The following is a 41,087-nucleotide window of genomic DNA, read 5'->3' as shown; positions in this document are numbered from 1 at the left end:
TCCTCCGAAACCTTTCAGTAGGACCGTCTTTCGCGCTAGCTTCGGCCCATGCCCATCGCACCCGAGTACCTGCACCTGGTGAGACCGGACCTCGCCCCGTTCGACGCCTACCTCTACGGACGCAACTCCGTTGGGAAAAGAGCGCGCAGCGTCACGGACCAGCTCGCCGAGGGACGAGACCTCTGCGACACCAACGGCTGGCCCGTCGCGGACGTCTTCAAGGACCCAGGAGTCTCCGCCTCGCGGCACGCCCGAAAGCGACGCCGCGACTTCGAGGCGATGCTCGAAGGCATCGCCGCACGCGGCTGCCGGATCGTCGTGGCCTTCGAGGCCAGCCGCTACTACCGCGACCTGGAGATCTACGTCCGACTGCGGAAGGCCTGCCATGAGGCCGGCGTGCTGCTCTGCTACAACGGCACGGTCTACGACCTCTCGAAGCGAGAGGACCGTAAGGCGACGGCCATGGACGCGGTGAGCGCGGAGGACGAAGCCGAGGGCATCCGGGATCGCAACCTCAGGACTACCCGTCGAGTCCTGGCCGAGGGGAAACCACACGGCCCTGCCGCGCTGGGCTTCAAGCGCGTGTACGACCCGGACACCGGCGACCTGACCGAGCAGGTCACCGACCCGGACTGGTCGCCGGTCGTCAGCGACATCTTCACGTGGGCCGAGGCCGGCAAGTCCTACGACCACATCCGGCAGAAGCTCAGGGAGGCCGGGCGTTCCACGCGGTACGGGAACGACTTCGGAGACAGCACACTGCGCACGATCCTGCGGAACCGGGCCTACATCGGCCGGCGCATGCACTACGGAGACGACGCCGGCGACGGTACCTGGAGCGGCTTCATACCTGAGGAGCGGTTCAACAACGTCCAGGACATCCTGGACGAGCGGGCCTCGGACGGCACGCACGATACCGCCGTGAAGTACGTGTACTCGGGGATCGGCTGGTGCGGCGAGCATCTCGACGTGGACCCCTTGCTGAGGAGGACGACGAACCGTACGGGGCGCGGGATCTACCGGTGCGAGCTGAAGCACATCGCGGTCGACGAGTCGAAGTTCGAGGCGTACTGCGACGAGTCGATCCTGAAGTGGCTGAGCTCGCGGCAGGCCGCGGAGGCCTTCCGGGCGGGCGACAGCTCATCCTCGGCGACGGCGCGGAAGGCGCGCACTCTGCTGAAGGGCTATCAGCGGCAGCTGAAGGAGGCACGCGCCAAGGCCCGGATGTTTCGCGCGGACGGCACACCGATGCTCTCGATCGACTCCCTTGCTGATCTCGAATCGGAGCTGCTGCCTCGCATCGCGAGGGCCGAGCAGGATGCGCGGGTGCTCTCCATCCCGCCTGTCGTGCGGGACCTGGTGGGCAACCCCGAGGCCGACGCGGTATGGGATGCCCTGGACATCGGGGAGAAGCGCCTGGTGGTTCGCCGAGTCGTGAACATCCGGCTGTTCAAGGCCAGGGCCCCCGGGGTGAAGAGCATCGAGCCCGGCCGTGTCCAGCTCACGTTCTACGGTGAGCCCGGCTTCCAGCGGAAGCCGCGGGAAGCCGGGCGGAACGTTACTTCAGGGTCAGCGGAGCCCCCGGTACGGTGAGGGGCGGTGCCGGGCTGGCAGTGGTCGGCGGCGGCGGGCGCTGGATCCAGCACTGAAGCCACAGCCCGTCTCCGGCCAGGCGCAGCAGCAGATCGTTCATCTCGTTCTGCGCCTGCTGCGTGCACTCGTCCTCGTCGACGAGCCAGACGCAGCTGCCGTCCTCCTCGATGGCGACGACGACCCGTCCGGACGGGAGCATGTGGCCAGGCACGCGTTCCCAGCGCGAGACGGCCATCATGAGGCCCTCGGCCGGACCCCTCATCCGGTCGGCGCCCGTCCACTTCTGCCGCCAGTGCCCGTGCACGACCTGGTGCATGGACAGCCGAGTGATCCGGTCGGCGAGCAGATGACTGCAGTGCCGCTCGTCCAGGAGCACGGCGGCCTGGCCGCCCGCCTGGTCCCGGATGTCGACTGTGCGCCCGTCCGGGATCGCGCCGCGTGTCGCGGTCCGGTAGTGCACCCGTATCTGTTGTGGCCTGTAGGACATGCGTCCCCCCAAGTACGCCGCACCGCCACAGCAACAGGAGTGACGGCGCGGATTCGTGATGCTCCGCTGCCACGCGGGGGACCCATCTTGCCCAGAGCAATCACTTTTGGCCACACCGAATTCACGCTCTGTTATTACCTGATTCTCAACTGCGGTGTTGCGGCGCGCAGTTGGCAGTCCAGAAAGTTTTCAGCCATCCAGTCTCGGAGCCTTGCGGTAGAGCCGCATCAACTCCTGCATCTTCGCGGCGTCCTCGGCGCTGAGTTCGCCCTCCGCCATGCCCCGGATCTGGCCGTCGCTGCTCCACACGGTATGGACATCCAGGAACTGAACGCCGGCCGCGTCCTGTACTCGGATGGGGTCAAGCTGCAGAACGATGGCCAGCGCATCCAGGTGCGGATATTCCGGGTGCTCGCCCGGGCTGAGTGCCGCTCGCTCAAGACGGTCCAGCCAGTCGGCCTCGATCAGCCGATCGCCGCTCGCCTGGTCGGCTGTGGCAGCCGCCACGGCCTCCAGGCTCAGCCCTGCCTCGGCGCGCCCCAGTCGCACCAAGTCGGAGAGATCGGTACGGACGACTTCGGGTGTCCGTGAAGCCTCAAGATCCTGGCGTGCGAGGCGCATGGCCTCGTCGAAGCCGTCAGGCGTCACGCCGAGTTCTCTCGCCGACGCACGCACGACGCGCCGCAGGGCCTCGTTAGGGGAGAGGGTGCCGGCCGCCGGAGACGTCGGGGCGTCCTCGCCTGCGGGCAGTGCTTCGAGGAGGGTGGGTTCGCCGCCGCCGAGGATGGCGTAGACGCTGCCGGGTGCCCAGCGCAGGACGTCGTCGAGCGCCCGGGCGGTGATCTCGGTTGGTCTGGATTCGCCGCGCCGGATGGACCTCAATGCCTCGTACGTGATGCCCGCAGCGTTCGCGAGGTCACGCCACTTCAGGCGCAGCTCAAGGCGACGATGGTTCATCGCCTCGTCCAGCCGCTCATGCGGTTCCGGCATCGGCACCCCTTCTGACCAGCGAAACACAGGATAGCGCAACTTACCGCAATCGGGCCTTTGCTTAGATCTGTGTATAGCTGTGTTCTGCGGGTTGTGCACCTGTGTAGATCTGCATTAAGTTGTGGTCCATGCCCAGCGAAACCACAAATCGAGTGAAGCATCAGCGGCTGCGGCGCGGCATGACTCAGCAGAATCTGGCTGATAAGTGCGCTGAAGCGGGCGTTCCGGTGGACGAGTCGCAGATCAGTCGGATCGAGCGAGGGATCTACACGCCGCGCCCGAGGCTGCGTGCCCTCCTGGCGGAACTCCTCGAACTCGACGTCGACGACATCGGTACAGCGGCGTGACCCGCGAGGAGCGGCACCGGATTCTCAGCCCGGCTGAGATCGCAGACGCCCACGCCCAGGCCGACCGGGCCCTCACGACCGTGGGGATTCCCGCCGAGCTCATCGAGGAGCTACGGCCGATTCTCGCCCCGATCGCCGCGGCCATCGCCGCCGAAAAAGCAGCGGCCCGCGCGACGGCCGCCTGATCACACAGTTCGGGGCCGCGCCCGGCTGGACCCCGGATCGCGACCCCTCGGACCACCCACCCCCTTGACCTACCGCAGGAGTGGATTGCCGTGAACGCATCTTCCCAGACCCCGCCCGGGGCACTGCCCCCGGAACTCGCCCCCGCCAGACGGCTGCCGGAGCGCGCACCGTTGTCGGACGCGGCCCGCGCCGCCTTCGAGGCGTACGGCGCCGTCCTCCCCGTCCCGGCCGGCCCCGCCGCCCCGGACGTTTCCGCGAACACCGTGTCGGTACGAGCCGCCGCCGGTGTCCTCGAAGCGGCCATGACGAACGGCGCGACCACGCCGGCCGAGCTCGCGCAGGCCGAGGCCGACGCCGGGCTGCTCTTCGACCCGCAGCGCGCTCAGGACATCGCCGCGGCGGCGGCCGAGCAGGCCCACGCCGAGGACCAGGTCGAGCTCGCCGAGCGCGGTCACCAGCTCGCCCGCATGGCCGGCGCCCAGCGGCGCGTGGATGCGGTGGGCCGACTCATCGAGGGCCGCCCCGGGTTTCATCTCCTGCCGGTCGCCGAGATTGCGGCGGCCTCCGAGTACGCGACCACGCCCTACGACGGCCTGCCCATGACGCTGTCCTGGACCGGCCGGGCCTCGGTGCCGGACGCGCACACCACCCACCGGCAGGTCGTCGTCGAGTGCGTGTCGTCGTACGGCGGCCGGGCGGACCTGGTCGTCGAGGGCGAGGCCCGCATCGCGCTGGGCAGCCTCCTGGACGAGGAGGCCCGCGCCACCCGTACGGCCTGCCCCACCGACGGCTGCGGCACCGTCGACGACTACGACACCTCCGACCCCGCGATGGCCGGGTGGGCGCTGCTGGAGGTCGCCGGCGTCGACGACGAGCCGCGCTGGTACTGCTCGCCGCCGTGCGTCATGGCCGCCCTCGCCCGCGCGGGCGAGGAACTCGCCGCCGACGACCAGGCCGCCGCCGTCGACCCCGACGAGCAGGCCTCCGGGGGTGGACAGTGAAGTCCGCGCTCGACACCTACCTGGGGTGGGAGCAGCCGCAGCACCGTGACGGCTGCAAGCGGCCGTCGTGGGACGTCGCGTTCCGTACGGACGAGCGGGAGTACCGCCGGGAGTACCGCGGGTACGGCGAGCCGCTCGCCAAGCACGAGTGCCCCGACGAGCAGTGCGCGCACGGCGCGTTCTTCGACCGGGTGAAGGTCCGGATCGTGTGCCGGTCCTGCGGCGCCGCCACCGTGATCACGGGCGAGGACACCGAGGAGACCAGGACGAGCAGCACCAGCACCCTGCGCATCGCCTACGGTCTCGCGCCGCAGCGGAAGGCCGAGCTGCTGCTCTGGCCGGCCGACCCGTGGATGGGCCGCGACCTCCGGGACGAGGACTTCCCCCACGACTTCGTGGTGACCCGGCTCGGGGTACGGGAGGTCACCGAGGCCTCGGTCGTCGGGCAGATCACCCAGAGCACGGGCAAGCTCCGGGGCCGCGTGTGGGCCACGCTCGCCGTCCCCGACCCGAAGGGCCAGTTCGGGTTCGGCCAGCGGATCCAGTGGGCGCATTCCAACGACGGCCGCGGGCAGGGCGGTCCGCCGCTGCGCACCGTGCTCGCAGCCGCGCGCTGGATCGGCGCCCGCGTCGCCGAGCACGAGCTGCAGGCAGGTGCGGCATGAACGCCATCGAGGAGCAGCCGACGACCGGCACCGCGCAGGAAGGCATCCCGAGCAGCGGCCAGCTGTCCGTGGACGACGCCACCCGTGCGACTCAGCCGCACCTGCCGTACGCCGACGCCGTCTACGCCGCGCTCGCCGAGCTGCAGTTACTGCCGGACCTCGTCGAGGCCGGCACCCGCCGGGAGGGCACGGTGATGGGGAAGCGCCAGCCGCCCGAGCTGTTCGCGCGGCTGGTGTGGCTGCCCGGTCACGATGACCTGGCCACCCTCGACGTCCAGGCCGAGGGCCTGACCGTGGAGTGGTCGCACCTGGGCGGCTGGGCCATCCGGTCCGGGAGCGACCTGGTGGTCCTCGACGTCGACGACCTCGCCGACCCGGCCACGGTCGCCGAGGCTGCGATGCACGCCGCGCTGTGCGGGCTGGGCTGCGGCTGCGACCGGCCGCCGCCCGGCCGGTGGGCGCACGCCGTGTACCTCGACATCGCCCTGGTCGCCTACGACGAACGCCAGGGAGGCGCGCGGTGAGCGTCGAGATCCTGCTGATCGGGTGCGTCCTCGTCCTGCTGGTCCTGTTCGTGGTGGCCGGCGTCGCCGAGACGCGCCGCGAGCGCGAGCAGCGGACCGCCGCCCGCATCGTGCAGCCCCCGCGCCGTCAGGCCGCGCCGGAGGTCACCCACTGGGAGCCCGAGTGGTCGCTGATGCGCGCCCGCCGCGTGCGCCGCACGCGCGGCCACGCCCGCTTCTGCCTGGACAACCCGGCCGTCCGCGCCCGCTGGTTCGCCGAGTACTGCCGCCGCACCACCCACTGAACCCCCGGGCCGGGCGGGACATCGACCCCTGCTCTGTCCCGCCCCGCCCGGGCCACCACTTGGAGAGCATCATGCGTCGCGACCCGCGACTGGAGATCATCACCGAGGCCATCGAGCGCCTCATCCCCGGCGCCACGCCGGCCTTCCTGACCGTCGAGGTGCAGGAGACGCTGCCCGGCACCGCCAACCCGGACGGCACCCCTCATAAGCACGCCTGGACCGGCAAGCCCGAGGGCCTCGCCGAGCACATCTTCACCCGCCTCTACGGCCGCCCGCGCCCCGAGGAGCCGCTGTCGCCGGTCGCCCAGGCCGAGGACGCCAAGCGCCGCCGCGACATCGTCGGTGAGGTCGGGGCCCTCATGGCCGCCGGCAGTGCGCTGGAGTCCGCGCCCTGGTACCCGGTCCGCCCCGGTGACCTGGTCCACATCGCATATGAGGCCGCCGGGGACACGCCGGCGTCCGGGGAGACCTACATCGTCGACGAGACGAGCGGGCCCGGCGACGTTCCGCCTGGCCTGATGAGCCTGCACCTGCTCGCCGTGAGTCCGGGCGTGCCGCCGGAGCAGGCGCAGTTCGCCGGCCCGTTCGCTACCGAGGCCGCCGACTGCCCGATCTACGAGCTGTGGTTCGAGGCGGGGCCGCACCGGCTGACGATCGTCCGGGACGGCCAGGTCGTCCACGACGGCCCGTCCCGCAGTCTCGGCGCGGCAGCCGCGGCGGGCGCGCTGACGTCGGCCCGGGACCTGGCCGCAGCCGCCGCCGACGCGGTGCGGTACCTGGAGCACGGTGAACCCGAGCTGGCCCGGGCCCGGCTGCGCTCGCACAAGCCGCTGCCGCCGTGCGGCGCCCCGGGGATCACGGTGGGACAGGCCGACTGTGCGCGCCCGCGCGGCCACCGGCCGCCGTGCAGCCCGGACGCCGACTACATCAGCGAGCCGCATGAGTGCCCGGCGCTGCCCCAGCAGCTGCACGCCGTCGTCACCGTCGGCGCGAGGGTCACCGACGTCGGGATCGAGGGCCTGTACGAGGAGCGGGAAGCGGCCGTCGACCACGCCTCCGGGTTCACCTACAGCGAGGAGCTCACCGGCCGGCATGTCACGCCGATGCCGCACGGCGGCACGGTCGTGCTGCTGCCGCAGCCGAAGGACGCGCACGGCGTGCAGCTGGCCGTCGTCGTCCCGCTGCCGGTCCTGCCGGACCCGCGCGCTGCGGACGAGTGGGCGGCCGAGGGCATGGCGACCGCGCTGGGCCCGGAGGACTACGCCGACGACTTCCAGGACGTGGACGAGTGACGCGCGCGGACCGGCTCACGCTGGTGCGCCAGCACGCCGCCGAGGGGAAGAGCCAGCGGCAGATCGCGGCGCACCTGGGCATCTCCAAGGACACGGTGCGCCGCGACTTGGAGCTGCTCGCGAGCCAGCCCGAGCCGCAGGATGAGCCGGCCGATGCGCCGGTCGATGCGCCGGACGATCCGGATGCGCCGCAGGTCACCGAGGCTGCCCCCGCCGAGGCCGCGCCGCAGGATGCGCCACCGGCCGCGCCGGAACCGGCCGCCTCGGCCGCCCGGCCGGTCGAGGGTGCGCCACCGGTGTTGCCGCGGCGCATCCCGGCGCACGACCGGCTCACCGTCGACATCGACCTGGCCCAGTGGCCGCCCCTGCGGACCGCGCTGGCCGAGCTCGCGACCACCGGCGTGGACACTGAGCGGCTGATCGTCCAGGCCTTGGTGACGCTCGCCTCCGGATACCGGCAGGGCGTCGCCGCCGGCGACATCCGCTATGGGCTGCCGTTCCACGTCCGGCTGATCAGCGTCGGGCCGCCCGAACCCGGCCTCGCCGTACCGCGCAGACCCGTCCCGCCCGCACCCGCTCCGGGCGCCTGAGACCGGTCCGGCCGCCCGGCCGCTCAGCTCCGCCCCCGAGGGGGGCGGCCGGACCGTCCAATCGAACACCCGCCTGATCGAGGAGGCTCCGTGTACCGCGTCTGGTTCCTGTTGTCCGCGCTGCTGCTGCTCGCGGTACTCGGCTGCGTCCCGGCCGCCGGCGCGCGGCCCGCGCCGAGCCCGGCGCCGGCGCCGTCCGTGCCCGCTGGGGGCTGACCGTGGCGGCCGAGGAGTGCACGGCGAGGGCGGCCTGGCCGCCCGCCGTCCGGTTCTTCGGCCTGCACTTCGACTCCGGCGAGTACCGCACCGCCTCCGGCCACTGGCGCTACCTGCCCCGGGCCGTCTGGTCGTGCCGTCACGGCTGCGAGTACGTCGCGGTCGGCGCGGCCGACGTCGCCTACCTCACCGAGCACCTGGACCGGGCCTGCGCCCACGTGCCCGACCAGTTCCGTCCCGCCCCCGTCACCACCCGTCGCAAGGGAGCCCCGAGATGACCGACGCACCCGCCCCGCGTTTCCCGACCCCGGCCGATCTGGCGGCCGGCCGCATACCCGCCCGCCCGGCCCCGGCCGCGCCCCGTTTCGACCGGCACGCGTGGGAGGAAGCGCTCCTGGCCGTCGTGGACCTGCACTACAAGGCACGGCTGCTGGGCTGGTCGCTGGCCCATCTCGCGCCCGCCTCGGGGACCTTCCGTGCCGGTACCGAGGTCGACGCCGGACACCTCGGCAAGGCGACGCGCATGTCCTCCCTGGAGCTGCGGATGGGAGTGAAGGCGCTGGAGAGGGCCGGTCTGCTCCGCCGTGAGCCGGGTCCGGTGTCTGGGCCCGGGCACGTCCTGGCCCGGGCGTTCACGCTCACGCTGCCGCCGGTGACCGTCCGGACCGAGCCAGCCCATACCGGCCCGACCTCATGAGCGGCAGCGTCCCGGAGCAGTTACCGCTGCTGCCGGCGGACCCGCCCCGCTGGGGCGGCCCGGCCGCGATCACCGCGCAGCCGATCGTCACGTCGGGGCGCACCGAGTACACGGTGCGCTGCGACGGAGCAGGCGGCTGCGGCGCCGTCCACCGCCACACCGGCCCCGGTATCCGCCGCGGCCCGTGCGGCGCCCTCTACACCGTTCCCGAATCCGGCGGCCACGACGTCGCCGGCGACACGAGCTAGGACACCGTGACCCGTCTGCCCGAGGCCTCCGCCGAGCCCCGCCGCGCCCGCGGCGGGGCCGGTGGCGTGGCCCCGGCAGAGACCGTGCCGTCCTGGCACCGGCAGAAGGTCAAGGTGCCCAAGCGCGTGTGGGGCTCGGCGAGTTACTCGGCGGGCGCCGTCGCGTACTGGGCCCAGGTCGCCGCCCTCGCGCAGCGCGCGGATGGGTGTCGAGCCCACGTGTCCGTCCTCGCCTCGTACATGGGTGACTCGAAGCGCACCGCCGAGCGGGTGCTGCAGGAGCTGTCCGCGCCCGGGCCGGACGGCGAGCCCGAGCTGACCACGGTGCGCCGTACCGCGTCCGACGGCGACGGCGAGACCGCCGAGCGCCGGGTTCGTCCGGTGGTCCGCGGCGAGCACTTCGCGTACGTCCCGGTCCTCGCCGCCAAGAGGCTGAGGCGCCCCCTGTTCAGGTTGTACTGCGCCCTCGCGTACGCCGTGGCGACCCGGACACCGGTCACTGCGGCCGAGCTCGCCGAGCTCCTGGCCGTCACCGAGCGCAGCGCCCGGCGGATGACCGACGAACTCGAGGACCTCGGCTGGATCACCGTGCACCGCCGCGCCGGCGCGCACGGCCGCCACCTCTACGACGTCCACGACCTCCCGCTGCAGCCGGTCGCCGCCGCTCCCGGGGAACCGGACACACATGGCGGATCGGCAGCGGGCGCGGATGGCGGATCCCTCGCGATCAAGGAAGACGCTGGACTGACAGACACGAGGATCACCACGGCCGGTGGGGGTTTCCGCCGGAGGCGAGACGACGGTAAGTGCCCTGCCTCGCCTGTGGATACCGTGAGTAACGGCGCTGGGGGTAACTATCCGGTAGCCCCGGACGTCCCGGCCGTCCCTCGAAGCGCTGTGCGCCCCTCTGCGCCCCCGGCGTACGCCGGACCCCAGCTGACCCTCAGCCGGGACGCGTGGGACGTCGTGGGCCCCGTCCTGGACCCCGTGGCCGACCTCCTGCCGGACGTCTCGGCGTTCGTGATGCGGCGCATCGTCCGGGAGATCCTCCGGCAGGTCCGGGACACCGGGTTCCTCCCCGAGGACATCCGCGACCAGGTCGCCCGCATGCGCGCCTGGACCCCCGAGGAGGACCTGGTCGACCCCGGCCGCTGGCTCCTCGGCGCCGTCCTGCCCCCACGCTCCAAGTGCGGGCGCCCCGGCTGCCACTGGGGATTCCTCGCCCACACCGGCGAGCCCTGCAAGGCCTGCGCCGACACCCCCGCGAGCCCCCGCCCCGCTCCGCGTACCCGCCGGGCGCCGTCCCGGACGAAGCCCGCCACTGGGACACCGACCGTAGGCACGCAGCCCACCCGCCCCACACCGCCGGTGACGGCGCCCGCCACCCTGCCGGTGATGCCCGCACCCGAACGCATCCGCGCCCTCACCGCACAGGCCCGCACCGCCATGGGCACCGCCGCCCGCACGACCGGCGACCTCGCGGCCCCCTGCCCCACCTGCCGGGCACGGCCCACGCAGCCCTGCACCAGCCCCCGAGGCCGCACCCGCACCACCCCCCACACCGCACGACCCGGACCACCGGCCATCAGCCACACCGCCTGACACGCCGCCCGACCACCCGGAAGGACCCGATGCCATGCCCTACCCGCCCCCGCGCCCGCCCGCCCCCAACGGCCCAGGCCTGTGCCCCACTTGCTTCGCCGAGGTCATCTGGTGCGTCACCGTCAACCAGCGCGCCCAGATGATCAACGCCACCCCGGACGCCAAGGGCAACTGCTGCGTCCGCCGCGACCACACCGGCCGCTACCTCGTACGCCAGCTCACCCGCGAACGCCCCACCACCGAAGGCGCCGAGGCCCTGCACATGCCCCACGCCGCGACCTGCACCGTCCCGCCCCCACGCCGTACCGCGACCCCGAACCGCATGTCCGCCGCCCGCGTCCGCCAGGGCGTACGACCCGTCAGGTGGCAACGATGAGGATCCGCGCCGACGTCGCCGAGCTGCTGCGCGCCGGCGCCACCCACCGCCAGATCTGCGCCCAGCTCCACGTCTCCAACGCCACCATCCTTCTCACCCGCCGGACCCGCGGCATCCCGCTGCCCGAGGGCCGCCGCGGGGGTAACCGCACACCCGGCAGCGGAGGCCGCCGACCCCGCGAGGACATCGTCGCCATCGAGGCCCGCACCGTCGACCTCCTGTACGCCGGCGTCCCCGCCCGGCAGATCGCACCCCAGGTCGGTATCGCCCGCCCCACCGTCCTCCGTATCCGCCGCACGTACCACGTCCCTTGCAGACCCACCCCCAGAGCCTCCCGCGCCCTCGAACCGGTGTTCGCACTTCACGCCCGCACCGAGGGCACGCACCTGCTGTGGACCGGCCCGTGGCGAGGCCGCACCCCCACCCTCTACGCCGAAGGTGCCCGGCCCAACGCCCGCGCCATCGCGTTCGAGCGCCACCACGGCCGCCCGCCCCAGGGCCGCATGACGCGCATCTCGGAGGCCTGCGACGAACGCCGATGCATCGCCGGCGCCCACCACGCCGACGACCTGATCCGCGCCGACCTCGACCTCGACGCCCTCTACGACGCCATCTTCACCACCCCCGGAGACACCCCATGACCTTCACCCAGATGCTCCTCGTCGGCGCCATCGGTGGCGTCGCCGGCGTCCTCAGCCTCGGCCTGGTCGTCGTCCTCGCCATCCTCGCCATGGATGCCGCCGACTGGATCCGCGACCGCATCCACGACCTCCGCGTACGCCGCGAGCAACTCCGCGCCCGCGTCGCCGACTTCGAGGCCTGCCGCGCCATCGACGCCCTGCCCCCGATACACCGTGGGGAGCGCTGATGAGCAGCTGCGCCCCCGGCGCGTTCTGCCCGGCCCACCCTGACGCCCCCGGCCTGTTCGTCCTCGCCGCCGTCGCCGTCCTGGCCGTCCTCCTGCTCGTCACCGCGGCGGCGCTCCTCGTCTGCACCGTCGCCGTGGCCGGCCGGCTCCTCGCCCGCGCCGCATCACGCGCGTACGCGCGCGCCTGCGTTCCGCGCGCGCAGTCGCAGGCACGCGCCCGCGCGCGAACCACCACCCCTACCCGCCAGTACGAATGCCCCCAGCCCACCACCCAGAAAGAACGATCATGACCACGGTGCAGCCCAACCCGTACAGCCCCTACGCCACCGCCGACCCCCAGGTACGCCACCTGTTCCCCACCCTCTTCGGACCACCCACCGCCGGTGCCCTCCTGCCGACCGGCTGCCTGGAGCTGGCCGTCGTCCCCGACGAGCCCCTGGAGACCGACCCCGCCGCCGAGCTCCCCGCCGGCGTGTGCCCCGGGTGCGCGGCGGCCCTGCGCGGCATCGGCGTCCTCGACCTCCGGCCCCACACCGCCTGCCGCACCTGCCCCGGCCAGACCCGCTACAACGAGCTGTGTGCCGTCTGCCGCGCCAAGGCACACGAGCTCTGGGCCGACACCCGCGTACACGCCGCGCCGCCGCCCGCCACCCCGGCCCCGGGCCCGTTCCTTGCCCTCGGCGGCCCGGTCAGCGTCGCCTCGTCCGTCTTCTGCGACCACGGCGACCTCGCCATCGCCGCCCGCCTGCGCGGCCACCACCTGAGCGGCGACCAGGCCGACACCACCCTCGACGTGATCATGCCCCGCTGCTACATCGCCAAGGTCATCGGCGCCGTCCTCGCCGTCGTCGACCACGACCCCAGCACCGAGGCCCAGGACCGGTTCGCCGAGACCGTCACCGAGACGCAGCAGCGCGTCAGCCAGACGCTGCAGGAACGTGCCGCCCGCGACGAGAACGGACGCGCCCTGTGAACCAGCCCAGCATCGAGGACCTGACCCGTATCCGGGACGAGCTCCGCGAGGAGATCCGCGAGGCCCACGGCGCGCTGAAGGATCTGCGCCGCGAGGTCAAAGACGCCCGCGAACTGGTCCCGCTCCTCGTCGACGAGCTCTTCATGGCCGAGGTCAAGAAGCAGGTCGACCAGCTCGGCACGGCCACGAAGGAAGCCATGGACGCTGCGACCAAGCGAGTGTTCGACAAGTTCGACGAGCTCGGCCAGTACGTCATGGGCGAGGACCGGGCCAGCCGCCGCAAGGGCAAGGTCCCGCTCCCCGACCTGTTCAAGGCCAGGGCCGTCCTCGACGCCGCACACCGCGAGCGCGAACGATGACCGCCTGCACCCTGTGCCCGCGCGCGGCCCCCGGCCACGACCATCTCTGCCCGGTCCACGCGGGGGAGCTCCGCGGCTGGCTCGCCGAGCTCCCCGGACAGGCCCTGCTCCTGCAGGAGTTCGTCGCGCCCGCCGCCGGCCCCGCCCAGGGCCGCCCGGGCTCCGGCCGCGCCCACAGCCCCGCGCCCGTCGACCTCCGCGTCCTCACCCTGCTCGGCCCCGGCCGGTACGACCCCCAAGGCCCCGACGACGACGGCACCGCACCCATCGCCGCCGTCCTCGGCGCCTGGGCTGGCCACATCGCCTACCAGTACCCGGCCGCCGCCCGCGACCCGTACGGCGTCGCCCGCACCCAGCCCTGCGAACAGGCATGGCCCAGCCGGGGGGAGACCATCACCGGCTGGTGCACGTGGCTCACCGCCTACCTGCCGTACGCCCTCACGCTCCCGCTCGCCGCCGACCTCCACCGCGCCCTCGACGACCTCGTCCGGCGCCTGCGCGGCCTCACCCACGCGCAGCCGCGGCACCACCCCCGAGCCGCGCCCTGCCCCGCCTGCGACCTGTGCACCCTCGTTACCACCGACGGCCAGTGGGACATCCGGTGCCTCGCCTGCGGACACACGATGACCCCCGAGGAGTACGACCAGTACGCCGCCCGGTACCTGGCCGCCAGACAGGCCGCCGCGCACTCTGCGGGAACGCCGCTGGACAAGATCGACGCCTAGCGTGAACATGGTGACAGCGCCACACCTGTGCCTGCGCTCACTTGCTACCCATTTGATGATCAGCGCCACAACCGCCGGACGTCGCGCACCGGCCCGCAGCCCCCGGACCACCAGGCCCGGGGGCTGCGGCATATCCGGGAGGCGATCGACGTGCAGCTGTACACCGGCGCCCAGGCCGCCGAGCTCGCCACACGGTGGCGCCGGACCCTCAGCGCCGACTCGGCCACCGTCACCCGCTCCGCCATCTGCAACTGGCGCACCCGCGGCCACCTCAAGCCAGCCGGCCTCGACGAGCGCGGCCACCCGCTCTACGCCCTCGCCGACCTCGCCCAGGCCGAGAAAGCCACGAGGCCCCGCGCTCTACGACTCGTTGGCATCGGCGCCACTTGACCACTGCCCCGCTCGTGCCCCAGACACCAGGGAGACCAGCATGCCCACGCCCAGCCTCGGCCGAGTCGTCCTCGTCCCCGCGGACCCCGCGGTGAACAACGGATCCAACATCGCGCCGGCCGTCATCACGCGCGTCTGGAACGACGACGTCATCAACGTCCGCGTCCTCCTGGACAGCGACGCCGTCCAGTGGCGCACCTCCGTCAAGTACGCCGACAGCCTCGACGACATCCAGCACACCCACGCCTGGACCTGGCCCCCGCGCGTCTGACCCATCGTCGGGGAACTGCTCGCCACCCCATAAGACCGACGGCGGCACGGAGACCGGGTGACAACCGGAGGCGCGGGAGAGAGCAACCCGCCCATGTCGCCGTCGACCAGACCCCCGAGGAGGTGCTCATGCCACTGCCCGACGACATGGCCACCGTCACCCTGGTAGGCGACTACCCCCACCCCGACGGCATCGCCATGGTCGGCCACGTCCGCCTCGAACCCACCGCCGGCCGCCTCGTCCACGCCGACAGCGGTGTGACCATCCAAGGGCCTGCCCGCGCTGATTTCGACGCCAACGGCCACGTGTCCATCACCGTGGCCGCCAACGACGCCGACGGCATCAACCCCTACAACGGCACCTACCAGCTCACCCTCTCGTTCTACGACGCCGACACCGTCAGCTTCCCGGTCCGCCTCTCCAAGGAGACCCCCGAGCTGAAGATCGCCGAAGTCACGCCGGTCGTCGCCGACGACGGCGACTACCTCATCGTCGTCGGCCCCCAGGGACCGCAAGGCGAGCAGGGACCGAAGGGCGAAACCGGCGCCACAGGTTTGCAAGGCCCTGCAGGCGCGACCGGAGCCGCCGGAGGGACGGGTGCCCAGGGTCCAACAGGCGCGACCGGCGCCACTGGCCCCGCGGGAGCTACCGGCGATACAGGACCTCAAGGCCCCAAGGGAGATACCGGCGCGACCGGCCCGCAGCCGTCGCTCGGCGCCGCTGGCGCAGGTCCGACCATCGCCCTCAAGTCCGACGACCCGACCACCACGAACGCCCGCACGCCGACCGCCCACGCCTCCAGCCACGCCGCAGGGGGCTCGGACGCCATCAGCCCCACGGCGATCGGCGCACTCAGCCTCGCCTCGTACGGGAATCTGTGGGTACCGTCCGACCACGGGCTGAAGGCCTGGTCGTTCGACCCCGCCTGCTCATCACCCAACGGGACGGCGCTGTCGACCGGATTTATCTACCTGGTGGAACTGATCCTCAGGCAGGCCGACACCCTGTCCAACGTCCACGCAGTCATCGGCACCGCCGGATCAGGTCTGACCTCGGGCCAGTGCCTCGCCGGCTACTACACCACCGCGGGGTCCCGCGCCGGCATCACAGCCGACCAGTCCACCGTGTGGAACAGCGTCGGCAGCAAGGCCATGCCACTGCTGACCCCCTACGTGGCACCCGCAGGGAAGCTCTTCGCCGCATTCCTCTTCGTGGGGACCACCAGCCCCGTCTTCGCGTGCGGATCGACCCTGGGGAACACGTTCACGCCCGGCAACGCCAACCTGTCGGTCGGCGCCTACCGGTTCTGCCGCAGCGCCTCGGGGCAGACGGCGCTCCCCGCCTCCATCACGCTGTCCGGCTACACCCCGGACGCCAATAACCTCTGGGCCGGGGGCAGCTGAATCAGGCCCGCGGCCCACGCCACGGTCGGCCGTCCCCACCCGGCCGCAACGTCACCTCCGGGTCAGGCCCCGTCCGACGCTGCCGTGCCGTCGCCGCCACCGCACCCACGAACAGGCACACGGCCGGCAGGAACAGCCACCAGACGTGCGTGTACAACCCGACGAACGCCAGCACGATGCCGACAGCGACCACACCCACAGCAGGATCCGTCTTCATCAGGATCACCCCCCAAGACCGGACACGGTAGCGGAGGTGCCATGGTCAAGTCCCTCCGATGGCGTGTCTGCTCCGAACCCCGCTGCCCCGAGTACACCCAGCACGGCAAGTGCGACCAGCACCGTCGCGAGGCAGAGCAGCGGCGCGGCACCGCACGCCAGCGCGGCTACGGCACCGAGCACGAAGAGCTGTTCCGTAACCCAGTGCTCCAGCGCGACCCGACGTGTGTTTGCACTGAGCAGGCACACGGCCACGGCAGCCCGTGCGGCCAGCTCTCCCGGCACGCCGACCACCACCCCCAGGACCGCCGGGCCCTGGTCCAGGCAGGCCTCAACCCCAACGACCCGCGGTACGGCCGAGGCCTGTGCGGACCGTGCCACAGCAGCCACACCGCAGCCGAGCAGCCCGGAGGATGGCACCGATGATCAGCAACGCGGCGCGCACCGTCGTGCTCAAGCCGGGCGACACCCTGCTCATCAGCAACTGTGGACAGACCAGCGAGGAAGCACTCGACGCACTGCGCGAAGGGGCGAGCCGCCTCCGTCACGCCCTCGGTCTCGGTGAGGTCGTCCTCTTCGAGCACGACATAGAGGTCGCCGCACTCGCCCCTGTCACTGCGGCACCTGACGCTGTGGTGCTCAGGGTCTTCGACAGCGAGGCAGTGGAGCAGCACCGTGCCACGCTGGGCACGTGGCTGGAGGCGAACGGAATCGACCCATCGACGGTGGTCGCCGACTGGCTGAGCATCGAGCAGGCCGGCGACCAGCGGCTGATCCGCTACTCCGTCTACCGCATCGACCAGGACGGCCGGCGCCTCGTCGATCCGCGCGACCAGAACCAGAGCTGGGCGGTCGAGCGGGTGTCACCGCTGGTGGTCGACCTGCACCTTTCCGCAGGTCAGATGCTCACCAAGCGTGACGAATCTCCATGATCACCCGGGGGGCGACCCCAAAGCAAGATCATCCAAAGGACCGCCGGGGAGGGAGCTGCCTGTCTGTACGGGTCTGGAAGGCCCACGGACGGGGCCCCAGCATCACGCACTGTAACTAGCCCGGCTGCAACGGTCGGGCCCCTTCGATGTGCCGCAACGGCACGTGGAGGTGATCGGCATGGCCGGAATGGGCCCTGCTCCGAAGCCGAACGCCCGGCGGCGCAACGCCTCCGTGGCCATGGTCAACTTGCCCGCCGCCGGCCGCGAAGGTACACCTCCGCGCTGGCCTCTCCTGCCCGACATCGCCCTGCAGACCCGCAGGGATACTGCACAGCGCACGTCTGATGACCTCGAACTCAAGCTCGCCGAACCGACCCTGACCGGCCGCCGCCGGACGGCCGCGCAGCGCAAGGCCGACACTGCGAGGGAAGCTGCAGCGATCCTCACGGCGCAACTCGCCGCCCAGGAGCGCGTCGAGGCCGAACTGTGGGAGCAGCTATGGGTGCTTCCACAGGCTGTTGAGTGGGAGCGGGCAGGCTGGGTGCGTGAGGTCGCCCAGTACGTCCGCTGGAAGGCCAGGGCGGAGCAGGGCGACCTGGACGCTGCGAAGGAGGCCCGGCAGCTGGGTGACCGGCTGGGGCTTACGCCGCTGGCGCTGCTGCGGCTGCGCTGGCGGGTGGCGACCGACGAGGACGAGCGAGCAGTGCGGCCCCGCCGGCGGCCGGCGAGCGGGCGTCGACCGGACGACCCGCGAGCCGCTCTGCACGTGGTGGAGTAGGCCGTGGGCGTCCTGATGGTCCCCGCGCCGGATTCCGAGCCGTGGCCGACGCTGGGACCCCAGGTCTGCGACCTCATCGAGGAGCGCGCAGTTCACGGCCCGGGCGCGCTGCGCGGCCAGCCCTACGTGCTGGACCCGGAGAAACGGGCGCTGATCTATCGCTGGTACGAGGTCTATCCGCAGGGCCACTCGCGCGCTGGAAAGCGGCGCTTCAAGCGGGTGGGCCTGTCGGTGCGCAAGGGCACGGCGAAGACGGAGCTGGCTGCCGCCGTGGCGTTCGCCGAGCTGCACCCGGACGGCCCGGTGCGCTGCGACGGCTTCGACGCGGACGGCGAGCCCGTCGGCGTGCCGGTCTCGGATCCGTACATCCCGATGGTCGCCTACACCGAGGAGCAGACCGAAGAGCTGGCCTACGGGGCGCTGTACGTGATGGTCACCGAGGGCCCGGACATTGACCTGTTCGACCCCGGCCTGGACCGCATCATGCGGTACGACGGCCGGGGCCGGGCGGTCGCCCTGGCTTCCTCGCCGGACAGCCGTGACGGCGCCCGGACGACCTTCCAGCACTTCGACGAGACGCACCGTTTCACCTTGCCGCGGCACCGCGACGCGCACGGAACGATGCTGGCGAACATCCCGAAGATCATGCTGTTCGACCCCTGGTCCCTGGAGACCACGACGACGTACACCCCGGGCGAGGACAGCGTCGCGCAGGGGACGCACGAGTTCGCCGAGCTGGTCGCCTCGGGGAAGTCGACGGACCGCACCCTGTTCTTCTTCCACCGCGAGGCCACCCCGCGGCCGGACGAGGACCTTGACGACGAGGAGACGATCCGGGCGGCCGTGCGGGAGGCGAGCGGTCCGAGCATCGCCGCGTGGCCCGACTTCGAGGGCCAGGTCGACGCGATCGTGGCCCTGTACAACGCGCCGGACACCGACCGGGCGTACTGGGAGCGTGTGTGGCTGAACCGGCGTGTCCAGGCCGGCCGTCAGGCGTTCTCGGTCGAGCGGTGGGCGGAACTGGCCCGGCCCGATCAGCCACTGCCACCCAAGGGCGACAAGATCGTGATCGGGTTCGACGGCGCGCAGTTCCGCGACGCCACCGCCCTGGTCGCCACCCATCTCGCGACCGGATTCCAGTGGCCGCTGGGCATCTGGGAGTGCCCGCCCGGGGCCAACGACCCCGGTGGACCGGGCTGGAAGTGCCCCGAGGACGAGGTCGACGCCGTCCTGGTGCACGCCTTCACCACGTGGGATGTCGTCCGCTTCTACGGAGACCCCCCCTACTGGGAGGGCATGTTCAGCCTGTGGAAGGGCCGGTGGGGCGAGAAGCGCGTCACCGAGTGGTGGACGAACCGGCTCAAGGCGATGGCGTACAGCCTGAAGGCGTACCTGGGTGCCATGCAGTCGGGCCGCCTCACCCACTCCGGGGACCCGGTGCTGGCCCGCCACATCGGCAACGCCCGCAAGAAGGTGTTGAAGATGCTCGACGAGCAGGGCCAACCCTTGTGGGTGATCGAGAAAGAGAGGCACCAGTCGCCGCTGTCGATGGACGGCTCGATGGCCGGGTGCCTGTCGTGGGAGGCGTACCTAGACGCCATCGCCGCTGGTCAGAACAAGCCGAAGAAGAAGGCCGCCATGGTCGTGATGTGAGAGGGGAGGCGGCCTGTGGACCTGAATCTGTCCGAAGAGGACTGGGCGAGTTTCCTCTCGCGCTGCCACGACAACGAGCTCCAGGAACTCAAGCAGTACAACAACTACTACGAGGGCGAGCAGCCCTTGTCGTACATGCACCCGGAGCTGCTGAAGGAGATCGGCGACCAGATCCGGCAGGTGGTCATCAACTGGCCGCAGCTGGTCGTCGACGCCATCGAGGAGCGCCTGGACGTCGAAGGGTTCCGATACCCGAAGACGGACTCGGCGGACGACGAGCTGTGGCGGATCTGGCAGGCCAACGGGATGGACGTCAAGAGCCAGCAGGCCCACACGGACGCCCTGGCCATGAAGCGGTCCTTCCTCGTCGTCGGGGCCAACGCCAAGGACGCGACCACCCCACTGGTGACCGCCGAGTCAGCGCTGCAGATGTACGCCGACTTCGACCCCGCGACCCGCGAGATCCGCGCGGCCCTGAAGCGGTACAACGAGATCGACCCGCTCACGGCGGCCGTCCGGGACCGGTACGCCACCCTGTACCGGCCCAACGCCACCGTGCACTTCAAGTCTGCCGGCCCCGGCACATGGACGGTCATCGACCGCGACGACCACAAGGTTGGCGAGCCCATGTGCGCCGTCCTGCCCAACCGCGGGCGCCTGCTGATCCCGGGCGGCGTGTCCGAGCTGAAGGCCGTCCTGCCCGTCTCGGACGCGGCCTGCAAGATGGCTACCGACCTGATGGTGGGCGCCGAATTCCAGGCACTGCCGCGTCGGGCCGCGTTCGGCTTCGACGAGGAGGACTTCGTCGACGTCAACGGCAAGCAGCTGTCCGTGTGGTCACGGCTGGCGGGCCGGATCTGGTCAACGTCGAAGACCCGCAAGGAAGACGGCGCCGACGTCATCCAGTTCCCGGCCGCGGACCTGAAGAACTTCACCGACACGATCGAATCGCTCGCCCGGATCGTGGCCGCGCTCGCCGCGTTGCCCCCGAACTACATGGGCCTGGCGGCCGACGACGCGGCCTCTGCCGATGCGATCCGCTCGCGCGAGACCCGGCTGATCAAGAGGTGCGAGCGCAAGCAGAAGCCGTTCAGCGAAGGGTACGAGCGGACGAACCGGCTCATCATGCGGATCGTCTCCGGCGACTGGGACCCGCGGCTTCAGCAGCTGGAGACGATGTGGCGCGACCCATCCACGCCGACGTTCGCGCAGAAGGCGGATGCCACGGTGAAGCTGGTGCAGGCCAACGTCATCCCGGTTGAGCAAGGTCGCGAGGACCTCGGCTACACCACTGGGCAGCTGGCTCGGATGCGGGAGATGGACGAACGGGCTCTGGACCGGGCCATGGCCGGCGACTACGCGGCCGGGTACGGGCCCAAGCCGGGCCCCGACCCGGCCGCCGCGCCGACCCCGGCCGACCCGGTGCCGGTGGGGTGACCGGTGGTCGGCACGCTTCAGCGGGAGGTCGCTCTCGCGCAGTACCGGCGGCAGCAGCTCATCGTGCGGCGGGCCGTCACCCGCGTGCAGGCGCTGTGGCGGAGGATCGACCGCGCCGACATCTCCGGGTCGTGGGAGCAGCTGTCCCCGCTGCTGATGTCGGCCGTTGCCGAGGCGCAGACCCAGTCGGCGCGGCTCGCCGACCCGTACCTGGACGACGTCCAGTCCGCCGAGGACGCCGACCCGGCGGCGGCCGGGCGGGTGGTGCCTTCGGCTTTCGCCGGGATTGCCTCGGACGGACGCCCGCTGCTGTCCCTGCTGTACCAGCCGGTCATCGACTGGAAGGTGCGGATGCTGGCCGGGCAGTCCATGGAGGACGCGTTCCGCGGCTCTCTGGCGAGCGCCCTGCGGATCACCTCGACCCAGGTCGCGGACGCCGGCCGCGGGGCGACCGGGGTGGCGATGGCCGGGCGCCGCACGATCCAGGGCTACGTCCGTGTCGTCCAGCCGCCGGCGTGCGCGAGGTGCGTCATCCTCGCCGGGCGCGAGTACGGCTGGAACAAGGGCTTCCAGCGGCATCCGCGGTGCGACTGCATCCACCTGCCGACCACGCTGATCGCCCGCAACCAGCACGGGCGGCACGGGTTCATCGACCCCGACGACTACTTCCGCGGCCTGTCCCGCGCCGAGCAGGATCGGGTGTTCGGCCTGGCCGGTGCCCGCGCGATCCGTGAAGGCGCGGACATGGCGCAGGTCGTCAACGCCCGCCGCGGCATGGCGACGATGACGGCCTACGGCCGGGACGTCCTGGCGACCACGGAGGGCGCGACCCGCCGCGGCGCGTTCTACCGGCTGGAGCGGGCCCGCACCGAGGAGCGGACAGGGACGCGGTTCGCGCGGTCTCGGGACGACGTCCGGCGCGGCCTGCCGCAGTTCCAGCTGAGGACGCCCCGCTTGATGCCCGAGGAGATCTTCCGGCTCGCCGAGAGCCGTGAAGAAGCGCTGGCCATGCTCCGGCGCTTCGGCTACCTGACCTGACCCCGGCGCAACGCCGACGGTCCCAACCTCCTGCAACGGGAGCAGCAATGAGCACACCTCCGGACCCGACGACCCCTCCGGTACCGCCTGCGGGCAACCCGCAGCCGCCTGCCGGACCAGCCGTTCCTCCCTCGCCTCCGGCTCCTCAGCCGCCGGCGCCCGCCCCTGCCCCGATACCGCCCGCGGGCGGTAACCCGGAGAACGATCCGCCGCTCGGCCCCGAGGGGGAGAAAGCCCTCGCAGAGTGGAAGAAGCGCGCGAAGGACGCCGAGGCCCTGTCCAAGACGCAGGCCACCCGGATTCAGGAGTTCGAGGACCGCGACAAGACCGAGGCGGAGAAGCAGGCTGACGCCCTCAAGGCGGCCCAGGCCCGCGCGGAGAGCGCGACCCGGCTGGCCGTGTCCTCCAGCGTCCAGGCGCTCGCCGCCGGCCGGTTCCAGGACCCCCTGGACGCGGTCGAGGCGCTCCAGGGCGGCTCGTACCTCACGGACAACGGGACAGTCGACCAGGCCGCCATCACGGCCGCCCTGGACGACTTGCTGACCCGTAAGCCGCACTGGGCGGCTGGCGACCCCGGCCCGCGCACGCCACGCCCCGACCCCTCGCAGGGCCCCCGGCCCGGCGGCACTCCGGGCGGCGTGGACCAGCAGATCGCCGACGCGAAGGCGAAGGGCGACTGGCGGACGGTCCTGTCCCTGGAGAACAGCAAGCTCGCCAACGTCAAGAACTGATCACCTGGGCAGGCGCACGCCGTGCCCCGCACCTAAGGAGCCCCCATGGCTGGCAGCATCACCGCCCTGGGCACGACGTACAACCTGCCCAACTACACCGGCATCCTCCACCAGCTGACGCCGGACGACACCCCGTTCTTCTCCGCGATCGGCGGCCTGACCGGAGGCGGCCAGACCACGGCCAAGGAGTTCGAGTGGCAGACCTTCGACCTGCGCTCGGCCGGCCAGAACACCGCGCTCGAAGGCCAGGACGCGCCGACCGCGCAGGAGCGGGTCCGCGGGTCGGTCGACAACATCACGCAGATCCACCACGAGACCGTCGCCGTCTCGTACACCAAGCTGGCCGCGGTCGGCGCGCACTCCGGCCTGAACATCGAGGCCACCAACCCGGTCCGCAACGAGCTGGACTGGCAGGTCGAGCAGATGCTCAAGCAGATGGGCCGCGACGTCGAGTGGTCCTTCCTCAACGGCCTCTACCAGAAGCCGACCGACAACACCACGGTCCGCAAGACCCGCGGCATGATCCAGGCCATCTCCACCAATGTGACGAGCGCCGGCACCGCGCTCGGCTCGGCGGCGGGCGCGATCAGCACGGACGCCTTCACCCTCAACGCGCACGGCCTGGTCCTCAACGACCAGGTCACCCTGGACACGATCGTCAGCCTGACCGGCATCAGCGCGGACACCCCGTACTACGTCGTCAGCCCGACCACGAACACGTTCAAACTGGCGGCCACCAAGGGCGGCGCCGCGATCGACCTGGCCGGCGCCGACGGCACCGCCAACGTCACCAAGCTGGCCGCCGTCAGCAAGGCCGCCATCGACGGCCTGCTCCAGAGCGTCTTCGACAACGGCGGAATCATGGAGTCCGAGACCGCGACCCTGGTCGTCGGCTCCACCTCCAAGCGGGGCGTCACCGACGCCTACGCCAACGCCTACGGGAAGTACATGGAGACCTCCCGGTCGGTCGGCGGCGTCAACCTCCAGACGATCCAGACCGACTTCGGCGTGCTGAACATCATGCTCGACCGGCACATGCCGAAGCACAAGATCATGGTCACCTCCCTGGAGGAGTGCATGCCGGTCTACCTGGAGACCCCCGGCAAGGGCCACTTCTTCGCCGAGCCGCTCGCCAAGACCGGCGCCACCGAGCGCACCCAGCTCTACGGCGAGGTCGGCCTGAAGTACGGCAACGAGCGCAAGCACGGCCTGCTGACCGGAGTCCTCGCCAGCCTGTAGAGGGGAGGGGCGGTGGCCCTGGCAACCCTGCAAGACGTGGCCGACCGGCTCGGCCGCGACATGACCGCCGAGGAGCAGCGCCGGGCCACCGCGAACCTGGAGGACGCGATCGCGCTGATCCTCGACCGCTTCCCGCAGTACGGGACCGCGCCGACCGCCGTGTCGAAAAAGGTCTGCTGCGCGATGGTGCTGCGCGTACTGCGCAACCCGGACGGCAAGCGGCAGGAGTCCGTCGACGACTACTCGTACACCATCGACTCGTCGCGCTCGCGCGGCGAGGTGTACCTGTCCGAGGATGAGATGGACGAGCTGCGGCCCCCGAAGAAGAGGGCGTTCAGCATCGTCCCTGGCGCCCCGTGCGAGCCAGCGTCATGAGCGTCGACGGCTCCCTCGCCGCCGGCCGGGCAGCGGCCGAGGCCCGCATGCTCGATATCGTCCGCCTGTACGAGCAGGTCCCGGACGGCTTCGACAGGTCGACCGGCACCACGACGCCGGGCGCCCAGACCACTCTGTACACCGGCAAAGGCCGGGTGAAGCCGGTCGCGCAGGCCTCCGGGGAGGACGTCCAGGCGTCCGACCGCGAGGTGCGGCTGCTGGAGTACCAGGTCGCGTTGCCCTGGGATACGCCGCTGCCGGACGGGAAGCGGATCGTGCCCGGGATGCGGATCGAGGTCACGGCCTCCCCGGACGCGCGCATGGCCGGTCTCATCTTGTGGGTGACCGGCGCCCAGTTCAGCGGCCAGACCACGGCCTGGCGGATCACGACGGAGGACCGATCCTGATGGAAGACCCCTTCGACATGCGCGACGTGCGCCGTCTTGAGGAGCACCTGGCCCGGAGCATCCCGCTCGTCCGGCGCGAGGCCCGCAGGGTCGTCAGCAAGGGCGCGCTGAACGTGAAGCGGGACTGGGCGAAGAACGCGCGGGCGTCGTCCGGGCGGCATGCGCCGGCGTACCCGGCCTCGGTCGGCTACGACCTGCTGTCGGTGGGCCCGGACATCACCGACGCCCGGATCGGCCCGGACAAGGACGCTCCGCAGGGTGCGCTCGGCAACCTGCTGGAGTACGGGTCGGTGAAGAACCCGCCGCACAACGACGGCGGCCGTGCACTGGCCGCAGAGACGCCACGGTTCGAGGCCGCGATGGAAGTCGTCGTCTCGCGTGGGCTGGCCTGGTGGTGAACCGGTGACCGTCCCTGATGTCCTGCCGCACGCCGACGCCGTCCAGGCCGCGCTGGAGGCCGCCGAGCTGACGGTGTACCTGGGCGGCGCACCCACGGAGGCCGGATGGACGCCGCCCGACCACTTCGCCGTCCTGTACCCGGACCCGGGCATGGCCGTGCGGGAGTCCCTCGCCGACGCGCGCACCGACTTCGACGCGACCATGCAGATCACCTGCGTCGGCGGAAGCGCCGAGCGCGCGCTGTGGGTGGCCGGCCGCGTCCGCCAGGCGCTCGCCGGGCCGCTGATTGTGGAGGGCCGCTCGTGCTGGCCGCCCGAGGACCTCGGCGGGCCGCCGGTCGCGCGGGACGACGACGTCACCCCGCCCGTGTGGTTCGTGCCCGTCCAGTACCGAATCTGCTCAACTCCCGGATAGGAGACCCTCATGGCGCTTCTCGCGCAGCAGGTCGTCGCACTGAGCGGCCTGACCCCGACCTACTCGGCCGCCGCGGCGTCCACCACGGTGACGTGCGGCGACCGTTCGTTCCTGCACGTCAAGAACACCAACGGCTCCAGCATGACCGTCACGATCTCCGCGACGGCGAAAGTCCGCGGGCAGGCCGCCGCTGACCTGGTGGTGACCGTCCCGGCGACGACTGGCGACAAGATGATCGGCCCGATCACCGCGGACCTGTTCGCGTCGCCCTCCGACGGCGTGAGCGCGTCGATCACCTACTCGGCGACGACCAGCGTCACCGTCGCCAGCCTCGTCATCTGACGCCCCACACCGCCCTGTCCCGTTCGCCCCGTCGTTCGGGGCTTTTTTCGTGCCCTGAGGAGGGCCCATGTCCGACCTGATCAATGACGGCATGACCCGGGTGTTCTGGGTGTCGTCCATCGCGAACATCAACGCCCCGACGGCTTCCGAGCTGACCGCGGGCAACGACTTCACGGCCCGCATCACGCCGGACGGCCTCAAGGTCGACCCGTCGACGGCGGACGTCGACACGTCGTCGCTGGCATCTACCTTCGACACGAAGACCGTGGGCCGCGTCGGCTACGACGCCGAGCTCACCTTCAAGCGGGGCACCACGGGCGCCGAGGACCTGCCGTACACGACCCTCAAGTACGGGGTGTCTGGCTACCTGGCCATCCGCCGCGGCGTCGCCTACGCCACTGCCTGGGCGGCCGGCCAGAAGGCCGAGATCTACCCGGCCACGTGCGGCGAGCCGCAGAACACCGCCCCGGCCGCGAACGAGGTCATGAAGTTCGTGTCACCGCTCAAGATCACCAGCCCGCCCGCGACCGCCGCGACGGTCGCCTGATGCCGAACATCCAGGACATCCTCAAGCAGGCCAAGCCCCGGGAGCGCACGGTCATGGTGTGCATCCGGGGCGACCTGGCCGGCGAGGCCGAGCGTCTTGCCGAGGAGCTCACCAAGGTCAACGAGGACTGGGAGCCCTCCGACCTCACCTCGGAGCACCCTGCCCGCGCGATCGCCGCCCAGCTCAAGGAGGCGCGGGACGCGGCCCGGGCGGCCGAGGTGCCGTTCAAGCTGCGGTACATCGGCGACAAGGCCTACTCGGACCTGCTGGCCGCGCACCCATCCGAGAAGAGCGAGGAGTTGTTCGACTCGGTGTCGTTCCCGCGCGCCCTGATCGCTGCCTCGTGTGTCGACCCCGAGATGACTGAGGAGCAGGTCATCGAGCTGTTCGAGGTCATCAACGAGGGCGAGATCAAGAAGCTGTTCGACGCCGCGTGGGACGTCCACAACAGCTCGGACATGGTCCCTTTCTCACTGGCCGCCTCCGCACTCCTGGCGGGCCTTGGCGGCGCGAGCTAGAGACCGCCCGGTCCTGGGGCGTCCCCCGCAGCGTGTTCCTCGGGCGGGTGGTCGCCGAGGGCGAGCCGCTGTGGCTGCCCGAGGACCGGGCATGGGCGGAAGCCCTCCATGCGGTAGAGGCCGACACCTGCCCGGACTGTAGGCAGCCGTGGGGCGAAGCCACCGCCCGGGAGAACGAGTTCGAGTACGTCGCCGAGCCGATCCTCTGCCACGCCTGCACCACCTCGGCGAAGGCCGTGAAGGCCTACCAGGACGGCAACAAGGGCTCCTCGGACGGCTTGCACATTCACATCACCCGTAGAACGGCCTGACGGCCCTGCACCCCGCCGGGAGGTGACATGGCCGTCCGTACCGTCACCGTCCGGCTCCGCGCCGACGTCAACCAGTACACCCGCTCACTGCGGCAGGCCTCCGACCGCACCTCCCAGCTGGCCGGGATCGGCGCGAAGGTCGGCGCCGTCATGGTCACCGGCTTCGCCGTCGCGGTCGCTGCTGCGGCCAAGTTCGACAAGGCCATGTCGAACGTCCGATCCGTCACCAACGGCACGGCCAAGGAGATGGCCAACCTACGGTCGGCAGCCCTGGACGCGGGCAAGACCACCAAGTTCACGGCGAGCGAGGCGGCGGACGCCGAGGCCGAGCTGGCGCGCGCCGGCGTCTCGGTCGCGGACATCACCGGCGGCGCCCTCAAGGGCACGCTGTCACTGGCGGCGGCCGGCCAGATGGACCTCGCCGACAGCGCGGTCATCGCCGCCCAGGCCATGAACACCTTCGGCCTGCACGGCAAGGACGTCGTCCACATCGCCGACGTGCTCGCCGCGGGCGCGAACAAGTCGGCGGCCGACATGAACGGCCTGGGCATGTCGCTGCGCCAGGGCGGCCTGCTCGCCAAGCAGACCGGGCTCAGCCTCGAAGACACCGTCGGCACGCTGGCCGCATTCGCCGACCACGCCCTGATCGGCTCGGACGCCGGTACGTCGCTGAAGGTGATGCTGCAGCGGCTCGTCCCGCAGTCTGACGAGGCCCGCAAGATGATGGACAAGGTGGGCTTCTCCGCCTACGACAGCCAGGGCAGGTTCGTCGGCCTGTCCAAGCTGGCCGGGAACCTCCAGTCCTCCTTCAAGAACCTCACCCCCGAGGCGAGGAACGCCGCGTTCGCGACCATCTTCGGCAGCGACGCCGTGCGGTCCGCGACGATCCTGTACGAGCTGGGCTCCAAGGGCATCAACCAGTACGTCAAGGCCGTCAACGACAAGGGCGCGGCCGAGCGCACCGCGTCCATCCAGACCGACAACCTGGCCGGCGACTTCCAGCGGCTGCGCGGCGCCCTGGAGGTCGCGCTCATCGAGGGCGGCTCCAGCGCCAACGGGGCGCTGCGGGACATGGTCAAGTGGGTGACCGCCGTGGTCAACGCCTACAACGACCTGCCCAAACCGCTCCAGCACGCGGTGACCCTGTTCAGCGGGATCGGCGGCGCGACCCTGCTCGCCGTGGCCGGGTTCCTCCTGCTGCTGCCGAGGGTCGCCCAGACCCGCACGGCCCTGACCCAGCTGGGGCTCACGGCCGACCGGACGCGCGCGGCGATGTACGGGCTCGGCCGCATGACCAACGTCATCATCGGGTTGGCGGCGGTCGGGTACGCGGTCAGCAGCGTGGCGGACCAGTTCGAGGCGGCACCCCCGAACGTCCACAAGCTGGAAGCGGCCATGGTGGACTTCGCCCAGCAAGGCAAGGTCACGGGCGAGGCCGCCGCCAAGTTCGGCAAGGATCTGGATGGCGTCGGCGAGGCCGCAGCCCGTATCGCCCACCCTTCCGGGCTCAAGAGGACCAAGGACTTCTTCAGCACCTTCGACCCGTTCTCCCACACCGACCTGGACCGGGCCCGCGAGAAGATCGACGCGATCGACAAGTCCCTCACGAACCTCGTCCAGGGCGGTCACGCCGACGTCGCCGCGAAGAACTTCAAGGAGTACGCGAAGGCCGCCGAGGAGAGCGGCACCAGCACCGAGAAGTTCCGGACCCTGCTGCCCGGCTACAGCGACGCCCTGCTGACCGCGGCAACCGACGGGAAGCTGACCAAGGACTCCCAGAAGGAACTGGGCTCCCAGGTCGCGGCCACCGCGAAGGATCTCCAGGACCAGCGGACGGCAGCAGAGAAGCTGAGCGACGCCCTCGACACCCTCAACGGGGTCAACATCAGCGCCGCAGAGAAGGAGATCAGCTTCCGGCAGTCGGTCGCCGACCTGACCCAGGCGGTGAAGGACAACGGGCACAGCCTGGACGTCACCTCGGAGAAGGGCCGCAAGGTCAAGTCGGCGTTCCTGGACGCCGCGCAGGCCGCCCTCGACCATGCCGAGGCGGTCGCCAAGCAGAAGGACTCCCAGGAGGCCGGCCAGAAGGTCCTGGAGCAGGACATCACCCTGCTCAAGAAGCAGATGTCGGCGGCCGGCTTCTCCAAGGACGCCATCGACAAGCTGACGTCCGCCTACCTGCAGCTCCCCCCGGTGGCGTCCACCGACGTCCAGGCGCACACCGCCGCCGCCATGAAGGACCTGGAGGCGGTGCAGGACAAGGTCAAGAACACCAAGGGCAAGACCTTCACGATGGACGCGCTGACCGGGGACGCCCGGAAGGCCCTCGAAGACCTCGGCTTCAAGATCAAGAACACCAAGGGCAAGAAGGTCGAGATCACCCTCCCGACCGGCGGCCCGAGGGCGGCAGCCCAGGCGATCCAGGGCTACATCGACGGCGTGCACGGCAGGACCGTGGGCGTCGGCGTCTACACCACCGAGTACTACAAGAAGGTCCAGAGCGGCGGCGACCTGCCGGTACCCCGCGGCGGCCAGGCCCGCGGCGGGCTCGTGCCCGGCTACGGGGTCGGCGGCGCCGTGCAGATCGCCCCCAACGGTCTGCTCAGCGGGCCCGGAACCGGGACCTCGGACAGCATCATGGCGCTGTTCGCGAGCGGCGCCATGGGCAGGGTGGCGAACACCGAGTTCGTGGTGAACGCGAAGTCGACGAAGAAGCACCTGAGGCTGCTCCAGGCCATCAACGCGAACCGGCTGGCCCGCGGCGGCCTGGCGGGCGGCGGGATCCCCGGGTTCACGTACACGCCGACCGGGCAGGCCGTGCTCGGCGGCCCGGGGGACGCCAAGGAGCGCTACGACAAGGAGGTCGAGGACCTCAAGAAGGCCTGGGACGACCTCAACAAAGCGCTCAAGGCACAGGCGAAGGCGGCCGACAGCCTCCGCGACGCCGAGAAGAACCTGGAGCGGGTACGGAAGGGCCACCACACGGCGGCCCAGCTGCGGGCGGCCGAGGAGAAGCGCGACAAAGCCCAGTCGGCGAAGAATGCCGCGGACAAGACGGTCACCAAAGAACGCTCCGACGTCTACGCGGCGGACAAGGCCCTCGGGGTGAGCAAGGGCGCCAAGGCGCCCACGTCGTTCAACCTGAAGGCCTACGAGGCGCAGCTGAACAAGAGCCTCGCCGCGACCCAGAAGTGGCGGTCGAATCTCAACAAGATCGGCACGAGGGGCGGCAAAGACCTCCAGGCCCTGCTGGAGGGCATGGGCGAGGACGGGTACGCCCTCGTCAACGCCCTCGCGGGTGCGTCCGACAAGCAGTTCAAGTCGATCACGTCGAAACTGGAGAAGACCGGTGAACTCGCCAAGGCCACCCTCGCGGACTTCACCAAGCAGCTGAACGGGTCGACCAAGGAGTCCCAGCAGTTCGCGGCCGACCTCCAGAAGCTGGCCGCGCAGGGCTTCGGCGACCTCGCCCAGGCCCTGGCCGCGCAGGGCGACTCCAGCGCCATGGAGCTCGCCCACCAGGCGGTCAGCGACAGCGGTGCAGCGAAGAAGGCCAACGCCTCCGTCGGCAAGGCCGAGGGCACGCTGACCGGCGACGACCTCACCAACTCGCTGCTGCTGCTCTCCACGCTGCGCAGCGGGCCCGGCAAGGGGTTCTCCGACCTCATCTCGGCGGGCCTGGACGTGGCCACCATCCGCGCCCTGGTCCCCAAGATGACCGCTCAGATCAAGGCGCTCCCCGGCACGTACAAGGACACCTTCGTCCGGCAGTGGAACCAGCAGGGCGGGGTGGCGATGGCGGCCGGCGGCATCCTGTCGAGGCCGACGATGGTCCTCGGCGCCGAGGCCGGCGTCCCCGAGTCCTGGATCCCGTGGAACAACTCGGCCCGGTCCCGGGGGCTGCTCGCGAAGACGGCGTCCGCGATGGGCTACCAGCTGGTGCCCGCGGGCCGGTACGGCGCGAGCACGTCGATGGCGGCCGTGGCCCGGGAGGTGTCCCGGCAGATCACCGTGAACCTGTACGGGGCCAAACAGAGCGCCGCCGAGCAGGCGCACGACATCGCCCGCATCATCTCGTTCACCGGCTGAAGGGGGATGTCGGATGCCGTACACGCCGGGCACCGTGCTGGACGGGCTCCAGGCCACCCTGGGCACGCTCACCCTCGGTGCCGTCGACGCGAACGGCGTGGCCTGGTTCCTCCAGACGATGGAGGGCTGGGACTCCCCGGAGTCGCGGTCGGAGTTCACCGACCGGGAGGCCGACCACGGCGCGTGGGCCTCCCCGGTCTACCTCTCGTCGCGGCCCATCACCCTCGCCGGGACGATCGTCGCCCCGTCCCAGGATCTCCTCGACGACGCGATGGACCAGCTGCGCGCAGCGGCTGGCCTCGCCGACACCCTGCTGATCGTGTCCGAGACGGTCCCCAAGCAGGCGGCCGTGCGGCGCAGCGGGAAGCCGCTCATGCAGTACGTCACCGGGTCGACGGCGACGTACAGCGTGATGGTGACGGCCGCGGACCCACGCCGCTACAGCACGGACCTGTCGAGCGGCACGACCCCGCTGCCGTCCACCACCGGCGGCCTCACCTTCCCGGTGACGTTCCCGGTGACGTTCTCGGCGACGACCGTGGCCGGCACCATCGCCGCGGTCAACAGCGGGGACTTCGAGACGCGCCCAGTCCTCACCATCACGGGCCCGGTCACCGCCCCCTCGATCGGCGCCCTGTACCCGGACGGCACGGTGCGCCAGCTCATCTACTCCCTCGACCTGGCGGCCGGCGACGTCCTGACGATCGACACCGACGCGCGGACCGTCCTGCTCAACGGGAGTATCTCCCGGCGCCGGTTCCTGACCGTCTCGGGCGGCTGGCCGACGATCCAGGCCGGAGGGTCGGTCACCTACCAGTTCCAGTCGTCCACCTACAACGCGACCGCGACGCTGACCGCCCGGTGGCGGTCAGCCTGGATGTGAGGAGGCCACCGTGCCCGTAGACCCGTGGGCCATCGACACGCTTGCCTTCAGCGGCATCGAGGCCCGGAACGTCGACTCCATGATGGTCATGGGCAACGGGGCTGCCCTCGGTGCCCGTTCCGGTGTCCGGCCCGCCGACCCGGGCCTGACCACGACGCTCGCCGGCACCACCATCAACGTCTCGGCCGGCGTCGCGACCGTCGCCTACGCCGGGCAGGGCGTCTACCGGTGCGCGTTCCCGACGTCGGTGTCGCCCGGCACGTACACCGCCGCCCACGCCACCCTGAACAGGCTGGACTTGGTCTACGTCAGGGTGTGGGACAACTCGGTCGACGCGTCTGGCCTGAACAAGGCCGACATCGTCTACCTCGCCGGGACTCCGTCGGCGTCGCCCGTCGCGCCGACACCGGCTGGCACTCAGATCTACATGCCGATCGCCACCATCAGCGTGCTGTCCGTGTCCAACGGCAGCACGGCCTCGGTGTCTACGGCGGTCCGGCCGTACACGGTGGCGCCCGGCGGGATCCTGCCCTCGTCGACGGCGCCCACCAGCCCGTACACCGGCGAGTACTACGACGACGGCACCAACCTCCTCAGGTACAACGGGGCGACCTGGGACACCTACCAGAAAGTGCCGGGCGCCTCGACCGCCTGGACGCCGACCTGGACGACCAGCACCGGCCTGCACTCGCCGTCCTACGGCAACGCCGCGATTGACTGCCGCTACTACAAGCTCGGCCGCCTGGTGAACTTCTGGATGAACATCGTCTTCGGGTCGACCACGAACTTCGGGGCGTCCGCCACCACCGGCGACAACTGGCAGTTCACGCTGCCGGTCGCCTCGGCGATGCTCACCTACCCGGTGGCCAGCGTCACCTACGAGGCGGGCACCAGCCGCGGCGTCTCCGGCAATGCGGTCACCACCAGCGACGGGCTCAACCTTCAGCTCAACGTCTCCTCCGCCGCCGTGAACAGCGTGGCTCTCCAGGCGGGCGTCGTCGACTCCCTCAGCCCGTGGACGTGGGCCTCCGGCAACCGCCTCAACATCGTCGGCCAGTACGAGGCAGTGTCGTGACCCTCGGCCCCTACCAACTGGCCTGGTACGGCTGCGACCTGCGCACCGGCGGAATCATCGAGGATCTCCCCGCCCTCACGCCGTCCGGCGCCCTGTCGCGCAAGCTCGGCGACGCCACCACGCTTCAGGCCACCCTCAACCTGCCGGGCGCCGCCGACAACTGGGACGAGGCGACTACCCCGGGCAGCACCGTCCTCGTCGCCGTCGATACCGCCACCGACACCCCCGTCTGGGCGGGTGCCGTCCTCACCCGTCAGGCCGGCAGCGCGCAGACCGTCGACCTCGGCGCGGCCACCCTGGAGACCTACCTCGACCGCCGATACCCCGGCACTCAGACACTGCTCGCCACCGACCAGGCAGCCATCGTCAGCGCACTCGTCACCCCGGCGCTCACCAACGGGCCGCCGATCGTCATCGACGCCCCCACCATCGGAATCTCGCTCGACTACACGACCGAGGACGGCGACGACAAGAGCACCCTGTCCTGCCTCGCCGAGCTGATGGGCATGGACGGCGGCCCCGAGTGGACCATCGACGTCACCTGGAACGGGACACACTCCGGCTTCCAGTTCCCGCTGCGCGTCCGGCAGGCCATCGGTGTCCAGACGCCGACTCCGGTCACGTTCGACTTCCCGGGCTGCGTCAGCTCCTACGGCCTCGCCGAGTCCTACGAGGCCGGGAAGGGCGCCACCACCGTCATCGCCCGCGGCGAGGGCGAGGGAATCGACCGGCTCACTTCCAGCGTCCATGAGGCGACCGCGCTGATCGCCGCCGGGTGGCCGCGCTGGGAGTACCGGTTCACCCCGGCCACCGGGGTCACCGACCCCGACCAGCTGAACGCGCACGCCGCTCAGTCCCTCACGCTGATGTCGCAGGGCGCGCAGGTGTGGAGCATCGAGGCCGTCGCCTCCCGGGCTCCCCGCCTCGGCCAGGACTGGGCGCTGGGGGACACAGCACGCCTCGCCGTCGAACGTTCCCCTCGCCACCCCTCGGGTGCCAGCGTGACCGCCCGCTGCTGGTCGTGGGAACTCGATGCCGGCGCCGACCGCATCCGGCCCATCCTGGTGGAGGAGTAACGATGCCCAAGCAGCTGGATCAGCTGCCCGCCGACGCCACCAGCCTGGCACGGCGTCTGGCCTCTCTGGAGAAGGAGGTCAAGGAGTTGCGGGCCGCGCGGCGCATGGGCACGGCGACCGTCGGGCGCCTGCGGATCTACAGCGCCGACGGGCAGACCCTCCTCGCCGAGTTGGGCCCCACCAGCGAGGGCGGCGGCGGGCTGACGACGCGTGGCAACTTGGCCGCCGACGAGATCCCGGTGTACGCGTCCCTGACCTACGGCGAACTGCGGTATGCGCCAGTCCAGGACGGCATCGCCGAAGTGCCGGCCAAGGCTTCCTATGACGTGATCCCCGAGAGTGGGAGTGACCTGCTTCTGCTGTCCGGATCCCTTCAGGACTCCGACTGGCAGGCCATGGCCGACCTGAGTTCCGTAGCGGGCGGCGGCAGACCGTTCTTCCTGATCAGTGGCACCCGCGGAACCGACGACGACGTGGAGGCCGGGCCCTGCGACATGGACGTGTCGGGGGTGCTGACGGCCGCGAACCTGGCCTGGGGCACGGTCTCCATCACGCCGTCGGCCGCGAACACGCCGACCTCGGCGACGGTGAGCGGCCTCGACCTGGAGGGCAGCACTTTCATCGCCTACACGTCACCCAACACGTCCGTGCCCGGCACCACCGGCGCCAACACCGGCGTGACCGGGACCAGCGCCAACAACGTGACGGGCAGCGGGCTGACGGTGTGGCTGAACCGGCAAAACACCACGACGACCGGGGTGAACTGGCTGGTGATCGGCATATGAGTGCGAGCGAGATCACCACGTTCTTGCCGGGCATGTACTACGAGGTCACGGCCCGCGACAACAACGAAGAGTGCGTCAACTTCGAGCAGGTCTTCACCGTGTCGGAGTTCTACAGCAACGCGGGCACCAACTGCTTCGTGCAGTGCGGGAAGTGCGGACAGCACATGGAAATCCTCACCGCGACCCTCCTGGATCCGCAGCCCGAAGTCACCTGACCCACGTCCTCACGCCACCAGCCCCGCGCCGACCGGCCGGGGCTTTCTTCATGCCCTGGAGGCCCCGTGGCCGCACAGGACTGCCGCTGCTCGGTCTGCGGCTGCTGCCGCCACGACCACCGCGGCTGGAACCACCCCTGGACACCGAAGGAGCGTCCCATGCCCGTCCGCGCCAAGTTCCGCTGCAACACCGAGACCCTCAGGAAGTGGGGGCCGGCGGTAAGCCAGACCGCCCGGTCCTACGAGTTCATGGCCGTCTACGACCCGGACCTGCCCGAGGACCAGCGGTACGCCAAGGCCTCGCCGTCCGGGAGCCTCACGATCCAGGTGGACAACCCGGCCGTGACCTTCACGCCGGGTGCCTCGTACTACCTGGACTTCACGCCGGTCGACGAGGCAGGCGGCGCCTGATGGCCACCTCGCGGGGCATGGACGTCTCGGCCTACCAGAGCGCCCAGGACTGGCAGGCCCTCAAGGCCAAGGGTGTCGTGTTCGCCTTCGCGAAAGCCTCCGAAGGCCAGCACTCGCGTGATGACCGGTTCGACACCCACATGGCCGGCATCATCAAGGCTGGCCTGGTCCCCGGCGGCTACCACTTCGCGTGGCCCACCCAGTCGGTCACGGCCGAGGCCGCCAACTACATCGCCGCCGTACGGCCGTACGCCCGCCCGGGGATGGTGCACTGGCTCGACCTGGAGCGCTACTCGGACGGCAGGAACTACGGCAGCCGCAGCGCCAAGCAGATCAAGGCCTGGGTCGCCGAGTGGCTCCGCCTCGTCGCCGCGGCGTACCCCGGGCAGCGCGTCGGCGTGTACACCAGCGCGTCCGACGTCGCGGCCGGCCACCTGCCCGCCGGCACCACGTTGTGGTTCCCCCGCTACCCCTGGGGCGAGGCCGACTGGCCGCGCGCCGAGGCTACGGCGCAGCCCACCGTGAGCGGCGTCAAGCCGCTGTTCTGGCAGTTCACGTCCCGGCCTTACGACCGGAACATCGCCTATCTGTCCGAGGCCGCGCTACGCGCGTGGGCGCAGGGCGACACCACCACCGAGGAGGACGACATGGCCCTGAGCGCCGACGACATCACGAAGATCGCGGACGAGCTGGAGAAGCGGCTGTTCCACACGGACGGCGTCTACGACGCGCCGGCGGACGCCGCGGACTACGACCCCAAGGAGGGCAGCCCGGGCCACGGCTGGACCGGGCAGACCGTCTACCGGGACCTGGTCACCCGTACCCGCGGTACGAACAAGGCCGTGACCGCGCTCACCGCGCAGGTGGGCGCGATATCGGCCACCGTCGGGGAGCTCGCCAAGGGCGGCGGGCTGACGGCGGCCGAGATCCAGGCAGCCGCCGAGGCCGGCGCCCAGGCCGCCCTCGCCAAGCTCGGCGACCGACTGCAGGAGGACTGACCGATGAAGGACGCTACGAAGCGCACCATGCGCACCGTGCTGCAGACCACCGTCGGCGTCGGCGTGGCGCTCCCGGGGATCGTCGACGCGTCCGGCGTCCCGGCCTCCCTGCCTTGGGTGGCCGGCGCCCTCGCGGTCGCCGGCGGCCTCACCCGCGTGATGGCGCTGCCCTCCGTCCAGGCGCTGCTCCCGAGCTGGCTGCGCACCGACGACGCGAGCAGGCAGTGACCGTCCCCGAGGCCTCCGCGACCGTCGCCGTCGAACTGGAGCGGCTCCGCGGCACGGTCCAGACGGGTTTCGCGCGGGTGGAGGGCAGCCTCGCCGTCCTGGTCGAGCGATCCGACCGGAACGAGCGCGACCTGGTCCAGCTGCGCACGGACACCGCCAAGGAGATCGGCGAGCTGCGCGCGGACCATGGCAAGGACGTCGACGAGCTGCGCGCCGAGGTCGAGGCCCTGAAGAAGAACCGGTGGCCGGCGGCGGCGGTCGGCATGCTCACCGGCGTCGTCGGGGCCGCCGCAGGGCTCCTCGCCCTGTTCACCCGCTGACACCACAACGCCCCCTGTACGGCCCCGCATGGGCCGTACAGGGGGGCGTTTCGTCGTGCCGCGCCTCAGCTGCGGCGGAGATGGTGGAGCATCAGCAGCGCGGCTACCGCGTTCGCCGAGCGGATCTCCCCGCGCGCGACCAGCTCGGGCACCCGCTCCAGCGGGACCCACTCGCGGCGTGCCGATTCGTGAGCGTCGCGTGGCTCGCCGATCCGCTCGGCCCGGTCGGACCAGTACACGCGGTGGTGGGACGTCGAGATGCCCGGCATCGGGTCGACCGCCAAGAGCAGCTGCATCGGGCCCGGCCGCCACCCGGTCTCCTCCTCGAACTCGCGTGCCGCAGCCGCCGTCGGATCTTCACCCTCACCGGTACCGCCCGACGGGAGCTCCCACCCCCACGCGTCCGTGATGAACCGGTGGCGCCAGAGCAGCAGGACCTCGCCCGCCTCGTTGACGACGGTGGCCACCGCGACCGGGCGCAGACGAATCACGGTGTGGTCGAGGTGCCGGCCATCGGGCAGTTCGACATCTGCCATCGCGACCTTCACCCACCGGTTCTCGTAAACGGTGCGCTCGCCGAGGTTCCGCCACACAGACACGCTCAAGCCTCTCGTCGGGCACGGCCGTTCTCCGGCAAATGCGTTGGCCCCCGCCGGTGTGGCGGGGGCCAACGGAGGTACACCGAGGGCGGCCCCGGCGTACATTGCGAGTGTCAGCAACGCAACGGGAGTCAGTATGCCCGACACCAGTCAACCCACAATCGGCGTCGGATCTCGCGTCCGTGAGTTCCGCACCATCCGCGATCTCTCCTTGACCCAGCTAGCCAACCGGTCCAACGTCAGCCGGTCCATGATCGCCATGATCGAGACAGGCGATCGAGCAGCAAGCCCGTCCATCACAGGAGCTCTTGCCCGCGCCCTGGGCGTCACGGTCTCCGTTCTGCACGGACAGCCCTACATCCACATGCTGCAGGCCGACCAACTCGACGCGCTGCTGGGCCCCATCACCAGCGCGCTCGACTCCTGGGACATCCCAGACGACAGCCTGCCGCCCCGCACGCTCGACGAGCTCGCCACCGCCACCAAGGAAGTGGCGCAGCGCCGCTCGGCCGGCGACTTCTCGGCCGTCGCCGAGGCACTCCCGGAGCTCATCTCGTTGCTGTCCGTCGCCGCGCAGGACGCAGCACCAGGCCACGACAGCGAGCGCGCACACAACATGCTCGCCGAGGTCGCCAGGACTACGGCGATCGTCGCGTACCGCCTTGGCTACATGGGCCTCGCCCGTCAGGCCCTGGCCCGTATGGCCGCCTCGGCGCCGAACTCGGGTGACCCGCGCCAGGTGGCCGTCGAACGGTACGAGCGCGCTGCGATGACCCATGCCGAGACCGCGCGCCCTGACCGCGGCGTCGCCCTCGTCCGTGCCGCCCTCCGTGACCTGGACGACGACGGCGAGCCCTCGACGATGGCGATCCGGGGGACGCTGATCCTGCGCGCCTCCGCACTCTCCGCTGCAGCCGAGGACTACAGCGGCGCCGGCGACTGGCTCGGCCAGGCCCAGGACCTCGCCCGGGCCGCCGTCGCCGCGGACTCAGCTGCAGAACTGCCCGGGGCCCGGTACGCGCTGGCGTTCGGCGACCTCAACGTCCGGCTCGGCGAGCTCGACATGGCCATGTACCGCGACGACTACGAGACGGCCGTGCAGGTGGCCGCCGGGGTGCACTGGCCCGACGACTACCAGCCCACCCGCGTGGCCGGATTCCTCATTCGCAGGGCAGCCGCGGAGGCCTGGACCGCCCGCCACGACGAGGCCCTGACGTCACTGCAGGGCGCGCGTGACCTGGCGCCGCAGCTCACCCGCTATCACCCCGAAGTACACGAGACCGTGGGCACGCTGCTGCGGGCACGACAACGCGCTGCCGAACCCCTGCGGCAGTTCGCCCAGTGGAGCGGCGTTTAGCAGTACCACGTTCTGGCGTCAAGGGATTCCGCAAGGCCTCCGTCCACACTTTGTGAACGGAGGCCCCTTGCTGTGTTGGCAGGCTGTCACGGTCAGCAAACGCACAGCAACGGGAGCAGCTCATGCCCCAGAACCAGACAGACGTCGCCGACGACGTCGGCACTGAGCCAGGGACAGTCATCGAAACTGCCGGCGCGCGGTACCTCGCCGCCGAGCACTGGCTTCTGTCCTCGCTCGAAGGGCCCAGCAGGAACCGGGCCCGCATGGAATGGCAGGCAGGCGGGGTGGCGCTCCTGCGCTTAGGCATCCTCTTCTCGACCATCCGGATCCCCGGCCGCCTGGTCCGCGTCGTCGCCGGCACCGAGACGCTGGCGGACACCGACGCCTACCTGGCCGAGGCCCTCGACGGCGGACCGGTCATCTGTGACCCGCACAGCGACATGTACTACCCGTTTGTCCCCGGCGGCGCCGTCCGCGGCCGTACCAGCCCCTCGGCCTGGCGCAGAGCTGGCGTCGACCTGCTCGGGCAAGACACCTTCCTCGGCGTACCCGCAGCGGATCGGACCCTGGCCGCCCCAGCCGAGGACGCCTCGTACTGGGCCGTGCCCATGCCATCACTCGGCGAGCTCTGCGACCAGGCGCGTGTGACGCAGCTGGTGGACGCCGCGGTGCGCGCCTCGGTCGAGGAGCCGCAACGGTGACCCTGATGACGATCACGCCCGAGGACCAGGAATGGTTGCACCGCCTGGTGATGCTCCGCCTGCCCGACCAGCTCACCCCTGAGTCCCGCGCCGGCCGGGACTGCATGTGGTGCCTGGCTGCCCTCGACGCCACCAGCATCGACCTCGAACCAGGGGTGACCCGCTTCCGGAGCTGCGCGGTCTGCTACCTGGCGCGGCTGGCCTGGGCCATCACCTGGGGCGACTGGTACACGCACCTCCAGAGCTGCGGTGCCTGTCAGCAGGGCGCGCTCTGCATGGTCGCCCGGGGCCGCCGCGTCCAGAACGAGGCTGCGTGTGCCGCCCTGGGGGAGACCCTGCGCTGCACGGCAGGCTGTCTCCTCCCCATCGGCAGCGGCGAGCGGGCCGTGGCCGTCGTCTGGGACGGACTGACGCAGCTGTACCCCGGCTACGCCCACACCGTATGCCTCCCGGGGGAGGCGCCGCGGTGACCCCTGCAAGTACAGCGGTCGCGATCGTCATCGCAGCCGACGGGGCGGGCTACCGCGCCGCTGGCCTTTGCGCGTCCCGACACTCCAGCGGTGCCCTGTGCACCCGCAGCGCGGCGGACTGCCACGGCGCCGGCGAGCACGCCAACCCCTACATCCGCAAGGGACCGATGGACGCCGTCGGCCTGCGCTGGTAGAGCTCCGGCCCCGGCGGAGACGGCCCGCCGGGGCCGGACTGACGGCCCGCCCCTTACCAGCTGCCACGCGGTGGGGCAGGGTCGCGGCGCCCCCGGTCTTCGGACCGGGGGCGCTGTTGCATGTCCGGGCGCCAGCGCGACGTCAAAGACGGTTCTGCTGAAAGTTTTCCTCCGAAACCTTTCAGTAGGACCGTCTTTCGCGCTAGCTTCGGCCCATGCCCATCGCACCCGAGTACCTGCACCTGGTGAGACCGGACCTCGC

Annotated in this window: 57 protein-coding genes; 54 read left to right on the top strand and 3 right to left on the bottom strand. The window is 71.2% G+C overall.

Translation table 11 applies throughout. From position 1 onward, the window contains the following. Positions 1-48: 48 nt before the first annotated feature. On the top strand, positions 49-1,593 hold the full coding sequence (locus AB0D74_RS48510; protein ID WP_362602409.1) for a recombinase family protein: 1,545 nt from the start codon (positions 49-51) through the stop codon (positions 1,591-1,593). On the opposite strand, the gene AB0D74_RS48505 is transcribed toward AB0D74_RS48510, so the two are convergent. Then, positions 1,559-2,080 (bottom strand): hypothetical protein, encoded by a 522-nt coding sequence (locus AB0D74_RS48505; RefSeq protein ID WP_362602406.1) that lies wholly within the window; start codon positions 2,078-2,080, stop codon positions 1,559-1,561. The genes AB0D74_RS48510 and AB0D74_RS48505 overlap by 35 nt on opposite strands. A gap of 189 nt (positions 2,081-2,269) precedes the next feature. After that, the gene (locus tag AB0D74_RS48500) at positions 2,270-3,070 is read right to left on the bottom strand and encodes a helix-turn-helix transcriptional regulator (RefSeq protein WP_362602403.1); all 801 of its coding nucleotides are present in this window, start codon (positions 3,068-3,070) and stop codon (positions 2,270-2,272) included. A gap of 128 nt (positions 3,071-3,198) precedes the next feature. Between AB0D74_RS48500 and AB0D74_RS48495 the strand changes: the two genes are divergently transcribed. The 49 genes from AB0D74_RS48495 (at position 3,199) to AB0D74_RS48255 (ending at position 37,504) form a co-directional block, all read left to right on the top strand. Further along, positions 3,199-3,417 (top strand): helix-turn-helix transcriptional regulator, encoded by a 219-nt coding sequence (locus tag AB0D74_RS48495; RefSeq protein WP_362602400.1) that lies wholly within the window; start codon positions 3,199-3,201, stop codon positions 3,415-3,417. Continuing rightward, positions 3,414-3,602 (top strand): hypothetical protein, encoded by a 189-nt coding sequence (locus AB0D74_RS48490; protein ID WP_362602397.1) that lies wholly within the window; start codon positions 3,414-3,416, stop codon positions 3,600-3,602. The genes AB0D74_RS48495 and AB0D74_RS48490 overlap by 4 nt, the downstream gene beginning before the upstream one ends. Before the next feature lie 90 nt (positions 3,603-3,692). Then, complete coding sequence (locus AB0D74_RS48485) at positions 3,693-4,604, top strand: hypothetical protein (protein ID WP_362602394.1); 912 nt, start codon at positions 3,693-3,695, stop codon at positions 4,602-4,604. Further along, positions 4,601-5,269, top strand: coding sequence for a hypothetical protein (locus tag AB0D74_RS48480; RefSeq protein WP_362602391.1), 669 nt, complete (start codon positions 4,601-4,603; stop codon positions 5,267-5,269). Before AB0D74_RS48485 ends, AB0D74_RS48480 begins: the two co-directional genes overlap by 4 nt. Beyond that, complete coding sequence (locus AB0D74_RS48475) at positions 5,266-5,793, top strand: hypothetical protein (protein WP_362602388.1); 528 nt, start codon at positions 5,266-5,268, stop codon at positions 5,791-5,793. The genes AB0D74_RS48480 and AB0D74_RS48475 overlap by 4 nt, the downstream gene beginning before the upstream one ends. Further along, positions 5,790-6,077, top strand: coding sequence for a hypothetical protein (locus tag AB0D74_RS48470; protein WP_362602385.1), 288 nt, complete (start codon positions 5,790-5,792; stop codon positions 6,075-6,077). The genes AB0D74_RS48475 and AB0D74_RS48470 overlap by 4 nt, the downstream gene beginning before the upstream one ends. Before the next feature lie 71 nt (positions 6,078-6,148). Then, entirely contained in the window at positions 6,149-7,369 is a 1,221-nt protein-coding gene (locus AB0D74_RS48465; RefSeq protein ID WP_362602382.1) for a hypothetical protein, read from the top strand. After that, on the top strand, positions 7,366-7,959 hold the full coding sequence (locus tag AB0D74_RS48460) for a helix-turn-helix domain-containing protein (RefSeq protein WP_362602378.1): 594 nt from the start codon (positions 7,366-7,368) through the stop codon (positions 7,957-7,959). Before AB0D74_RS48465 ends, AB0D74_RS48460 begins: the two co-directional genes overlap by 4 nt. 90 nt (positions 7,960-8,049) lie before the next feature. After that, positions 8,050-8,175 (top strand): hypothetical protein, encoded by a 126-nt coding sequence (locus AB0D74_RS48455; RefSeq protein ID WP_362602375.1) that lies wholly within the window; start codon positions 8,050-8,052, stop codon positions 8,173-8,175. Positions 8,176-8,177: 2 nt separating this feature from the next. Continuing rightward, the gene (locus tag AB0D74_RS48450; RefSeq protein ID WP_362602372.1) at positions 8,178-8,453 is read left to right on the top strand and encodes a hypothetical protein; all 276 of its coding nucleotides are present in this window, start codon (positions 8,178-8,180) and stop codon (positions 8,451-8,453) included. Continuing rightward, positions 8,450-8,872 (top strand): hypothetical protein, encoded by a 423-nt coding sequence (locus AB0D74_RS48445; protein WP_362602369.1) that lies wholly within the window; start codon positions 8,450-8,452, stop codon positions 8,870-8,872. Before AB0D74_RS48450 ends, AB0D74_RS48445 begins: the two co-directional genes overlap by 4 nt. Beyond that, complete coding sequence (locus AB0D74_RS48440; protein WP_362602366.1) at positions 8,869-9,120, top strand: hypothetical protein; 252 nt, start codon at positions 8,869-8,871, stop codon at positions 9,118-9,120. Before AB0D74_RS48445 ends, AB0D74_RS48440 begins: the two co-directional genes overlap by 4 nt. Positions 9,121-9,126: 6 nt before the next feature. Further along, positions 9,127-10,722, top strand: a complete 1,596-nt coding sequence (locus AB0D74_RS48435) for a hypothetical protein (RefSeq protein ID WP_362602363.1) — start codon at positions 9,127-9,129, stop codon at positions 10,720-10,722. 34 nt (positions 10,723-10,756) lie between these two features. Further along, entirely contained in the window at positions 10,757-11,098 is a 342-nt protein-coding gene (locus tag AB0D74_RS48430) for a hypothetical protein (RefSeq protein ID WP_362602360.1), read from the top strand. After that, positions 11,095-11,739, top strand: a complete 645-nt coding sequence (locus tag AB0D74_RS48425; protein ID WP_362602358.1) for a hypothetical protein — start codon at positions 11,095-11,097, stop codon at positions 11,737-11,739. The genes AB0D74_RS48430 and AB0D74_RS48425 overlap by 4 nt, the downstream gene beginning before the upstream one ends. After that, entirely contained in the window at positions 11,736-11,966 is a 231-nt protein-coding gene (locus AB0D74_RS48420; protein ID WP_362602355.1) for a hypothetical protein, read from the top strand. Before AB0D74_RS48425 ends, AB0D74_RS48420 begins: the two co-directional genes overlap by 4 nt. Then, positions 11,966-12,256, top strand: coding sequence for a hypothetical protein (locus tag AB0D74_RS48415; protein ID WP_362602352.1), 291 nt, complete (start codon positions 11,966-11,968; stop codon positions 12,254-12,256). The genes AB0D74_RS48420 and AB0D74_RS48415 overlap by 1 nt, the downstream gene beginning before the upstream one ends. Beyond that, on the top strand, positions 12,253-12,939 hold the full coding sequence (locus tag AB0D74_RS48410; RefSeq protein ID WP_362602350.1) for a hypothetical protein: 687 nt from the start codon (positions 12,253-12,255) through the stop codon (positions 12,937-12,939). The genes AB0D74_RS48415 and AB0D74_RS48410 overlap by 4 nt, the downstream gene beginning before the upstream one ends. After that, a complete protein-coding gene (locus tag AB0D74_RS48405) occupies positions 12,936-13,298 on the top strand; it encodes a hypothetical protein (protein WP_362602347.1) in 363 nt (120 codons plus the stop codon). Before AB0D74_RS48410 ends, AB0D74_RS48405 begins: the two co-directional genes overlap by 4 nt. After that, positions 13,295-14,023, top strand: coding sequence for a hypothetical protein (locus AB0D74_RS48400; RefSeq protein ID WP_362602344.1), 729 nt, complete (start codon positions 13,295-13,297; stop codon positions 14,021-14,023). Before AB0D74_RS48405 ends, AB0D74_RS48400 begins: the two co-directional genes overlap by 4 nt. A 150-nt stretch (positions 14,024-14,173) precedes the next feature. Further along, on the top strand, positions 14,174-14,413 hold the full coding sequence (locus AB0D74_RS48395; protein WP_362602341.1) for a MerR family transcriptional regulator: 240 nt from the start codon (positions 14,174-14,176) through the stop codon (positions 14,411-14,413). Positions 14,414-14,453: 40 nt separating this feature from the next. Continuing rightward, positions 14,454-14,684, top strand: a complete 231-nt coding sequence (locus AB0D74_RS48390; protein WP_362602338.1) for a hypothetical protein — start codon at positions 14,454-14,456, stop codon at positions 14,682-14,684. Between the two features lie 128 nt (positions 14,685-14,812). Next, complete coding sequence (locus tag AB0D74_RS48385; protein WP_362602336.1) at positions 14,813-16,087, top strand: hypothetical protein; 1,275 nt, start codon at positions 14,813-14,815, stop codon at positions 16,085-16,087. A 258-nt stretch (positions 16,088-16,345) separates the two neighbouring features. Further along, on the top strand, positions 16,346-16,729 hold the full coding sequence (locus AB0D74_RS48380) for a holin (protein ID WP_362602333.1): 384 nt from the start codon (positions 16,346-16,348) through the stop codon (positions 16,727-16,729). Further along, a complete protein-coding gene (locus AB0D74_RS48375) occupies positions 16,726-17,235 on the top strand; it encodes a hypothetical protein (protein ID WP_362602330.1) in 510 nt (169 codons plus the stop codon). Before AB0D74_RS48380 ends, AB0D74_RS48375 begins: the two co-directional genes overlap by 4 nt. A gap of 178 nt (positions 17,236-17,413) precedes the next feature. Continuing rightward, positions 17,414-18,013: a hypothetical protein gene (locus AB0D74_RS48370; RefSeq protein WP_362602327.1), complete on the top strand. Its 600-nt coding sequence runs from the start codon at positions 17,414-17,416 to the stop codon at positions 18,011-18,013. Positions 18,014-18,016: 3 nt separating this feature from the next. Further along, complete coding sequence (locus tag AB0D74_RS48365; protein WP_362602324.1) at positions 18,017-19,666, top strand: terminase; 1,650 nt, start codon at positions 18,017-18,019, stop codon at positions 19,664-19,666. A 15-nt stretch (positions 19,667-19,681) separates the two neighbouring features. Beyond that, the gene (locus AB0D74_RS48360) at positions 19,682-21,103 is read left to right on the top strand and encodes a phage portal protein (RefSeq protein ID WP_362602320.1); all 1,422 of its coding nucleotides are present in this window, start codon (positions 19,682-19,684) and stop codon (positions 21,101-21,103) included. 3 nt (positions 21,104-21,106) lie between these two features. Continuing rightward, positions 21,107-22,141, top strand: a complete 1,035-nt coding sequence (locus tag AB0D74_RS48355) for a hypothetical protein (protein WP_362602317.1) — start codon at positions 21,107-21,109, stop codon at positions 22,139-22,141. Between the two features lie 47 nt (positions 22,142-22,188). Continuing rightward, positions 22,189-22,872: a hypothetical protein gene (locus AB0D74_RS48350; protein ID WP_362602314.1), complete on the top strand. Its 684-nt coding sequence runs from the start codon at positions 22,189-22,191 to the stop codon at positions 22,870-22,872. A gap of 45 nt (positions 22,873-22,917) precedes the next feature. Further along, positions 22,918-24,111 carry a DUF5309 family protein gene (locus tag AB0D74_RS48345; protein WP_362602312.1) on the top strand — a complete coding sequence of 398 codons (1,194 nt, stop codon included), beginning with the start codon at positions 22,918-22,920 and terminating at the stop codon, positions 24,109-24,111. A gap of 12 nt (positions 24,112-24,123) precedes the next feature. Then, positions 24,124-24,486: a Gp19/Gp15/Gp42 family protein gene (locus AB0D74_RS48340; RefSeq protein WP_362602309.1), complete on the top strand. Its 363-nt coding sequence runs from the start codon at positions 24,124-24,126 to the stop codon at positions 24,484-24,486. Continuing rightward, a complete protein-coding gene (locus AB0D74_RS48335) occupies positions 24,483-24,893 on the top strand; it encodes a DUF6093 family protein (protein WP_362602306.1) in 411 nt (136 codons plus the stop codon). The genes AB0D74_RS48340 and AB0D74_RS48335 overlap by 4 nt, the downstream gene beginning before the upstream one ends. Next, positions 24,893-25,291 (top strand): hypothetical protein, encoded by a 399-nt coding sequence (locus tag AB0D74_RS48330; protein ID WP_362602303.1) that lies wholly within the window; start codon positions 24,893-24,895, stop codon positions 25,289-25,291. The genes AB0D74_RS48335 and AB0D74_RS48330 overlap by 1 nt, the downstream gene beginning before the upstream one ends. A gap of 4 nt (positions 25,292-25,295) precedes the next feature. Next, positions 25,296-25,706 carry a hypothetical protein gene (locus tag AB0D74_RS48325; protein ID WP_362602300.1) on the top strand — a complete coding sequence of 137 codons (411 nt, stop codon included), beginning with the start codon at positions 25,296-25,298 and terminating at the stop codon, positions 25,704-25,706. 9 nt (positions 25,707-25,715) lie between these two features. Further along, positions 25,716-26,048 (top strand): hypothetical protein, encoded by a 333-nt coding sequence (locus tag AB0D74_RS48320; RefSeq protein ID WP_362602297.1) that lies wholly within the window; start codon positions 25,716-25,718, stop codon positions 26,046-26,048. Positions 26,049-26,115: 67 nt separating this feature from the next. Further along, positions 26,116-26,595 carry a hypothetical protein gene (locus AB0D74_RS48315; RefSeq protein ID WP_362602294.1) on the top strand — a complete coding sequence of 160 codons (480 nt, stop codon included), beginning with the start codon at positions 26,116-26,118 and terminating at the stop codon, positions 26,593-26,595. Beyond that, positions 26,595-27,113 (top strand): hypothetical protein, encoded by a 519-nt coding sequence (locus AB0D74_RS48310; protein ID WP_362602291.1) that lies wholly within the window; start codon positions 26,595-26,597, stop codon positions 27,111-27,113. The genes AB0D74_RS48315 and AB0D74_RS48310 overlap by 1 nt, the downstream gene beginning before the upstream one ends. 47 nt (positions 27,114-27,160) lie before the next feature. After that, the gene (locus AB0D74_RS48305; RefSeq protein ID WP_362602288.1) at positions 27,161-27,424 is read left to right on the top strand and encodes a hypothetical protein; all 264 of its coding nucleotides are present in this window, start codon (positions 27,161-27,163) and stop codon (positions 27,422-27,424) included. 27 nt (positions 27,425-27,451) lie between these two features. Then, positions 27,452-31,513, top strand: coding sequence for a phage tail tape measure protein (locus AB0D74_RS48300; protein ID WP_362602285.1), 4,062 nt, complete (start codon positions 27,452-27,454; stop codon positions 31,511-31,513). Between the two features lie 13 nt (positions 31,514-31,526). Further along, the gene (locus tag AB0D74_RS48295) at positions 31,527-32,396 is read left to right on the top strand and encodes a hypothetical protein (RefSeq protein ID WP_362602282.1); all 870 of its coding nucleotides are present in this window, start codon (positions 31,527-31,529) and stop codon (positions 32,394-32,396) included. A gap of 10 nt (positions 32,397-32,406) precedes the next feature. Beyond that, the gene (locus tag AB0D74_RS48290) at positions 32,407-33,471 is read left to right on the top strand and encodes a hypothetical protein (RefSeq protein ID WP_362602279.1); all 1,065 of its coding nucleotides are present in this window, start codon (positions 32,407-32,409) and stop codon (positions 33,469-33,471) included. Continuing rightward, on the top strand, positions 33,468-34,547 hold the full coding sequence (locus AB0D74_RS48285) for a hypothetical protein (protein ID WP_362602276.1): 1,080 nt from the start codon (positions 33,468-33,470) through the stop codon (positions 34,545-34,547). The genes AB0D74_RS48290 and AB0D74_RS48285 overlap by 4 nt, the downstream gene beginning before the upstream one ends. A gap of 2 nt (positions 34,548-34,549) precedes the next feature. Further along, entirely contained in the window at positions 34,550-35,332 is a 783-nt protein-coding gene (locus AB0D74_RS48280) for a hypothetical protein (RefSeq protein WP_362602273.1), read from the top strand. Beyond that, positions 35,329-35,547 carry a hypothetical protein gene (locus AB0D74_RS48275; protein WP_362602270.1) on the top strand — a complete coding sequence of 73 codons (219 nt, stop codon included), beginning with the start codon at positions 35,329-35,331 and terminating at the stop codon, positions 35,545-35,547. The genes AB0D74_RS48280 and AB0D74_RS48275 overlap by 4 nt, the downstream gene beginning before the upstream one ends. A 66-nt stretch (positions 35,548-35,613) precedes the next feature. Next, positions 35,614-35,958, top strand: a complete 345-nt coding sequence (locus AB0D74_RS48270; protein WP_362602267.1) for a hypothetical protein — start codon at positions 35,614-35,616, stop codon at positions 35,956-35,958. Next, complete coding sequence (locus AB0D74_RS48265; RefSeq protein WP_362602263.1) at positions 35,958-36,956, top strand: glycoside hydrolase family 25 protein; 999 nt, start codon at positions 35,958-35,960, stop codon at positions 36,954-36,956. The genes AB0D74_RS48270 and AB0D74_RS48265 overlap by 1 nt, the downstream gene beginning before the upstream one ends. A 3-nt stretch (positions 36,957-36,959) precedes the next feature. After that, positions 36,960-37,184: a hypothetical protein gene (locus tag AB0D74_RS48260; RefSeq protein ID WP_362602261.1), complete on the top strand. Its 225-nt coding sequence runs from the start codon at positions 36,960-36,962 to the stop codon at positions 37,182-37,184. Then, positions 37,181-37,504, top strand: coding sequence for a hypothetical protein (locus AB0D74_RS48255; RefSeq protein WP_362602259.1), 324 nt, complete (start codon positions 37,181-37,183; stop codon positions 37,502-37,504). The genes AB0D74_RS48260 and AB0D74_RS48255 overlap by 4 nt, the downstream gene beginning before the upstream one ends. Before the next feature lie 65 nt (positions 37,505-37,569). On the opposite strand, the gene AB0D74_RS48250 is transcribed toward AB0D74_RS48255, so the two are convergent. Next, on the bottom strand, positions 37,570-38,103 hold the full coding sequence (locus AB0D74_RS48250) for an NUDIX domain-containing protein (RefSeq protein ID WP_362602257.1): 534 nt from the start codon (positions 38,101-38,103) through the stop codon (positions 37,570-37,572). Between the two features lie 136 nt (positions 38,104-38,239). On the opposite strand from AB0D74_RS48250, the gene AB0D74_RS48245 reads away from it, so the two are divergent. From AB0D74_RS48245 to AB0D74_RS48230, 4 genes are all read left to right on the top strand, one after another. Beyond that, a complete protein-coding gene (locus tag AB0D74_RS48245) occupies positions 38,240-39,460 on the top strand; it encodes a helix-turn-helix domain-containing protein (RefSeq protein WP_362602254.1) in 1,221 nt (406 codons plus the stop codon). 122 nt (positions 39,461-39,582) lie between these two features. After that, positions 39,583-40,161: a hypothetical protein gene (locus AB0D74_RS48240; protein WP_362602251.1), complete on the top strand. Its 579-nt coding sequence runs from the start codon at positions 39,583-39,585 to the stop codon at positions 40,159-40,161. Further along, positions 40,158-40,631, top strand: a complete 474-nt coding sequence (locus AB0D74_RS48235; RefSeq protein WP_362602248.1) for a hypothetical protein — start codon at positions 40,158-40,160, stop codon at positions 40,629-40,631. The genes AB0D74_RS48240 and AB0D74_RS48235 overlap by 4 nt, the downstream gene beginning before the upstream one ends. Further along, complete coding sequence (locus AB0D74_RS48230) at positions 40,628-40,825, top strand: hypothetical protein (RefSeq protein WP_362602246.1); 198 nt, start codon at positions 40,628-40,630, stop codon at positions 40,823-40,825. The genes AB0D74_RS48235 and AB0D74_RS48230 overlap by 4 nt, the downstream gene beginning before the upstream one ends. Positions 40,826-41,087 lie beyond the last annotated feature (262 nt).

It is taken from the genome of Streptomyces sp. NPDC048278 (genome assembly GCF_040652195.1).
Classification (GTDB): domain Bacteria; phylum Actinomycetota; class Actinomycetes; order Streptomycetales; family Streptomycetaceae; genus Streptomyces.
This window is presented reverse-complemented; position numbering and strand designations above follow the sequence as displayed.

Bases quoted from the DNA above. Each gene is read 5' to 3' on its own strand.
- AB0D74_RS48510 (WP_362602409.1), top strand. From the start codon at position 49: ATGCCCATCGCACCCGAGTACCTGCACCTGGTGAGACCGGACCTCGCC.
- AB0D74_RS48505 (WP_362602406.1), bottom strand. From the start codon at position 2,080: ATGTCCTACAGGCCACAACAGATACGGGTGCACTACCGGACCGCGACA.
- AB0D74_RS48500 (WP_362602403.1), bottom strand. From the start codon at position 3,070: ATGCCGGAACCGCATGAGCGGCTGGACGAGGCGATGAACCATCGTCGC.
- AB0D74_RS48495 (WP_362602400.1), top strand. From the start codon at position 3,199: ATGCCCAGCGAAACCACAAATCGAGTGAAGCATCAGCGGCTGCGGCGC.
- AB0D74_RS48475 (WP_362602388.1), top strand. From the start codon at position 5,266: ATGAACGCCATCGAGGAGCAGCCGACGACCGGCACCGCGCAGGAAGGC.
- AB0D74_RS48465 (WP_362602382.1), top strand. From the start codon at position 6,149: ATGCGTCGCGACCCGCGACTGGAGATCATCACCGAGGCCATCGAGCGC.
- AB0D74_RS48445 (WP_362602369.1), top strand. From the start codon at position 8,450: ATGACCGACGCACCCGCCCCGCGTTTCCCGACCCCGGCCGATCTGGCG.
- AB0D74_RS48440 (WP_362602366.1), top strand. From the start codon at position 8,869: ATGAGCGGCAGCGTCCCGGAGCAGTTACCGCTGCTGCCGGCGGACCCG.
- AB0D74_RS48430 (WP_362602360.1), top strand. From the start codon at position 10,757: ATGCCCTACCCGCCCCCGCGCCCGCCCGCCCCCAACGGCCCAGGCCTG.
- AB0D74_RS48425 (WP_362602358.1), top strand. From the start codon at position 11,095: ATGAGGATCCGCGCCGACGTCGCCGAGCTGCTGCGCGCCGGCGCCACC.
- AB0D74_RS48420 (WP_362602355.1), top strand. From the start codon at position 11,736: ATGACCTTCACCCAGATGCTCCTCGTCGGCGCCATCGGTGGCGTCGCC.
- AB0D74_RS48415 (WP_362602352.1), top strand. From the start codon at position 11,966: ATGAGCAGCTGCGCCCCCGGCGCGTTCTGCCCGGCCCACCCTGACGCC.
- AB0D74_RS48410 (WP_362602350.1), top strand. From the start codon at position 12,253: ATGACCACGGTGCAGCCCAACCCGTACAGCCCCTACGCCACCGCCGAC.
- AB0D74_RS48400 (WP_362602344.1), top strand. From the start codon at position 13,295: ATGACCGCCTGCACCCTGTGCCCGCGCGCGGCCCCCGGCCACGACCAT.
- AB0D74_RS48390 (WP_362602338.1), top strand. From the start codon at position 14,454: ATGCCCACGCCCAGCCTCGGCCGAGTCGTCCTCGTCCCCGCGGACCCC.
- AB0D74_RS48385 (WP_362602336.1), top strand. From the start codon at position 14,813: ATGCCACTGCCCGACGACATGGCCACCGTCACCCTGGTAGGCGACTAC.
- AB0D74_RS48380 (WP_362602333.1), top strand. From the start codon at position 16,346: ATGGTCAAGTCCCTCCGATGGCGTGTCTGCTCCGAACCCCGCTGCCCC.
- AB0D74_RS48375 (WP_362602330.1), top strand. From the start codon at position 16,726: ATGATCAGCAACGCGGCGCGCACCGTCGTGCTCAAGCCGGGCGACACC.
- AB0D74_RS48370 (WP_362602327.1), top strand. From the start codon at position 17,414: ATGGCCGGAATGGGCCCTGCTCCGAAGCCGAACGCCCGGCGGCGCAAC.
- AB0D74_RS48350 (WP_362602314.1), top strand. From the start codon at position 22,189: ATGAGCACACCTCCGGACCCGACGACCCCTCCGGTACCGCCTGCGGGC.
- AB0D74_RS48345 (WP_362602312.1), top strand. From the start codon at position 22,918: ATGGCTGGCAGCATCACCGCCCTGGGCACGACGTACAACCTGCCCAAC.
- AB0D74_RS48335 (WP_362602306.1), top strand. From the start codon at position 24,483: ATGAGCGTCGACGGCTCCCTCGCCGCCGGCCGGGCAGCGGCCGAGGCC.
- AB0D74_RS48330 (WP_362602303.1), top strand. From the start codon at position 24,893: ATGGAAGACCCCTTCGACATGCGCGACGTGCGCCGTCTTGAGGAGCAC.
- AB0D74_RS48320 (WP_362602297.1), top strand. From the start codon at position 25,716: ATGGCGCTTCTCGCGCAGCAGGTCGTCGCACTGAGCGGCCTGACCCCG.
- AB0D74_RS48315 (WP_362602294.1), top strand. From the start codon at position 26,116: ATGTCCGACCTGATCAATGACGGCATGACCCGGGTGTTCTGGGTGTCG.
- AB0D74_RS48310 (WP_362602291.1), top strand. From the start codon at position 26,595: ATGCCGAACATCCAGGACATCCTCAAGCAGGCCAAGCCCCGGGAGCGC.
- AB0D74_RS48300 (WP_362602285.1), top strand. From the start codon at position 27,452: ATGGCCGTCCGTACCGTCACCGTCCGGCTCCGCGCCGACGTCAACCAG.
- AB0D74_RS48295 (WP_362602282.1), top strand. From the start codon at position 31,527: ATGCCGTACACGCCGGGCACCGTGCTGGACGGGCTCCAGGCCACCCTG.
- AB0D74_RS48280 (WP_362602273.1), top strand. From the start codon at position 34,550: ATGCCCAAGCAGCTGGATCAGCTGCCCGCCGACGCCACCAGCCTGGCA.
- AB0D74_RS48275 (WP_362602270.1), top strand. From the start codon at position 35,329: ATGAGTGCGAGCGAGATCACCACGTTCTTGCCGGGCATGTACTACGAG.
- AB0D74_RS48265 (WP_362602263.1), top strand. From the start codon at position 35,958: ATGGCCACCTCGCGGGGCATGGACGTCTCGGCCTACCAGAGCGCCCAG.
- AB0D74_RS48260 (WP_362602261.1), top strand. From the start codon at position 36,960: ATGAAGGACGCTACGAAGCGCACCATGCGCACCGTGCTGCAGACCACC.
- AB0D74_RS48245 (WP_362602254.1), top strand. From the start codon at position 38,240: ATGCCCGACACCAGTCAACCCACAATCGGCGTCGGATCTCGCGTCCGT.
- AB0D74_RS48240 (WP_362602251.1), top strand. From the start codon at position 39,583: ATGCCCCAGAACCAGACAGACGTCGCCGACGACGTCGGCACTGAGCCA.